This is a genomic window from Amycolatopsis sp. NPDC000009 (genome assembly GCF_055563465.1).
In genome coordinates this window covers 1-40,764 of sequence record NZ_JBVHDI010000038.1, presented here as the reverse complement: position 1 = coordinate 40,764, position 40,764 = coordinate 1, and the positions used below count along the sequence as shown (strand labels likewise).

The following is a 40,764-nucleotide window of genomic DNA, read 5'->3' as shown; positions in this document are numbered from 1 at the left end:
TGAGCACATTCAACACGGCCCTGGCGGAACTAGAAACGCCCAGGACTCCCTGGCGTCTTAGCTAGAACACGACTTGCCACTCACGACCACCTGTAGCCACGCCACCTTTTCCCGATTCCTCAGTAGCAGTGGTGCGGGCCAGCCGTCGTCCTACTTTCGAAGGACTCCAAACTCGCCTCTGTCGAACTGGCCCGCACCCGCGGTGGCTGCCCAGCCGTGGCCAGCGGCCGGTCCCGCTACGCCGACCCGAGGTTTCTGCGCCGGTTCACCGATCTGGAGGTGGACAGCGTGACCCGCGGCGGCTGGGCAGCCTCGCTGACCAGATCGCCACCACTGGGCTGCTACGGAACTCCTCCACCATCGCGGTGCCGCCGACCGGCCGCTCGGCGCCGGTGGTGCGGGCCTCGACCGGGATCGAGCCACTGTTCCGGCTCTCGGACGACCTGCCCGGCCAGCAACGCGCAGGAGTCGTGGCGGCACTGAAAACCGCGGGCCGGACCGACGTGCTCGGTTTCGTCGACACGCACGGGCGGCTTCCGGCCGACCCGACCCTGCCGCAGCAGCTGCGCGCGGTACTCGCGAGCGCGTCACAAATCAGCACGGCAGGACACCTGGCGATGGCGGCCGCGGTGCAGGCCTGCGTCGACGAAGCGGTGTCCAAGACCGTCAATCTGCCCGCGACCGCCCGGCCGATCGACGTGTACGACACGTACGCCACCGCGTTCGAACTCGGCTGCAAGGGCATTACCGTCTACGTCGACGGATCACGCGACATCCAGCCGCAACCCCTCGCCACCGCACTCGCCAACTGAGGAGCCCTATGACCGCCCAGCAGTACGTGTTCGACACCAGACACGATCGCTACCCCCTCGCCGTGCACGTCTTCCTCATCAGGAACTCGATTACGGACACGAATTGGCGGACGAGCACGTGCTGCTGATGCGGCGTGCCGGCTCCGGCTACGCCGACGGGCAACGCGGGCTCCCGGCCGGGCACGTCGACCTCGGCGAAACACCGACCGAGTGCGCGATCCGCGAACTCGGCGAAGAACTCGGCATCGAACTCCGCGCCGCCGACCTGCTCCCAGGCGCCACCTGGTTCCGGATGTCCCAGGAACCGAGGATCGACATCTTCTACACCGCCCGAGTATGGAGAGGCACCCCGCAGATCCGCGAGCCGCACAAGTGCACCGAGCTCGTCTGGACCGACCCCAACGCCATGCCCGCCGACGCACTCGAGTTTCTGACCCCAGCCTGGAACGACACGCAGAACAGGCGCATCCTGCGCGAATACGGCTTCGCATCCACGTCGGCGTAGCCGTATTTCCGCCGATATGGGCACCCACAGGGACCTGGACAGCCGGTGAACGACTGCAGGGCCGACGTCGACCAGCCCCGCCCGCTCGACGCCGTCGCGCGCTCAAACCTGACCGGTCTGGCTGGCAACTCCAGGGATCGAGCATCGTTCGCGCGGCGACGCTTGAGCCGAAGCCCTCCAGCGCATGACGGTGAATGAGACGCCGCATCGTCGATGAGCAAACGAGGCCGGCTCCAGGGAAGCAGTCGCCACGCAGCGTCCCCTGTAACCACTTCGAGTTCACCGAAGCCCAGTTGAAGACGCTCGTCTCGGCGCGCGCACACTCTCTCAAGCGCTCGACCTGCGGCATTTGAGCGCGTTCAGCAAACTCCCGCTAAGCGGCATGACAGGACTGGTTTTGTCTGCGTGATGTGACCGCGGTTGTCCGTCTGTAGTGACCGCGGTCGGTGTGGTTGCGAGGTTGGTGTTCGTGAGATTTGACCGCGAGTGAACCCTTGCGGTGGGCGGCTACGTGTGCTTGGCGGAGCACGTATGTCCCCACCGTCGAAGGTAGAGCTCTACGCGGCGATCCGCCGGGACGCCCGGGCTGGTATGTCCGGGCTTGCTTTGGAGCGGAAGTACAACGTAGGTCGGCGCACGGTGGTCAAGGCGATGACGTCGGCGTGGCCGGAGCCGCGGAAGAAGCCACCACCGCGGTCGTCGAAGCTCGATCCATTCAAGCCGGTGATCGACGAGATCCTGCGTGCGGACCTGGATGCGCCGCGGAAACAGCGGCACACGGTGAAGCGGATCTTCGACCGGTTGATCGACGAGCACGCCCTGGCCGACGTGTCGTATCAGGTGGTCCGCGCCTACGTCGCGGTTCGCAAGCCCGAGGTCCGGACCGAGGCCGGGCGTGGCCCGGCCGAGGTGTTCATACCGCAGTCGCATCGGCCGGGGCAGGAGGCGGAGGTCGACTTCGGCGAGGTCGCCGTGCGGCTTCGCGGCACGCTCGTGACGTGTTTCCTGTTCGCGCTGCGGCTGTCGTTCTCTGGTAAAGCCGTTCACAAGATTTCCCTGTCGGGCGGCCAGGAAGCCTTCTTCGAGGGGCACGAGCACGCGTTCCGGGTGCTCGGTGGTGTCCCGCTCGGCCAGATCCGCTACGACAATCTCAAGGCTGCGGTCGCCCAGGTGCTGGGGTTCTCGCGGCAGCGGGTGGAGACCGAGCGGTGGACCGCGTTCCGGTCGCACTGGGCGATCGAGCCCTTCTACTGCCAGCCCGGTTTGCAGGGCGCGCACGAGAAGGGCGGGGTCGAGGGCCAGATCGGCTGGTTCCGCCGCAATCACCTCGTCCCCGGTTCCCGAAGTCAGCTCGCTAGCCGAGCTCAACGCCTGCGTTGAGGCTTGGGATGTCGCCGATGAGACCCGCCGGATCGGGGCTCGGCCACGCACGGTCGGCGAGATGTTCGCACTCGAGGCTCCGCTGCTGCTGCCGTTGCCGGACGAGCCGTTCGAGACCGGCCGTTGGTTCACCCCGCGGGTCGACCGGTTCAGCCAGATCAGTGTCCGCACCAACCGCTACTCGGTGCCGGTCCGGCTGATCGGGCGCCGGGTCCGGGTGCTGCTGCATGCCTCCGAGCTGATCGTGTTTGACGGCCGCACCGAGGTCGCTCGGCACGAGCGGCTGCTGGCCAAGGCCGGCACTCGTCTCGAGCTGGACCACTACCTCGAGGCGCTGGTCCGCAAACCCGGTGCCCTGCCTGGGGCGACCGCTCTGGAGCAGGCCCGCGCGGCGGGCAAGTTCACCCCGGTGCACGACGCCTGGTGGGCCGCTGCCCGCAAGACCCACGGCGACCGCGATGGCACCCGCGCGTTGATCCACGTCCTGCTGTTGCACCGGCACATAACCCACGAACACGTCGTCGCCGGTCTGGCCGCGTCCGCGGTCAGCGCGCCGGCGCGCTGACCGCGGACGCGGTCGCGCTCGAGGCCCGCAAGGCCGCCGACACCGACACCACACCACCGTCGGCCGCCGACCGGGTCATCCCGGCCGCGGCGGTGACCTCGCTGACCGAGCGGCGGCTGACCCAGCTGCCGCCCGACACCCGGCCGCTGCCGTCGGTGGCGATCTATGACCAGTTGCTGCCCAGCCACCGAACTCCCAGAGAAGGGACGAATCCATGACCGCTCGACGCCACCGCGGCCTGACCGAGCAAGCCGCCGACGCCGCTGTCGACCAGGCCTGCCGCCTGTTGTGCCTGCCCACCATCCGCACCCAGTTCCCCGACATCGCTGACGCAGCGACCCGGGAACAGATGTCCTACCGCGGGTTCCTCGCCGAACTGCTCATGGCCGAGTGCGACGACCGAGTCCGTCGCCGCTCCGAACGCCGCATCAAAGCGGCAGCCTTTCCTCGGGAGAAGTCGTTGCGCGCCTTCGACTTCGACGCCAACCCCAGCGTCGACCCAGCCGCCATCCACACACTCGCCACCTGCGAATGGGTCAAGAAAGACCTGCCGCTCTGCCTGATCGGCGACTCCGGCACCGGCAAGTCCCACCTGCTCATCGCACTGGGCACCGAGGCCGCGATGTCCGGGTTCCGGGTCCGCTACACCCTGGCCACCAAGCTGGTCAACGAGCTGGTCGAAGCCGCCGACGACATGGTCCTCGCCAAGACCATCGCCCGCTACGGCCGCGTCGACCTGCTCTGCATCGACGAGCTCGGCTACATGGAACTCGACCGCCGCGGCGCCGAACTGCTCTTCCAGGTCCTCACCGAACGCGAAGAGAAAGCGTCCGTCGCGATCGCCTCCAACGAAAGCTTCGGCGGCTGGACCAAAACCTTCACCGACCCACGGCTCTGCGCCGCCATCGTCGACCGCCTCACCTTCGGCGGCAACATCATCGAAACCGGCACCGACTCCTACCGCCTCGCCCACAGCCGAGCCCAGGCAGACGACCATGACCAGCAACGATCCAAGCCCGCGAAGCGGCGATGACACCTTCGACCTGATCGATGAGGCTCTGGCCACCCTCGCCGAGCGCCGCGGGCTCTGGCTAGGCGACGACCTCACCAGCATCACCCTGATCGAGCAGGCCGAACGATTCCTGCCGCAGCTGGTGCACGACGCCCGAGCGAACGGCCACAGCTGGCACGAGATCGGCCACGCCCTCGGCACCGGCCCCAATGACGCGCGCCTCCGCTTCGCCCCCGGGACACCGATCGCGGACAACCGCTGGCCCTACGAACACTGATCGAGATCACCACAGCCCAGCGGCTTCCCAGCCGCCCCGGCCGATATCGTGCGACAGACCCAGCATCGATCTCGCAGAGGCACACCATGTCCTGGTCACCAGCTCACCACTCCGTCGAACTCGAAGACCTACCCCGGCTACGAGACCTCCTCGATGCCGGTCACGACATCGAGGACGACAACGGCGACGGCTGGACCCTTCTGCGCCACGCCATCGACGTCGAACACGACGGTCACGTCCAGACCGGCGAGCCGCTGCATGCCGACACCACCGCGTTCCTACTCGCTCGCGGCGCCGACCCACTCCGACGCTGCAACGGCATCCCAGTCGTCGAGGAGGCAGAGATCCGCGGGCACTGGCTCGCCGCCGAAATCATGCGCAGCTGGATAAACCGAGGACACCAGCCGCCCTAGCCTCACCAGCGCGGTCACTTCCCATCAAACATTGATCATGAACTCGGCCCGCAAGTGCGGTCACAACCCACAAACATCTGCGGTCAACTCAAACAGTCACAGCCACAGGACGTTCGTGGGCACGCGGAGGTGCCGGTAGAGGCGTGCGAGCACGGAATCGCAGTCGGGTCGGGCTCACGGCAGTGTCCGCCCAGGGCTTTGCTGTTATCTGGTCGCTGTCGACGTGGTTGCCCGGCTAACGTGACCGAATCGATCATCCGACTTTCGAAGGACGGCCCCGTCGACCATGAGCACGTCTTACGTCTACCGGATCACGAAGTACGATCCGGCCGATCGCGATGCCAGGGGAAGACACCGCGGGTCCGAGGATGTATCGAGCGACCACGGTCCGGTGGAGGCCGCCTACCTTGCCGCGGTGACGGCCTTCGCCGAAGACACCGGCGTGACCATGATGACCATCCGCGACCCCGAGGTCAGTGGATTCGTCCACTTCGGAGTAGAGCCACCCGTCGACGGCCACGGACTGCACGGACTGTTCCCACCCGACCTCACCGGCTACCACGACGGCGCACAGATCACCCTGGACGTCGGACGTGAACTGGTACGCGCCATGCTGCGCGACAACGGCGCGTGGTGCCGCCTCGAAGTCGAAGACCGGTTCTTCGTCCACGTCGGCTGGGACCAATACATGTACATCGGAAGCGACCAACCGTGCGGACACGCGACCGCGCTGACGACCGCGAGCGGTTTGTTCGTCGAACCGCTGGACGGTTCGCCTTACGCCCCGGACGACGACGAACCGTACGAATCCCGTCCGGCGAACGCGGCATTCTGGGCCGAGGTGGCGACACTCATGGCACAGCACGGCAGGCTCCTGCTGCAAGAGCAGGTCGTCGCCAACCACTCCCGCTGGCATCGACTCACCGGCGACGCCGTGCCCGACCTCGGTCCACGCGCCCTGCTGAACGTGTGGCCGGACCTACCCACCGACGTTCCAGCAGTGCTACGCACGATGTCGCCGGACTTCACCGGAATGGCCGTCCTAGAACACGCGGACGGCAGCATCCACGGCTTCTACGCAGACAGCAACAGCCGAGCGGACCTGGCCGACGCGTTCGCGGATGCACGCGCGGCCATCCTCATACCGCTCACCACCGCCGATCACAACCCACTGCTCGTCGCCGTGCGACCGGACGACGACGGAATCGTCCGCGCCCGCTGGCCCATCTGAACCACGGCAGACGAACCGACGACGCGCCTGGCTCTCACCACGACCTTGGCGCCAACATCGCCCAGACTTCCTGACGTCGGCATGAGCGTACGCTTGGCCGCCTTGCAACATGAGAGCGCGTCAGGTGGTCCCTTTGTGCGCCTCGGCCGTTACCCGCGTCAGCGGGTGGTGCCGGACGGGGAAGTTGACCGAGTTGGCGATGAAACACGCCTTGTGCGCCTGCTGGTGCAGCGCCTGCGCCGCGTCGGTCATGCTCGGGCCGGCGACGGTCACCTCGGGGCGCAGCACGACCTCGGTGAACCGGCCGCTGTTGCCCGGCTCCTCCCGCATCGCCCCGCTCGCGGCGTCGGTGTAGCCGGTCACGACCACACCGGCGCGGGCACACAGGGCGAGGTAGGTGAGCATGTGGCATTGCGACAGTGCGGCGAGCAGCAGTTCCTCCGGGTTCCAGCGGTCCGGCGTGCCCAGGAACGCGGGGTCGGCGCTGGCTTGCAGCGGTGGCTTGCCGTCGGCCACGACGTCATGGTCGCGGCCATAGCCGCGGTAGGAGGCGGTGCCGGATCCGGTGTCGCCGGTCCAGTGCACCGTGACCTGATAGGTGTGTTCCCTGGTCATGCTGGCGCTCCTTCGTGGGGTACGGACAGGGCGGAGATCGTGGCGATGACGTGGTCGCGGGCGGAGGCGGCCGCCAGGTCCGGGCGGCCCGCCGTGATGGCCGCGATGAGATCGCGGTGCTCGTGGTCCACCCGCGTCGACCTGGTCGGCGCGGCCAGGGAGGAGCGGGTGGAGACGATGATCTGATCCCAGATCCGGTCCAGGATGCCCAGGGCGACCGGGTTGTCGGCGAGTGTGGCCACCCACCGGTGGAAAGCCCGGTTGTGCTCGACGCCGCCGGCCAGGTCGCCCTGGCGGGTGGCCCGGTCGGCCAGATCGGCGTGCTCGGCGAGGCGGCTCAGGGCGGCCGGCGGGATCTCGCCCGCCTGCTGGCGGCGCGCTGCCAGTTCCGCCGTCAACGCCTCCAGCGAGGCGCGCACGTCGTAGGCGTCACGCAGCGCCTTGGCCCCCAGATCGACCACAGTCACCCCTCGGCGCGCGACACGGACCAGACCGTCACTCTCCAGCCGCCGCAACGCCTCCCGGACAGGTGTACGGCTGACACCGAGCCGTTCGCACAGGTCCTGCTCAGCGACCGGCTGCCCGGCCGGATACACACCCAGCACGATCAAACTGCGAACCTCGTCGTATACCGACTTCATCGCCCCTCCTTTGTATCCAATGTATACGAAGGAGGGCGAGTCGGTCTTAGGTGTGAGCGGGCCCACGCATGGCGACCTGGCGGCGGAACCTCTCGCCGTCCGCCGCGAGGCCCGCGGGGCGCCAGCCATCGACATGCAGGGCGGCCACTGCGAACGCACGGACATCGGCACGAGCGGACACCGGTCGAAGCCCGTGCATGCCAGCCTCCGGATCAAGCCGATCAACAGTGCGCTCAACTAGGCGCTCAGATAGACGGTCCCGGATCCGCCTGGTTTGCGGTACCTGGTGGCAGCCAGGATGGGGAGCACGGCGTGCAAGAAGGTGGTCGCTGAGTTCGATCGTGGCTAGGTACCACCAAAAGATCCAGTCCAGGAAGGCTGGGTCGTAGTCGCGTTGCTGCTTCAGATCTCGGTGCGGGCCAAGCTGGGCGTCAGTTCGAGAGCGTTGGCGATAGCGGCCGTCTTGACCGTTGACGCCGCCGTCAGTGGTTCGATTTGCGCGCTCGCGGACGCTCGTGAACGAACCGGGGCTGGGCCCGTCGAGCGCCAGAAGCTAGTTGACGGGGCTGCGGCGTTCGAGGAAGACGGTGTCCTGCCAGATACCGTCGCGTTGGGCGATGCGTTCGCGGATTCCGACAGTGCGGTAGCCCGCGCTGTGATGGAGGGCGATGGACGCGCGGTTGTCGGTGAAGATCGAGGTTTGCAAGGTCCACAGTCCGGCGGCATCAGCCTCGGTGACCTGTTTGAACAGCAGGGCTTTGCCCACGCCCCGGCCGCGGTGGTTTTCGGTGACGTAGACCGATGTCTCGGCCACTCCCTGGTAGCACTCTCGCTCCGAGACGGGAGTGACGGCGGTCCAGCCTGCCACCTCGCCGTCGATCTCGGCGACCCAGCGGTGACCGGGCAGCCACTTCGCGTCGAGCGCTTTGCGGCTGGGGACCTCGGTCTCGAAGGTGGCGACGCCGGTCGCGATGCCCTCACCGTAGATCCGACGCACCGCGGTCCAATCGCCGCTTGTCAAGGCGCGGACGGAGACCTCGTCGGGCAGGTTGTCCGGGCAGCACGGGCGCGGCGCGAGCAAGCCCATGACGGCATCCGCCGCGTGCGGGAGGCCGCTGCAGCACGCCTGGTTGATCGTCACGACCGTCGCGGTGCCCTCCTTCCGCAAGTGCACGAAACCCACATCGGCCAGTTTCCTGACGTGGTGGGAGCACGTGGACTGACTGGTGCCGAGGATCTCGGTCAGGGCTCCGACGGTCAGGCCGCGCGGCGCGGTCGCGACAGCGTGCAGCAGTTTCACCCGCATCGGCTCGGCCAGGCAGGCGAACCAGCCGGCGTAGGTGGCGGCCTCGGTTTCGGGCAGGAGGCCGGCAAGCGGAGCGGGCACCACGGTGGTCATGCCATTCAGTATCGACCAGAATCGATGGTTGCGTCAATCGACACTGCTCGATACAGTCCCCCACATCGACTCAATCGAGATGGATCGATGAAAGGTGTATGGGGATGAACGAGCTGCCTGTCGTGGTGATCGGAGCCGGGCCGGTGGGGCTGGCGGCCGCCGCCGAGCTGGTGAAGCGGGGTTTCGAACCGCTGGTGCTGGAGCGCGGCCCGCACGCGGGCTCGGACGTGGCGGCGTGGAATCACGTGCGGTTGTTCTCGCCGTGGTCCGAACTCGTCGCCCCCGCCGCCGAGCGGCTGCTGGAGACGAGCGGCTGGACCCGGCCCGATGGTGAGACGTACCCGACGGGTTCGGACTGGGCCGGCCTGTATCTGCGACCGCTGGCGGCGGCGCTCGGCGACCGGGCCCGGTTCGACGCGGAGGTGATCGGCGTCGCCCGCCGGGGAAGGGACCGGGTCGTGGACAGCGGCCGCGACGACGAGCCCTTCACCGTGCACGTCCGCGCCGCCGACGGGACGGAGGAACGGATCGCGGCGCGGGCCGTGATCGACGCGTCCGGCACGTGGTCGACACCCAACCCGCTCGGCGGCGAGGGTCTTCCCGCCGTCGGTGAGCGTGCGGCGGCGGACCGGATCGCTTACCGGGTCCCGGATCTGAGCGACGAAGCGGTGCGGGCGCGGTACGCGGGCAAGCACGTGGTGGTCGCGGGCAGCGGGCATTCGGCGCTGACCGCGCTGGTCGCGTTGTCCGGTCTGGCGAAGGAGGCCGCTGACACGCGGCTCAGCTGGGTGCTGCGCCGCGGTTCGGTCGGTAATACCTTCGGCGGCGGGGAGGCCGACCAGCTCCCGGCGCGCGGCGCGCTCGGCCTGCGGGCGCGGGAGGCAGTGGACGCCGGGTTGATCACCGTGGTGACCGGGTTCCGCACCGAAACCGTCGACCGCGACAGCACCGGACGGCTGACCCTGGTCTCCTCGGCCGGGCAGCGGATCGAGCAGGTCGACGAGGTGGTGACGCTGTCCGGTTTCCGGCCCGATCTCACCTGGTTGTCGGAGATCCGGCTGGAGCTGGACTCGACACTGCAGGCACCGGTCGCGCTCGCGCCACTGATCGACCCGAACGTCCACTCGTGCGGAACCGTCTACCCACACGGCGCCAAGGAGCTCGCGCATCCGGAGAAGAACTTCTACCTGGCCGGGATGAAGAGCTACGGCCGGGCACCGACATTCCTTGCCATGACCGGTTACGAGCAGGTGCGCAGCATCGCCGCCCAGCTCGCCGGAGACCTTGAAGCGGCCGCGCGGGTCGAACTGCGGATGGCCGAGACCGGCGTCTGCGGCGGCGCGGGCCTGTTCGACGAACCGGACGACGCCCCGGCGGCCGGAGGCTGCTGCGCGGCACGGGAGCCGGAGGTGCTGACGCTGTCGGCGCCGTCGTCCGTCAACTGACCTGATGCCGGTAACGACGTCTGCCGCGGCGGAGGCTGGATCGCTCGGTGCGTCCGGGCTGCGCCGCGTGCTGGCCGTCCTGTGCGTCACCGAGATCACCAGCTGGGGCATCCTGTTCTACGCGTTTCCCGTGCTGGCACCGGAAATCAGTCAGACGACCGGCTGGCCGACGGCGTGGGTGATCGCGGCGTTCTCCGCGGGCCAGGTCGTCGCCGCGCTGGCGGGGATCCCGGTCGGGCGGTGGCTCGACGCTCAGGGTCCTCGGTGGGTGATGACGGCCGGGTCGGTGCTGGCGGTGCCCGCGGTCGTGGCCGTCGCGATGGCGCAGAACCTGGTGTGGTTCACCCTGGCGTGGCTGCTGACCGGGGTCGCGATGGGCGCGGTGCTGTATCCGCCCGCGTTCGCGGCCCTGACCCGCTGGTACGGGCAGCGGCGGGTGGTCGCCTTGACCGTGCTCACCCTCGCCGCGGGCTTGGCGAGCACGGTGTTCGCGCCGCTGACCGCAGTGCTCACCGCCCGTCTGGAGTGGCGGGAGACGTACCTGGTCCTCGCCGCCGCGCTGGCCGTCATCACGATCCCAGCACACCTGTGGGGCCTGCGCGGGCCCTGGCCGCCCGCCGAGCAACCGCCCGGCGCCCATCCGGAGCACAACGACCCGGCTCGGATCGCCAGGAGCATCCCGTTCCGGGGACTGGTGATCGCGTTCAGCCTGGCGGCGTTCGCCGTCTATGCCGGAGTGATCAACCTCGTGCCGCTGCTCACCGAACGCGGCGTCAGCAGCACGACAGCCGCGATCGCGCTCGGCCTCGGCGGCGCCGGGCAGGTGCTGGGACGGCTCGGCTACACCACGCTCACCCGGCTGACCAAGGTCCGAACCCGGACCGCGATCGTGTTCCTCGCCGCCGCCGTGACCACGGCCGTGCTGGGTCTGCTGACCACCACGGCCGGGCTGATCGCCGCCGCGGTCGTAGCCGGTATGGCCCGCGGGGTGTTCACGCTCCTGCAGGCCACCGCGGTGGCCGACCGCTGGGGAGCAACCCACTACGGGCGCCTCAACGCCCTTCTTCAAGCACCGCTGACCATCACCGTCGCACTCGCCCCCTGGGCGGGCGCCGCCATCGCGAGCGGCATCGGCGGATACTCGCCGACCTTCCTCGTGCTCGCCGCCGTCACGGTGGCCGCCGCCGTCCTCGCCCTCGCGACAACCCCTCATTCCGGAAGGAACCCATGAACGACCACGACGTGATCATCATCGGCGGCGGCCAGGCCGGTCTCGCCGCCGCGTACGCCGCCCGCGCACAGGACCTGACACCGGTGATCCTCGAAGCCGGTGCCGAACCGGTCGGGTCCTGGCCCCGCTACTACGACTCCCTGACCCTCTTCTCCCCCGCCCGCTACAGCAGCCTCCCCGGCCTGCCCTTCCCCGGCGACCCCGAGCACTACCCGCACCGCGACGAAGTCGTCGACTACCTGCGCCGCTACTCCGAATGTCTCGACACCGAGATCCGCACCGGCCATCACGTCGACACCGTCACCCACGACGATGGCACGTTCGCCGTGCACACCGCCGGAGAAACCGCGTTGACCGCACCGTTCGTCATCGCCGCGTCCGGCGGCTTCTCCCGCCCCTACCGCCCGGCACTGTCCGGTTTGGACACCTTCGCCGGACACGTTCTGCACAGTGGCGAATATCGAAACCCCGCACCGTTCGCCGGGCAGCGCGTCATCGTCGTCGGCGCGGGCAACTCCGCCGTCCAGATCGCCATCGAACTCGCCGGCCATGCGCACGTCACCCTCGCCAACCGGGCACCGGTGAAGTTCGCGCCGCAACGGCCGTTCGGAAAGGATGTGCATTTCTGGTCCGCCGCCGTCGGCTTCGACCACCTGCCGATCGGGCACCTGCTGAAGAACCCGCCGACCACCGCGGTGAACGATCCCGGCAGCTACAAGGCCGCGATCCTCAACGGAAAACCGGACCAGCGGCGCATGTTCACCACCATCGACGGCGACACCGTGCAGTGGCCGGACGGAACCCGCGAGCACGTCGACACCATCCTGCTTGCCACGGGCTTCAGGCCTGGACTGTCTTATTTGGACGGACTTGGCGCCTTGGCGTCCGATGGACGTCCGATGCAAGATCGAGGCCAGTCGACCAGCCACCCGGGCCTGGGTTACGTCGGGCTGGAATGGCAGCGCAGCTTCGCCTCCGCCACCCTGCGCGGCGTCGGCCGCGACGCCCACTACGTCCTGAGGAAACTGGCCGGGAACCGCGTCAGCACCGGAAAACGCTGCTGCCAGCCAGTCGGCTGACGCCGCACGCCCAGTTCGAACCAGCTGCTCCGTTCGGCGCAGGTCCAGGGCCTGCGTGGCGACCTGGACGGCGTCGAACGGGCCGCCCAAGGGTGGGCGCAGGACAGGTCGAGGTCTCCGAGGCCGGCGACGGTCATACCTTGGTGCAGTGAGGCGCCGGGGGGGGGATCCGTCGGGTTCGATCTTCGCGAGCTATGACACCGGCACGAAGCCCGGCGTGGCGAGCAAGCCGGACAGCTGCCCCAGCGTCTCGGCACACGGCCAGTAATACACCCAGGTTCCCCGGCGCTCACTGCCGACCAGGCCGGCTTCACGCAGAACCTTGAGGTGATGGGAGATCGTCGGCCCGGTCAGCTCGAACGCCGCGGTCAGATCACATACGCAGCTCTCCCCCTGCGCGGAGGTGATCAACGACAGCAGCCGCAACCGGACCGGATCACCCAGCGCCTTGAACGCCTTCGCCAGATCCACCGACTGCTCCGCCGTCAGCGGTTCGGCTACCAGCGGCGCGCAGCAGCCCTGCTCGATCACCGGCAGCAGTTCCACACCTGATCCTGATTTCGACACTCTTCTATATTGACATTCATCGAACCAGGGAGCAAGCTGACTCCACTGTTTCGACAACCGTCTAGATAGGGATTCTGATGATCAAACTCCTCCGCCGCCTGTTCAACCGACCTTCGACCGTCGACTTCTGCGACTCGTGCGCGCAGGTGTGCACCGGCCAATGCCGCGCCGACACTCTGCTCGACACCGCCCGCGACCGGGCACTGCGGCTGTCGTCGCGCTTCTGAATCCCTCGACACCACAAGGAGTTCCGTGATGAGCATCAACACGACCGGCGGCTTCGCCGGAAACCCGGCGGAGGCTTTCACCCCGCCGGCCTCGAGCGGCTGTTGCGGCACCGCCCCTACCGGCACGACGGCCACGAGCACCTGTTGCGGAACCACCGAGGCCGCGACCGCGGCCGGATCGTGCTGCGACCCGGCCGCGAAGGCCGACGCGGTGGCCGGCGGTGCTGGTTGCTGTTCATGACCGCGGAGGTAGAGGCCTCGCGGCTGACGGCGACGGTCGCCGAGCTGACCGGCGACCGGTTCGCGGGCCGTCGGGTGGGGACGCCCGGCGGCCGCGCGGCCGGTCGCTGGCTCGCCGGGCAGCTGCGGGCGATCGGCGCGTCGGTCACCACCGACGAATTCCCCGTGGCCGATGTGCGGGAGCTGTATCGCACTCCCGAGTTCTCCTGGCACGCAGGACTGACGCCTCGGCGAGGAGTGCACCGCCGAGACTTCGCCGAACACCTCGTTTCGGCGGACCTTCCCGCGCCCCGCACGGGCGAGCTCGTGGTCGCCGATTCCGATGAGTGGCGGGACAAGTGGGTGCTCGCGCCGGACCTGGGGGTTGCGGCGCGGGCACGGACCGAGGGTGCCACGGGGTTGCTGGTGCCGCGCGGGACCGACGCCGAGGGCTGGATGCCGAAGATGATCGCCGGGCCGCCGGTGGGCGCCCTTCCCGTCATCGCCGTCCGCACCGGTCTCCACGACGAGATGGCCCGGGCGGGATCAGGCACGGTGACCGCCTCGATGCCGCTACGAACTGTCCAGGTCGCCGGATCGAACGTGCACGGCGTGCTCCGCGAACCCGCCGCCGGGTCACCGGGTGTGCTGCTGACCGCGCACTTCGACGGGGTTGGGGACGACCCGGAGCGACGGCTGCCCGCCGCCGCCGACAACGCCTCCGGGGTCGCTGCCGTGCTCGAAGCCGCGCGCCTGCTCACGGTACTGCTGCCAGATCACATGGGGTTGGCGGTGAGCCTTCTCGACGGGGAGGAAGCCGGGGCACGCGGGTCCGCGCACCACGCACCCGGCGTCCGGCCCGGCACGTATGTGATCAATGTCGACGGGGCCGCCCAGCTCGGCAACAGCGCCGCGGTCGAAGCGGGCGGACCCGCGCACGACCTGCTGGCCGCGCTTGACCAGGCAGGGCGGGAGACGGGAGTGCCGCTGCGGGCCGGGGCGATGCCCTCGGACAACCGCCGCTACGCCTCCGCCGGGCTACCCGCGATCGGGATCGGCATGGGAATGCCCGGCTACCAGACCCCGGCCGAGACCGCGGACCGCGTCGACACCGGGACGCTGGTCGCGGCGGCCCGACTCGTCGTGGCGACCGTGCTCCGGTTGGCGATCCACTCACGAGGGTCAACCGTGTAAACACGTGAGACCGCTGGAGTCGCAGAACTCCACTCCGGTCAGGTCGACTACCACTCCGGCGCTGACCGGTGTCGAGGCGATCAGCAACGGTGTCCCCGCGTTCCGGAAACCGAAGGGCCGCAACGCCGCCACCACGCTGCTGATGATGGGCGTGCTCGCGATCACGATGTTCCTCGGCTTGATCATGCTCGCCCGCCTCACCGGCGCGCAGGTCGCGGAAGACCCCGCACATCAGCTGATCGGCGCACCGGCAGGCTACGAGCAGAAGACGCTGGTGGCCCAGCTCGGCAACGCGGTGTTCACGGGCTTCCCGCCGGCGACCTGGTTCGTCATCTTCTTCACCGGTCTGATCCTGGTCCTGGCGGCCAACACCGCGTTCAACGGATTCCCCGTGCTCGGCTCGATCCTCGCCCAGGACCGTTTCCTGCCGCGGCAGCTCTACACCCGGGGCGACCGGTTGGTGTTCTCCAACGGCATCATCTTCCTCGCCGCGGCGGCCATTCTCCTCGTCGTGGCCTTCGACGCCGAGGTCACCCGTCTGATCCAGCTCTACATCGTCGGCGTGTTCATGTCGTTCGTGATCAGTCAGAGCGGGATGATCCGGCATTGGAACCGGCGGCTGCGCACCGAAACCGACCCCGCCGCGCGCCGCCGGATGCGCCGCTCCCAGGCGATCAACGCCTTCGGTTTCTCCATGACAGCGCTGGTGCTGGTGGTCATCCTCGTCACCAAGTTCACCCAAGGTGCCTGGATCTCGCTGGCCGCCATGGCCGCGATCTACGTGCTGATGACCGCGATCCGCCGTCACTATCAACGGGTCGGGGACGAGCTCCACGACACCGACGAGGACGAGCCGATCGTTCTGCCGTCGCGTAATCACGCGATCGTCCTGGTGTCGAAACTGCACCGGCCCACCCGCCGGGCGCTGGCCTACGCCAAGGCGGTCCGGCCCGACGTCCTCGAGGCGATCACCGTCAACGTCGACAACCAGGAAACCAACGAACTCCTCGGCCGGTGGGCCAAACAGCCCTTCTCCATCCCGCTCAAGGTCATCGAATCGCCCTACCGCGAGATCACCAAACCGGTCCTCGACTACGTCAAACGGATACGCACCAACAACCCGCGCGACGTGGTCACCGTGTTCATCCCGGAGTACGTCGTCGGGCATTGGTGGGAAAACGTCCTGCACAACCAGAGCGCGTTGCGGCTGAAAGGACGCCTGCTGTTCCAGCCCGGCGTCATGGTCACCAGCGTGCCCTGGCAACTCGCTTCATCGGCCAAGGTCCGGCACCGACCGGAACGGGCTCCCGGCTCGATCCGCCGGGGCCTGCAACCCGAGAACACCGACGTCACTCGGAAGCGCAGCGGACCGTGACCGAACGGAAAGCCGTCTAGCCACGCGTTTCGCCTTCGTGCTGGTGCACGTCGGGGATGCCGTCGTGGTCGGAGTCGAGCGACTCTTCGGCACAGATTCTGCGGTGCACCCGGTTGCGAACGCGCAGGATGATCGTGGCGACGAGGCCGGCGAGCAGGGAGCCCACCAAGATCGCGATCTTCGCGTGTTCGTCGCTCTCGCTGCCCGCGCCGAAAGCGAGGTCACCGATGAGCAGGGACACGGTGAAGCCGATGCCGCCCAGCGCAGCCAGCCCGATCACGTCGGTCCAGGCGAGGTCGTCATGGAGTTCGGCACGGGTGAACCGGGACACGAGGTACGTGGCCCCGGTGATGCCGATGGTCTTGCCCAGCAGCAGCGCGAGGACGACCCCCAGCGCCACCGGGTCGAGGAGTGAATCGGCGAGACCGCCGAGACCTCCCACGGTGACACCGGCGGCGAAGAAGGCGAACACCGGGACCACCACGGCGGCCGAGATCGGCCGGAACCGGTGCTCGAAATGCTCGGCGAGCCCTGGCCCTTCGCCGTGCTTGCGGATCACCGGTACCGCGAACCCCAGCAGGACGCCGGCGACGGTGGCGTGGATTCCCGAAGCGTGCACCAGCGCCCAGGTCGTCGCCGCGAGCGGAAGCAGCAGCCACCAGGATCGCACCCGGCGCTGGACCAGCACGGTGAACACGGCCAAGGGAATCAGGGCCAGCAAGAGCGGGCCGACGAGGAGCTCACGGGTGTAGAAAACGGCGATGATGACGATGGCGATCAGGTCGTCGACGACGGCCAACGTGAGCAAGAAGGTGCGCAGCGCGGACGGCAGGTGGTGTCCGATCACCGCCAGGACGGCCAGGGCGAACGCGATGTCCGTCGCGGTCGGGATCGCCCAGCCGCTCAGCGCGGCCGAGTCACCGAGGTTGATCGCGATGTAGATCAAGGCCGGTACCACGACGCCTCCGACGGCGGCGGCGACCGGGACCGCGGCCCGCCGGGGATCGCGCAGATCCCCGGCGACGAACTCGCGTTTGACCTCCAGGCCCGCGACGAAGAAGAAGATCGCGAGGAGACCGTCCGCGGCCCAGGTCGCCAAGCTGAGATCCAGATGCAGGGCCGCCGGTCCTATCCGGACCTCACGCAACGCCTCGTAGGCGCCTGACCAAGGCGTATTCGCCCACACCAAGGCGATGACAGCTCCGATCAGGAGCAGAACACCGCCGACGGTCTCCTTGCGCAGGATCTCCGCGACGCGCTGGGCCTCAGGCCAGGAACCGCGATCGAAAAGGCGGGCGCGAGGTGTCGTGCTCTCAGACATGGCACGCCGAGGTGCGTGATCCGGTGGCTGGGCCAGTGCTCATGGGCTACTCCTGGTGTGGTTCGGCTCGGCTCGCCGACCAGGCTTCCCGGCACACCACGAGGCTGCGCCTCGACGCGGACACCATACCCACGCTTACGCGATCTTGACGAACTGAAAGCTACGCGCCCTTGCCCGGCCCGCTCCCAGAGCCAGCCGAATCTGTCGATGCGCCACAGCTGAGCCATGACGACAAGTGTCGCCCCGAAGATCGTCGGCCAGGGCTCGAGCCAGACCAGCCCCCAAGCCATCAGTCCGAACCCGGCGAGGCCCCACGCGACGAGGACACGCAGCACCTGACGGTGATCCGGCGGCACGAGGGACCTTGTTCTTCACCCAGGCCCGTTCGCCGCAGATTCCACGTGCCGCCCAGCTTCGTGGTTCGACAGGCGGGAACGCCGAGGGATTCACGAACAGCCACAGGACAACGGCCGCGATCGGTCCGGCTCCAGATCGCGAGCGGCATCAACAGGATCGCCGCGAACCGGGTCCATACGCTTCAGGGATTCGCATGCCGGCGCCACGCGTCGTCATCCATGCGGAAGGCCTGTGCGATTTTGTCGGTGAGTTCCATGGACTTTCCTTCCTGTGCGTCAGATAACGCGCTCGATGGCGCTGACCGAGGCTTCCAAGCCGTGCTCCTCCTCGGCTATCCCGTGTTCGAGGCCGGCATGGCGCTCCTGCCGTTCGTCGCCTCCGCCGCGTTGTGCAACTGGCTCGGCGCCACCTTGGGCAAGAAGTTCAGCAACCGCGCCATGGTCACCACCGGCATGCTCGTCACAGCCACCGGATTCGCCCTACTGGGAGCTATCCAGCCGTCTGACGGCTATCTCCCGCTCGCCGCCGGGATGACGATCATGGGCGTGGGTGCGGGCCTGGCCACTCCGGCCGCGGTCACCGCCCTGATGGGCGCCGTCCCACCCGACCACGCCGGAGCAGGCTCGGCCATGAACGGCACCATCTCCCAAACCGGTAGCGCTCTCGGCGTAGCCGCTCTCGGCGTAGCCGCTCTCGGCAGCATGCTCGCCGCCGGCTACCCCGACCGCCTCGGCCCTGACATCCCCGACGCCGCGCGGACCTCACTCACCGACGCACTCGCCATCGGCGACCCCCACATCGTCACCGCGGCGAAAACCGCGTTCGTCGGCGCGATGTCCACCGTCATGCTCACTGGAACCGCCCTGACCATCGCGGCCAGTTTCGTCGCACTCACCTTGCTACGTCGAGGAAAGCCCAAGTCCACACAGGACACTTAACACACCGATGAGCTCGACTTGACCGAATCCGCAACGACTTGAACCGCTCCACCCGGCGCACAATCAGGAGGAGTTCCATGCCGCCCGCGTTCTCGACCGAAGAGAAGGCTCGCATCACTCAGCAACTGTTGGACAACGGCTATGAGCTGTTCACCCGCCAAGGTCTGCGCAAGACCTCCCTCGAAGAACTGGTCGTCTCCACCGGTATGGCGAAAAGTAGCTTCTACCAGTTCTTCGACTCCAAAGAAGCCCTCTATCTGGAGCTGATGACGCGGGAAACCGGCGCGATCAAGAAGAAGGTCATCGACAACGCCTTGTATGCCTCCGACGACACTCGCGACAGCCTGCGTAGATTCCTGCGCGCCACCCTCGACGAGGTCGCCACCAACCCTCTGTGGCGTCGCCTCATGACTCACCCCGAGGAAATGACGTCCGTCGCCCGCAAGGCCGACCGCCAGCGGGCCGCAGCCGCAAGCGACACACCCGCCACCGCACTCGTCGACTACGTCACCGGCAAACACCGCGACGGCCAGCTCATCGACGCCCCGCCAGAGGTGATCATCGGAGTTCTGCGAACCGTGCTGCTGGTACCGCTCTACGCCGACCGTCTCGGCGACTCCGCCACCTACCAGAAGACCCTCGACCTGCTCATCGACCTCGTGACCGCCGGACTCACCTCACGTACTTAGGTCGCGGCGATCATAGCCGAGCCCCGCCAGTGCCACGGCGACCGCGGAAGGCGGAGCGTCGCTGTCCAGGCAGGAAAAGCTTGCGGTACAGCGGCGACTGAGCACGGCGAGCCCTTCACGGACGACAGTAGCGACTGCCGACCAGGCTTACCGGCGCTCCCGAGGAGAATGCATTCCCGCCGCCGCGTCGGCGCCAGAGGTCTTTGGCCCGGCCGTTGCACCCGCCTGGGCTCTACTGCTCGTGGCCCGGCGTCGCTCTGCAGACGTCGGCGCGGCGTTCTCGGCACGAAGTGATCGTGAGAGACGTCATTTTGCGTTCACCACTTCAGTTCAGGCCGACGTACTTGTACACGAGGAAGGCCAGCGCCATGCCTACCACGATGATCAGCACGCGTGCCGCTGTGATCCGCGGAAACCTCGCCATGAACATCACCGGCGGCGCCAGTGGGTCCACCTCTATTACCACCCGTTTGGTCACCACTGTCATTCGATCTGTCGTTTCTGTCATAACTGTCAATACAGAACGACTGATTCGGCTAGCCTCCAAGGCACAGGGCCTCTCGGGTGTACCGCATCAAGAGGTGCGGTGGTCGACTTGAGGAAACGCTGACCCGCCCCGGTGAACGGCCCGGCGCCCCTGGTGCCTAGTGCCGGCCTAATGCCCACCCGGCGCCGAGGGTGCAGGTCGATTCCGAGCACACGTTCTTGGTGTTCACCGCACGGTTCGGTCTGACACCATCGGACCGGCAGGTGACCAAGACCGAGGTGAGCGCCGGTGGCGGGACCTCGGGCGACATGGGTCGTCTCCTCTCCCAACCTCCTTCCGCACGCTGCTCCCCGTCGACGTCCCCGACCCCGTGGGACGGCTGGTCGCCGTCCATCGGCGTTCGGACGCGTTGAAGGCGAGCAAGGAGGCGGAAACCGGCGCCGTTTTGACCGGTGTCGCGGCCTCCGCGCCGTTCGCCCCCATGGCTTGGGCCGTCCGGCTCGCCGCCGGGCTCCGCAGCACAACGTGGTCTCGGTGGTCACCAACGTCCCCGGCCCCCGGACACCACTGCGGTTGCTCGGACGCGAGGTGGCAGACCTTTACCCGTACGTCCCGGTCGCCTTGCGGCTCCGGACCGGTGTGGCCGTGTTCTCCTATCGCGACAAGCTCAACTTCGGGATCACCTTGGACTTCGCGAGTGCGCCGGACGCCGGTTTCCTCGCCAAGGTCATCGTCGCCGCTTCGGCGGCTGTGAGCCCCTCCGTTTCCCGGGCCACGACGGAACCGGTCACCGGTCCACGGTTTCGCGAGCCACGATCACCGGGCACAGCGCGTAGGACATCACCGCTTGGCTCGTCGAGCCGAGCAGCATTCCGGCGACACCGCCGCGGCCGCGGCTGCCCACGACCAGCAGTTGCGCCCGGTCCGCGCGCTTGAGCAGTTCGTCCGCCGGACGGCCACGCACGACCTCACGGTGGACGCGCACGTCGGGGTACTTCTCCCGCCAGCCCGCGAGCCGTTCGGCGAGCACCTCGTTCGCGCTCTCTTCGATCTCGGACCGCTCCAGACTCCAGTGCGTCTCCTCGAACACCGCCGAGAGGAAGACGTCGTCCCAGCAGTGCAAGGCGACCAGTTCCGTTTGCCGCCAGGAAGCTTCCTCGAAGGCGAGCGCGAGAGCGGCTTCGCTGGTCCTCGTCCCGTCGACGCCGACGACGACCGGGCCACCCTGCGGTGTGTCCTCCTCAGCGACATGCGGGCGGATCAGCGCGACGGGGCACGCCGCACGTGCCGCCAGCGCGATGGACACCGATCCGACCAGCACCCGGCCCAAGGGACGCAGACCTTCGGTCCCCAGCACGAGCAGGTCCGCGTTCTCGGCCGCGTCCTTCAGCGCTCGCACCGGGCGCTCGTGCCGCAGGTCGAGCGAGACGTGGACGTCCGGAGCGATCTCCCTGGCGACATCACAGGCCTCCCGCAGAAGGCGATGCCCGCGCATCCTGATCACCCCGGAGAGATCCTCCAGGGTCGGCATCGGCCGCGGGTGACTCAGCGACTCGTCGTCGATCGCGTGCACCAGCATCAGTTCCGCGTGACGGCGGCACGCCTGCTCCGCCGCCCAGCGGACGGCCCCGATCGCGGACTCCGAGCCGTCGACACCGACGACGACCCGGTACCCCGAATTCTCCGGCATAGCGGTTCACCCCATCCTGATTTCGGCAACTGCCTTGGACGTTAGGAACTGAACCGCGAAGAAGGCAGCGGCGTTCGTAACCAGGAGACGGGACCTTCGGCCTATCGGTCCACTGTGGAGGGAGGAGGCGGCAGCCGCACCACCGCGTCCGCGAGCCCTTCCGTGATCACCCGCCGGGCTCCCGCCGAGTCGAGCAGGTCGGCGACCGGCCGGTTGTCGGCGAGATAGGTGGCGGTGAAGTCGCTGAACCCGTGCCGCGACGCCACTTCCGCCAGCTTCGTGACCAAAGCCGATGCCAGCCCTGCCCGGCGCCAGGCGGGCTTCACCACGACCGCGATTTCTGCGACGCCGGGCTGGGTCGTCGCCTCGTACCTCGCGATCGCCACACCCTTCCCCGCCTCGTCACGCGCGACCAACGCGTAACGTCGGTCGAAGTCGAGCTCGGTCAGGTGCGCCAGCAGGCGCGGTGTCACCTTGGGAGGCGGCCCGCAGAACCGTCGGTACAACGTCTCCCGATCCGCCTCGGCGAGCGCCTCGCCGAGTTCCTCGGAGTCGGCGGGGCTCAGACGGGTCACGAAGACGGTCCGGCCATCGCGCAGGCACACCGGCTGTCCGTCCATCGGCTCAGCGTAGGGCCGCGAGCTCTCGCTGCGACAAGGCCGAAGTGGCCGTGGCGCCGGGGACCAACGTCCCTCGTCCCCGCCCGGCGGTCGAACCGAGCAGGGGAAAGCCCCCGGCGTTCGTGTCGCGAAAGCCACTTTCGGGACATCACACGCCTCGAAAGTGGCTTTCGCGACACCCCACCTGGGCAGGCCGCCGACGTTGCGAAAGCCACGTTCCCAACCTTCAACATTGCGAAAGTGGCTTTCGCAACACGCCCCGGTTGCCTTGCCCTCAAGAGAACGATTCACTCACGACCCGCCGAACCGCGCCACACGCAGAGCCGTCAGATCAGCACCCGCTCCCGATCACGAGGAACGACAGCCTGCCAATCCCGTTCGGCGCGCAGCCGTTCGGCGACCGCCTCCGACGCGTCGGGTTCACCATGCACGAGGTAGGTGGTCTTCGGTGGTGTTCCCGCGGTGGCCCACCGCACCAGCTCGTCCGCGTCGGCATGGGCGCTGAAGGCGTCGAGCTGTGCCACGTCGGCGCGAACCGTCGTGTAGCGGCCGTGGATCTTGATCTGCCTCGCTCCGTTCGCGAGGCTGCGAGCGCGGGTGCCTGGGGCGGCGTAGCCGACGATGAGCACGGTGTGCCGGTGATCGGGAAGCATGTGCTCCAGGTGATGCAGTACCCGGCCTCCGCTCGCCATCCCCGACGCGGAGATGATGATCGAAGGCATCCTCGGCGCGTTGACCCGCATGGATTCCTCCACGGTCCGCAGTTCGGTCAGCGAAGGCGGGGTCAGCGGATCGTGCCCGGCCAGTTCGGGCCGGATCTCCGGCCAGTGGTCGCGGAACGCTTCGCGGTACACCCTCAGCGCCGCCAAGGCCATCGGGCTGTCCACGTACACCGGCAGGTCGGGGATGGTGCGCGACCGCATGAGTTTCGCGAGTGCGGCCAGCACCACTTCGGTCCGGTCGACGGCGAACGCCGGGATGAGCACACTGCCGCCGCGCCTTGCTGTCCGCCGGATGGTTTCGCCTAGTCGATCCATGGCATCGGTGTCGTGGTGGACGCGGGAGCCGTAGGTCGATTCGAGTACCAGCGCGTCGCAGGAGGGGCGCGGCGACGGCGGCCGTAGAAGACTGTGCGCCGGGCGGCCGAGATCGCCGCTGAACACGACGTCCCGTCCCTCGGAACGCAGGTGAGCCCATGCGGAGCCGAGGATGTGGCCGGCTTGCCCGAACCGCAGCGTCATGTCCTTGCCCACCGTGACTTCGTTGCCGTAGCCGAGTTTTTCGAGAAGGCCAATGGCTTTCCGCGCGTCGCCCGCGTCGTAGAGCGGCATGGCCGGCCGGTGTTTCGACCAGCCGTACTTGTTGGCGTGCGCGGCCTCCTCGGTCATGAGATGGGCGCTGTCCTCCAGCACGATCGGCACGAGAGCCGCGGTGCCCGGTGTCGCGTAGACCGGCCCGCGCCAGCCCGATCTCACCAGGACCGGCAGGTACCCGCAGTGGTCCAGATGCGCGTGGGTGATCACCACGGCGTCGACGTCGGTCAAGGCCCGAGGCAGCGGCGCCCAGTTCCGGCGGCGCAGATCGGCGAGCCCTTGGAAGAGGCCGCAGTCGACCAGGACGCGAGAACCGGGCGTTTCCAGCAAATACTTGCTGCCGGTAACGGTTCCGGCTCCGCCATGGAAGGTCAGCGCGATGGTCACGATGCCACCTTTCTCGTGAGGAGCTCAGAATCCGTTTCCGAGGACTTCGTCGACGGCACGGCGGGGGCTCGGCGGCACCAACCCGGTGGGATAGCCGAAGCGCATGACGGCCTGCGGGAAACCGGGAAGTTCCAGGTCTTCGGTCAATCCCGAGCGGACTTCGGGCAGGTGCAAAGGCTGAGTCAGCACTGAACCGGCCAGGCCGTCGTCGACCGCTTCGAGCCAGGTGGCCTGGAGCGCGTGTCCCGCGTGCAGGTGATCGAACCGGCCGTCATCGACGGTGAGGAAGACGAGCAAGGTCTCACCGGCGAGGCGACGCTGAAGGACTCGGCGATCGGGCAGCGCCGTCCCTGGACGGACCAGTCCCGCCCAGGGAAGCGACCCGGTGGGTAGCGTGCTCGCGGCCAGCCCGACGCCATGGCGGTGATAGTGCTCGTCATGGATGGTCCACAGGGCCAGTTCACGCTGGTACGCCAGATCGTGCTGATACGCCTCGGCGGCGAATTCGAGCAGGTCGGCGACTCGGGAGAGTTCGAGCTCGTCGTGGATCGGCCTGGCTTCGACCCCGCTCTCGGCCGCGGCGGCCATCAGGTCGCCGATCTTCTCCCGCGAGACTCGCCGTCCGGAGAAGGGGTGGCGATAGCTTCCTCGCCGGGCTATCGCCGAGTAGCGGTGCAGGTCGACGTCGGACGGCGCCGAGCGTCCCTTGGTCTCGATCGCGGCGACGATGTCCGGCTGACCGGCTTCCGGGAACATCCGGGTGGCCAGGTCGTAGCCGAGCACCCGGACCGCCAGCTCCACATTGGCGAGGGCGGCGCCGCACGAGATGAGCCGGTCACGGCCCCGAGCGTCGTGTTCGGGCAGTGCCAGGTCGCGGCGCTCACGCAGAAGAAGCCGGTCTCCGTCGAGGTCCAGTCGCCACGGCTGGATATTGTGCACGGAGGGCGCCCGCAGCAACGTCCTCGCCAGTACCTCGGTCTCGGCCCTCGTCCACCCGTTCGCCATGTGTCCCGTCCTCAGTCGTCACTCGATCGACGTCCACGGTGCCCCTGTCCCGCGAGGAGCAGCAGGTACCGACGGCACCGATCACCGGGACCAAATACCCGGGAGGGATGCCGCTAGGGCCCAAGGTCCCGGTTCGTTGGGACGTCTAGGTGGCTGTCACAGCCGGAATACGCGGGTACCGTCGGTGGAGAAGCCGGGACCCCGCAGGAGGAACGAAAGATGGCGACCAAGGTGTTCCTCGTGGACGACCACGAGATCGTCCGGCGAGGGCTGGCGGATCTGCTCGGGAACGAACCCGACATCGAAATCGCCGGCGAAGCCGCCTCCGTCTCCGAAGCACTCGCCCGCATCCCGCAAAGCGACGCGGACATCGCCGTGCTCGACGTGCGGCTCCCCGACGGAACCGGCATCGAACTCTGCCGGGATCTGCTGTCCACCGAGCCGGACCTGCGCTGCCTGATGCTCACCTCGTACGCCGACGACGAGGCCCTTTTCACCGCCATCATGGCCGGGGCGTCCGGGTTCGTCCTCAAGCAGGTCCTCGGGAACGACCTCGTCTCGGCGATCCGCACCATCGCGGGCGGCGGCTCGCTGCTCGACAGCCGGACCACCGCCGCGCTGATGAACCGCATCCGGCGCGAACGGGACCAGAACGATCCGACCGCCACCCTCTCCGAGCAGGAACGCACCGTCTTCGAACTGATCGGCGAAGGCCTGACCAACCGCGAGATCGGCGAGCGGATGTTCCTCGCCGAGAAGACCGTGAAGAACTACGTCTCCCGAATCCTGTCAAAACTCGGCATCCAGCGCCGGACGCAGGCCGCGGTCCTCGCCACCGAACACAAACGCACCGCGACGCCCCCGGTGTTCGGCGACCGCTAGGCCAGCGGAACACGCCAGAGCACTCTGGCGCCGCCACCGTCACGGTCTCCGAATTCGGCTTCACCGCCGCACCTCTCCGCCCGGTCGGCGAGGTTCGCCAGCCCACTTCGCCGTCCCGCCTGCGGTATCCCGATGCCGTTGTCGGCGACCTCGATGATCAGCTCGCGATCTGCCTCGACGCTGATCGTGATCTCGTCGGCGCCGGAATGCCGGACGGCGTTGCTCAGCGCCTCGCGGACCACCGCCTCGGCATGCTCGTGCAGGGTCTGCGGCACGAGCGTGTCGACCGCCCCGGCGATCCGGACCGAAGGGGTGAGCGTGCTCTCGGTCGTCAACTCCGTGACGGCGTCGAGCAGCCGCCGGCGCAAGCTCTTCGAGGCGTCCGAGCCCGAGGTATGCAGATCGAAGATCGACGTCCTGATCTCACGGACCGTGCGATCCAGTTGCTCCACCGCCTGCGTCACCCGATCGCGCGCGAATGCGTCCGGCATCCGGGGCACGATGCTCTGCAGGCTCATCCCGGTGGCGAACATCCGCTGGATGACGTGGTCGTGCAGGTCCTGGGCGATCCGGTCCCGATCGGCGAGCACGTCCAGGAGCCGCTGGTTGCGTTGTTTCTCGCCGAACTCCAGCGCGACCGCCGCCTGATCGGCGAACGACGACAGCATCGGGAGCTGATCGGCCTTGTACTGCGGGGAACCCTTGTCCCGTCCCGCGACGAGCACCCCTCCGACGCCGGAAGTGCTGTTCAACGGGATCACCATGGCCGGCCCGAGTCCCTCCAAAACGGGCTCGGCCTGCTGGTGCGAGACCGTGCCCAGGTCGGGGACGAGACTGGGCTGACCGGAACCGAGCACCTGGTCGATGGCCGGATGCCCGCCGGCCATCGACGTACCCTCCAGAACGGTCATCCGCTCCCCCGCGGAGACGCTCACCGTCAGCGGTTGCCCGATCTCCGTGGCGAGCAGGATCAGCACCCGGTCGGCCGCGGAGAGCTCGCGAACCCTGGTGGCGATCAGGTTCAGCGTGTCGGTGACCGAGGCTCCGCCCAGGAGTTCCCCGTTGACCTCCGCGACCGCTTCCAGCCAGCGCTCCCGCGTCCGTGACCGTTCGAACAGCCGGGCGTTGTCGATGGCGACACCGGCCGCCGCGGCCAAGGCCTGCAGGACGACCTCGTCATCGGCGGTGAATTCGGCGGCGCCCCGCTTTTCCGTCAGGTACAGGTTGCCGAAGACCTCGTCCCGGACGCGGACCGGGACACCGAGGAAGCTGTGCATCGGCGGATGGTTCGCCGGGAACCCCACCGAGGCGGGATGCAGGGTCAGATCCGGGACCCGGACCGGATGGGGCTCCGCGATGAGCAGCCCGAGCAGGCCCCGGCCTTCGGGCAAATGACCCATATGGGAGCGGGTCTCCGCGTCGATGCCCTCGTAGACGAACTCCGAGAGCCCGTCCTCGTCGCCGAGCACGCCGAGCGCGCCGTACCGGGCATCGACCAGCTCGACCGCCGCCTGCACGATGCGCTGCAGGGTCGAGTCGAGCTCCAGCCCGGTGGCCACGGCCAGGACCGCGTCGAGCAGGCCTTGAAGCCGGTCTCGGGTCTTGACGATCTCCGACAGCCGCTCCTGGACCTCGTGCAGCAGCTCGTCGAGCCGTAGCCCGGTCAAGACCGCCGCGCTCGGTGGCGTCTCGTCGGACGGACCTCGATCCGGCGGCATTCGGTTGCTCCTTGTGGGTCGGCATGGCGACACGTCTTAGTCGCTCGATCGGCTCCAGCGTTTCACCACCGGCCACTCCTGCCAAGCCACGCGGCCGTCAGAACGGGCGATGATCGTCCGGATGCCACACGACCTCACCGGGTCGGCGGCGGGCGGCGTGCCGAACCGGCCCGTCCGGATAGCCGAGCCGCATGATGAGCTGAGGGTGCCCCGGCAGGTTCAGTTCCGCGGTCACCCGCTCCCGGACGGCGTCCTCGTGCAGCAGCTGGGTCAGCACCGACGCCGCCAGCCCTCCATCGACGGCCGCGAGCCACGAGCGCTGCATGGCCACGCCCGTCGCGACGTGGCCGGCACGATCGTCCTCCTTCACCCAGAAGATCAAGACGTTCTCCGCGGCCAGTCTCCGCGCGAGGGTCGGGGCGTCCGGGATCAGGCTGGTCCAGCGGACCAGTCCCGCCCACGGCAAGCCCGCCTTGTCGTAGCCGGGCCGGACCAGACCGTCACCGACACCGTCGGGCCGCCACTCGCCCGTCCACTCCTCAAGTTCTCGCTGGAGTCCCTCGCGGCTCTGAATCGTTCTAGCGGCCTGTTCGAGAAGTACCGAGAGGAGGTCCTTGTCGGCGGCGCGCAGAACCCGGCAGCCGATACCGTGGGGCAGCTCTCCGATGACCGGTGCGAGCAGCGACGGCGCGACCGGGATGTCGGCGAACGGACGACGGTGGCTCCGCCTGCGCGAGATGGCGGCATACGCGTGCAGTTCGCTGTCGGAAGGTGGCTCGCGGCCGGAGGGCGTGACGACAGCGACCAGCGACCCCCCTCCGGGGGACATCTCCACCTCGGTGGCCCATCCCAGCACCCGGACGGCCAACACGAGGCTCTCCAAGGCCGCTCCGCAGGAGATGAGCCGATCGCGACCGGTGGGGGTCGTGCTCGGGAAGGGAGAGATCGGTCCGCTCGCTCAGTTCCGCGCGCAGTTCGGGCAGGGCGAGCGACCACGGCTGGATGTTGTGCACGGACGGCGCTCGGAGGACCGCCCGCGCCAGGACCTCGATCTCGCCGTCGGACCACATTCGCTCATCGTGGGCGTTCGGCGTGTGCCTGCTTCCTCTCACGGAACGCGTCGACGACGCTGGGCAGTGTCGCGTACAGCGAGCCGGTACCGATGAGCCCGAGAAGGCCCGCGGCTTCGAGGTCTTCGCGCAACTCCTGCTTCACTCTAGCGAGCGCGAACGTGATCCCGCGTCGGCGCAACTCCTCGCACAGCCCGCGCAAGGCGTCGGCCGCGGTGATGTCGAGTTCGACGTTGGCTTCGGCGTTGAGGACGAACCACTCGACCTTCGTCCCGCCGTCCAGTGCGGCGAGGGCACGTCGCCGGAAGTCGTCGGCATTGGCGAAACACAAGGGCGCGTCGTAGCGGTAAGATCACCAGGCCTGGTTCGGTAGTCGCGCCGGGATAGTCGCCGACATCGTGCATGCCGGGAACATCTGGAACGAACCCGAGTACCGCCCCGTGCGGCCGTGCCAACCTGCGAAGGAGATCCAAAATGGACAATCCGACGGCGGCCAGCACGCCGTACAGGACACCCAGCGCGACGACGGCGAGCAAAGTCGACACCGTCAGGACGAACTCGCTCCGGCGGAACCGCGCGATGCGCCGGAATTCCCGGGGATCGATCAGCTTCAACGCCGCGTAGACGACTATCGCCGCCAACGCCGCCTTGGGAAAGCCGGCCAGCAACGGTCTCGCGAAGAGAACCGTCAGCACGACGGTCGCGAGCGCGGCAAGGGAGTACAGCTGGGTCCGGGCACCCATCGCGGATGCCAGAGCGGTGCGGCTGCCACTCGAGCTGACCGGAAACCCGTGCAGGAGTCCCGATGACAGATTCGACGCGGCCAGCGCCCGCAACTCGCGAGTGGAATCGACCTGCTCTCCGTGCCTGCCCGCGAAAGCGCGAGCCGTCAGGACGTTGTCGGAGAAGCCGACGAGAGCGATCCCCAGCGCGGGCAGGAGCAGGTTCGCCAGATCCGCACCGCTCACCGCGGGGAGCCCGGGCACCGGCAGTGCGTCCGGGATCGGACCGATCACCAAGATCCCCTTCTCCGTCAAGGAAAAGCCAGTGACGACCGCGGTCGCCACCAGTATGACGGTCAACGGCCCGGGAAAGCGCGGAAGCCGGTGCTGCGACACCAGCAGGCAGGCCAGGACGAAGACGCCGAGGATCAAGGTTGGCCAGTGCAAGTGCGCGATGTTCGCGAGGAACGAGCCGAATTCCGCGATCATCCCGTCGCCCGTGACGGGAACGCCGGTCAGCTTGCCCAGCCGGCTCACGATCATCAGCGCCGCGATCCCGGCCATGTAGCCGGTCAGTACCGGTTTCGACAGCAGGTCTGCCAGCACGCCGAGCCGGGCCAAGCCTCCCATCAGACACAAGCCGCCGACCAAGAGTGCGAGCATGGCCGCGAGCACCCCGTAGCGGGCGGGATCGCCTGCGGCGAGCGGGCCGAGCGCGACGGCCGTCATCAAGGCGGTCGTGGATTCCGGGCCCACGGAAAGCAGTTTCGACGATCCCAGCACCGCATAGACAGCCAAGGGACCGATCACCGCCCATAGACCGACCTCCGGTGGCAGCCCCGCGACCTCCGCGTAGGCCATCACCTGAGGCACCAGATACGCGGCGACCGTCACTCCGGCCAGCAGGTCACCTCGTAACCAAGAGCGCTGATAGCGTGCGAAGGAGATCTTCATCGATGCCTCCGGCCGACAGCTGAGTACAACGAAGACGGCAAGCGCGCGAATAGCTTTCCCTCCTGCGGAAGAGAGCTTTCCTCGTCGAGGAAGCGCAGTACCGGCTCGGCCGACGATCGGTCGAACAAGGCCGCGAAGATCCGTTCGAGCTGACCCGGGTCTCGCGCCACGACGTCGAGGAGCGTGGCGTCGAACAGCAGGTGCCGCGCCTTGGGCTTGGGCAGGTCGAAGGGATGTCCTTGGCACGCCAAGGATTCCGCGATCGCGGCGCTGTCGGCCTGGATGCGTTGGAAGGCATAGCCGGTCGACGCCTTGACCAGCCCGGCTTTCGTCCCGATGGCGAGGATCGAGCCGCGCCTGCGGTCGACGGCCGAAGCGGACAGCGGCAGGGAAGCCGATTCTTCACGGGTGACCGCGTATTCCCGCACACCGAGAATCGTGGCGAGGTACTCGCGCAAAGCGGTTCGTTGTTCCTTGGGACGCGCCACCCCTCGTGTGTGTGGCGGCGGCGCGAAGGACGTGTACTCGACCAGGGCTTCTCGCGGACCTCGCGGCAAGACGTAGACGAAGCTCGCGGCGCGGTTCTGGGAGGTACGGAAGTCGAAGAAGGTCGGCACGGCCGAGTCGAACACCGGCTCGGCCGTGCGCACGGCCGGTGAACGCTGTCGAAGACCCAGTCGGCGCTCAATGCTTCACCGTCCACAATGGCTTCCGCGCCGTGACCCGCCTGCCGGATGTCGGTGATCCGGCCGCGGCGGAAGACGACGTCACCGCGTCTCGCCGCGGTCTTGCCGACCGCCGCCGCCAGATCGTCGCCACGGACGAAGCGGTACTTGTACCGGCCGAGGCCGACGACCCGGCTACGCCCGGCCGCGTGCACGTGGAACCTGTCGAACGTACGCGAAACCGCTTCATCGAGAAGTCCTGGCGCGGCGGACCAGGACGCCCAGCCCGCGGTCGCGAGCGGCCGGCGACCGTCGTCCACGACGATGATCGGCCCCAGGGATTCCGGCCGCGCGACCAGATGGGCCGCGAGGCTGAGGCCGCTGAGTCCTCCGCCTGCGATGAGGATCGTCATCGATCGAGTGAACGGCTCCACGCGCCCGCGCGCCAGTGACCAGAGGCGCACCCGAGGTCCCGGGAATCCGGGACCAACGGCACCGGACCGTGTATCCACCTGCCGCTTAGCGTTGCCGTGCAGGGCCATTGCGAGCGGAAAGAGCCGATGATGAAACGAACCCTCCGGCTGACCGGGCCGATCGTGGTCGGCGCGGACGGATCCACCGGCGCCTGTGCCGCCGCCACCTGGGGTGTGCAGGCCGCCGACCGGCACGAAACCTCCCTGGAACTGTAGCACGCCCTCGGGATACCGGACTACTACCTCGGCAGCGTTCCGCCGTCGGACGAACTCCTGCGCAAGGTCAAGAACCGCGGAGAGGCGATTCTTCGTGAAGCAGCGGACACCGTGGGCCACACGTACGGCCCTGTCGTCCGGACTCACCTCTCCGACGACTCCGCGGCCCCAGCACTGATCGAGGCTTCCGGCATCGCCCGGCTGATCGTCCTGGGGTCCACCGAGCACAGCCGCTTCACCGCCCTGTTCGGCGGATCGGTGACGACCGCGCTCGCCGGTCACTCGCACTGTCCCGTCGTGTCTGTACGGGGCCATACTTGGGATCTGCCCACGGCGTGGAGACAACCCGTCGTGGTCGGCGTCGACGGAAGCCCCGCCGCCGAGCTCGCGATCGCCGCCGCCTTCGACGAGGCTTGCGCCCGGGGAGCCGATCTGGTCGCCGTGCACGCCTGGGAGGACGTCTCGGCCTCCCGCTCCTTCGGTGATCCCGCGGGCAACTACGGCTGGGCCGCCTTCACGGCGTCCGCTCGGCGGATGCTCACCGAGCAGGTGTCGAAGTTCCGCGACAGCTATCCCGACGTCGAAGTGCACCAGGTGGTCGTGCACGACGAACCCCGCCAGGAACTGCTGCGCTGGAGCGGTAAAGCGCAGTTGATCGTGGTCGGTGACCGAGGACGCGGCGGCTTCCGCGGCCTCCTGCTCGGTTCGACCGCGCAAAGCCTGATCCACCACGCCGCCTGCCCGGTGCTGATCGCCCGCACTGCGGATTCCTGACAACGAAAGGAGCGCGCCATGTGCACCACCGTTTCCGAAGTCATGACCACCGACCCGGTCACCGTCGCGCCGGACACCGGGTACAAACAGATCGCCGCCTTGCTGGCAAGGCGGCGGATCAGTGCGGTGCCCGTCGTCGACGAGGCCGGAGCACCGGTCGGCGTGGTGTCCGAAGCGGATCTCCTGGCCCGGTTCCGCGCTCCCCGGCCCGCCCTGTTCGCCGGTCACCATTCCCGGGGCGAGGCGCGCAAAGCGCGGGCGTTGCGCGCCGAGAACTTGATGACCTCACCGGTCGTGACGATCGACGCGGGCGATTCCGTCGCGGCCGCGGCGGTACGCCTCGCCGAGAAGGACGTGCGGCGGCTGTTCGTCGTCGCGAACGGGAGACTCGTCGGTGTCGTGTCACGCCGGGATCTGCTGTCCGGGTTCCGGCGTGCCGATGAGGACATCCGCGCCGAGATCGACCGCGACGTCCTTGCCCGCACCCTGCGGGTCGCACCCGGGCAGGCGTCAGTCACGGTCGCCGACGGGGTGGTGACGCTGCTCGGCAGGCTGGACAACCGCGGCGCGGTCGAACGCGCCGGCGTCCTCGCCGGTGAGGTCCCCGGCGTGGTCGACGTGCGGAACCGGCTCGACTTCGTCTGGGACGACGACGTCATCCGGCCCGCTTCCCTCGGTGGCTGAGCCGCGGGACCTTCGGCCTGTGCTCCAGGGAATCCCGGCGGACCGAAGGGCCACTTCGCCCGGGGCGTCCGCCTCATTCGCGTCTCCGACGAGGCGAGCACGATGGGCGTACAGGTCGGAAACCCGCGGATCGGAAGCGAGGCGCCTCCCATGTCGGCCACGAACAACCACCAGGAACCGGCTCCCCTCGCCCGCTATGCGGATCTGAAGGATCAACGGCTCGCGCTCACGCTGTCGCGTGAAGACCTCGATGAAGAGCATGACCGCGATCCCCTGGAGCGGATCACCTGCCGGACCCATCGCCGCTGGCTGCACCAATGCGTGTCCTCGTCGCTGCACGTCATCGTCGTGACCGGCCATCGTTGGTGCCGCTCCTGCTCTCTCGCGCTCTCCGTCGCGGTCGACGAACTCGCCGGAGACGTCACCTTCTCCTGCCCGGGCTGTGGGCGAGTGGCGCCGACCCGGGCGACCCGTCAGCTGATCCGCGCATGCCGCGCGAGTCTTGCCGCGGCGCATGACGATGGGCTCGTGTACCCGGGCCTTTCGGCCCCAGAGCCGCGTGCCATGTCGTAACACACTCGAATCGACCTTGAACACCGATCAGAGGAGAGTTCCATGGCCACCACCGAAAGCGGACATCGACGCAACGTTCCCGTCGAACATCCGGAAGTCCATGATGGACGGTCACGGGTCGCCGCGAGTCTCGCCGTGCTCCGCATCTCCACCGGCCTGCTGTTCCTGTGGGCGTTCTTCGACAAGACCTTCGGTCTCGGTTACGCCACTGCTTCCGGCAACGCCTGGATCAACGGCGGTTCGCCGACGAAGGGCTTCTTGAGCCGGGTCGACGTCGGCCCGTTCGCCGAAACCCTCCGCTCCTGGGGCGGCACCTGGTGGGCGGACTGGTTGTTCATGGCCGGCCTGCTCGGCATCGGGCTCGCGGTCACCGTGGGCGTGGGACTGCGGCTCTCCGCCATCACCGGCAGCGTGATGATGCTGCTGATGTGGATCGCCGAGTGGCCACCCGCCCGGACGAACGGCGCGGGCGAGCCGACCATGTCGACCAACCCGCTCATCGAATACCACGTGATCTACGCGCTGGTGCTCATCGCACTGGCCGCGACGGCCGCCGGGAACACCTGGGGGCTGGGAGAGCAGTGGCGGCGGCTGTCCTTCGTGGACCGTAACCACTGGCTTCGATGACCTCCCCGAACACCCGTCCCGGCACCGTCGACCCGGTGCCGGGATTTCGTTCGCTCACAGCCGGCGAAGATGGTGATCGGTCCATGGCCGCTGCCGGACGAGGATCCGGACGGCGCCCGCGGTGGCCCCTTCGCGCGACACGAGTACCGGGTCGAGGTCCACGTCGACGACTTCCGGCACCAGCTCCATGATCCGGTCCGTCCGCAGGAGCAGCTCCGCGAGTGCGGCACGGTCGAGAGCGTTGCTCCCGCCGAACAGCGCCTTGCTCGCGTGCATGCTGTCGACCAGAGCCTCGGCGTCAGTCGTGCTGAGCGGCCCCAGACCGGTTGACCGGTCGTCGAGCAAGGCTCCATCGATACCGCCGAGTCCCAGGACCACGACCGGGCCGAACACGTCGTCGACCTGACCGCGGATCAGCAGCTCGCGATCACCGAACCGGCGCCGGGTCAACCGGATCCCGAAACAGGCGAGCAGGTCCTCACTGTCCTTCCGGGACAGCCAGCCCCCGCCCGGATGCGCGGAGAGGTACTCCCCCACCAGCCGGGTCGCCGTCGCGAGATCGATACCGGAGAGATCAGGCCTGCCACCCTCCCCAGCCTCGAGCCAGTGGGTTCGCTCGGACAACTTCGCCAAGACGGCCGCTGCTTCCTCGACATCGGCGTAGCAGGGAATCCCGTGGTGCGGGACGACCGACTCGAGCTGGCCGAGCCGCACGGCGAGGACAGTCTTGCTCTCCGGCACCGCGACCAGCCCGGCCAGCGGATCGCCGACGCCGGTGGGTACGCCGGCGTCGATCACCGCGTCCACACCTTCGTCAGCCAGGACCTCGGAGACGCAAGAGGCGAAGGCGTCGGCCGTCACTGCGGCGCTCGTGTCGAGCGGGTTGCCCACGCTCGAGTGTTCGGGCAACAGCCGCCGGAGAGCGTCCTGAGTCCGCCGATTCGACCACCCGTGAACCGGATGGCAACGGCTGCCACGAGAGCGCGGCGAGCAGTCCGAGGACTTCGGTCACCGTGTCGACGACGAGGACACCCGCCTGGCCGAACATCGCGAGTTTCGTCGCGGCCGGAACCGCTCGCGCGGCCGTATGCGCCGCCGCGGCCCGCTGTGCCGCCGCGGTGGCGGCACCGCGGATCGCCACGACCGGCTTCTCCCTGGCGAGAGCCCGCGCCAACCTGCTGAACTTCCTCGGGTTGCCGAAGGATTCCAAGTACAGCACGGCGATGTCGGTTTCCCCGTCGCCGCGCCACCACCGCAGGAGATCATTGCCGCTCACATCGTACTTGTCGCCGGTGGAGACCAAAGTGGACAGACCGAGTCCCAGGCCCGCGAGCGCGTCCATCAACGCGATCCCGAAACCGCCGGACTGGGTCACCACCCTGACGCGGCCTCGCCGGGCGCCCCGGCGAGCGAACGTCGTGTCGAGACGGGCCGACGGAGAGGTGTTGGCCACGCCGAAGCAATTGGGGCCGACCAGGCGAATCCCGTACGTGGCGACGAGTTCGCGGACACGGTGCTCCAGCGGTGTCCCGGTCAGTCCCGCCGTGACGAGCACGATCGATCGCACGCCGGCGCGCCCGCAGTCTTCGACGACGTCGGGGACCGACTCCGCGCGGACACAGATCACCGCCTGTTCAACCGCGGCGTTCAGGGAAGATACCGAAGGAACACAGGGGACGCCGAGGATCTCCGTGGCGTTCGGGTTCACCGCGTGCGCGATACCGGGGTAGCCGGCGTCGAGAAGGTTCCGCAGGATCGCCCTGCCCACCGAGTCTTCACGCCTCCCCGCCCCCACGACGGCCACCGAGGCCGGGGCCAGCACCGTCCGGAGGCTCGCCACATCGGCGAGCCGTTCCCGCTCCTCGATCCGCTCGAGGTACCGGTCGGGCTCGCCGAGTTCGATCTCGACGTCGAGCTCCGGCCCTCCCCGTCCGATGACGTACGGGAGGCCGAGGTCGGAGAACACCTTGATCATCCGGGTGTTCTCCGCGAGCACCAGGGCGACGAAACGGTGGATGCCCTGCGCCAAGGCCAAGGACACGAGATGTTCGAGCAGCAGGGTGCCGACCCCGTGTGCCTGGGCCGCGTGGTCGACGACCAGCGCGACTTCGGCCGCGTCGTCCGCGGAGCCCGGGCGATAGTGGGCGATCCCGATGAGTTCGTCCCCTCGGAACGCTCCGATACCCGGGCCTTCGATCGCCAACCGGCTCAGCAGATCCAGCCTCCCCGGATGGGCGGTGAAGAAGCGCAGATAGCGGTCGCGCTCGTCCAGCCGCTGGTGCAGATTCAGGACGGCGTCGAAATCCTCCGCACGCAACCGGCGGACGGTGACCATGTCGCCGTCCGCCAGCAGGGCACTCGTCCCGGTCGTCATGTCGACGCCGGATTCCGGGTGTCCAGTACGACGGCGACCACGCCAGGCACCGTGCGGGCGAGCGCGTCGAGCACCCGCCGTTCGGCTTCGTCCCGGAACTCACCGGCGATGCTCACGTAGCCGCCGTCGACCTTGATCGTCCACTTCGGACGATGTCCGGCGTAGTCACTGATCAGGCCGTGCACCTGTGCGGCGATCGCGTCGTCCGGCCGGACGAGCGGACGGAGCAGATCCCGCCTGCTCACCACACCGACCAGGACTCCCTCCTCGACGACCGGCAAGCAACGCAGCCGGTCGGCCAGCATCCGCCTGCCCACCTCCGCGACCTCGGTCGACGGGGAGATCACCTCCACCGGGGTGGACATCAACGCCCCGACCGTGATCCCGTCACCGCCCGCCCGGATTCCCCGCAGCGCGTCGAATTCGGTGAAGGTCCCGAGGACCCGGCCTTCGTCGTCGACGACCGGAAGGCCGGCGAAGCCCTTCTCGGTCAGCACCGCCACCGCCTCGCGAAGTGGTGTCGTGGGAGCGGTCGCCACTGCCGGACTGGACATGATCTCCGAAGCACGCATCGGATCCTCCTTGTGTTCTTTCATCAGGCGCGGTTCCGCAGGAACGCCCCGCACGCGTCGAAAAGGTCTTCCGGCGGGCAAGCCGTGACCCGGTGTTCGAAACCTGGTGGGACGACGGGGGCGCCCGCGCCGCCCGTCGTGGTCATCACGACCGGGACCCGCGCCCGGAGTGCACACACCACACCGAATTCGCGTGCGGTCAAACCGGCCTCGGTACCGCGGACGTCAACGGCGAGATCCGGCCGATCCTCCTCGTCCAGCGGGCAGGTCCCGCCGGACGCGAGAGCCCGGCACACTCCGGACCGGACATGGCACGGGCTGACCCGGCAACCCAGTTCCCGCAACGCGGCCGCGATCTCACGCGACTCGTCGAAGCCGGCCTCTGTGAGCAGGATTCTCATCTCTTTCTCCTCTCAGGCGGCGGGCCGACCTTGGGCCATCCGTTGCCATTCGCGTGCCCACACGGCGGCACGGCCGCGGGCGAGCGCCGCCCGGCACACCAGGAAGACCCCCATGACCAGCGTGAGCCAGCCCAGCCACAGTCCGACGCCGACGCCGATGCCCCGGCTCAGGGCATCGGCGTCAGTGGCCGGCGCCTTGACGGGATGCCCGCTCGTGTCGAGCCAGATTCGCACTTCGTTCCCGGTCGCCGACCCGGCGTCGACGGTCACCACGCCTTCACGGATCAGCCCACCGGGCGCGGCCCATCGGGCGGTCGCTTCGACCTTCTCGTCCGTGGGCACTCCGTCGAGGCGCACCTGGACGGGCGGGGCGTCGGCGAGCAGCACGGCGATCGCCTCCTGACGGTTCGCCATCTCCTCCGCCACACGCTTCCGCCCTTCGGCGTAGGCCTCGGAACCCGCCGCCGCGGCGAAGGGGATCGCCAGCAGCGCCAGCAGGACGGCACCGATCACCAGCGCGGCTTCGAGTCGGTCCGACCACCGGACGAGCGGATTTCGCGTGAAGCAGAGTCCGGGCAGCGCTCTCATGGCCTTCTCCTGTGTCCGCGTTCGCTCAGAGGATCGGGCCGGGCTCGTACGCGACAGAGGTCAGCAGCCGGCCGAGCCTGCTTTCCGGAGCCGTGGCGGGCGGCGGGATCACCACCACCGGGCAGGTCGCGTGCCGCAGCGCCGTCTTGCACACCGAGCCGACCAGCAGTTCACGGAGCTTGCCCGTGCCATGGCTGCCCAGCACGAGCAGCGAAGCGCCTTTCGACCGCTCCACGAGCGTTTCACCGGGGTCTCCCTGCGGAACGTCATAGGTGACATCGAGCCCCTCGTGAGCATCGAGGACTTTGGCGGTCGCGGCTTTCAGCGCCTTCAAATGGACATCTCTCGCCTCCGCCACGGTCCGGCCGGCCGACGCGTCGTCCAGCATCGCGTCGTGGACCCACACGGTGACCACCTGCAAGGCCGCGCCCTGCCTGACCGCCTGATCGGCCGCCCAGTGCACCGCCGCGGCAGAACCCGCCGAACCGTCCATGCCGACGACGATCCGGTTCTCCGTCGCACTGTCCGTCATGACGTCCTTCCCTTCTGTGCCAGTGTTTCCGAGGTTCTTTGACCACGACGACCGCCTGGGGGAAGCCGGGAACACCGTCGATGCCGACGAGCGCCCCACGGATCGCGGGGGCATCGAAAGGCTCGGTGAACGCGGTGGCGGCCAAGCCGTACTCGGTGGCCGCGAGCAACAACCGCTGTGCGGCCACGCCTGCCCGGACGAGCTGTTCCCGGGTTTCCGTCACGGTGGCGACGAGGAAGGCGACCCACGAGGATTCCGGAGTCGCTTTCCTCCTGACCTGCCCGCCTACCTTGGGTAGATCACGGACCTGAGAAGGCGTGAGCACCCGGACCCGGATGCCGTCGCCCTCGTTCGCCTTGGCGATCTCCCGTCCCCACGTCGCCACCGAAGACGGAGCCGGCCTGGTCGGTCGCCCGGGCAGAGCGGCGAAACGGGCGAAATCGTCCGCCGCGGGGCGGATCCGCCGCAGCGATCTGAGCCTGGCGACCCGGTCCAGGGCGAGCACATCACAGGTCAGGTCGATGACCGGCGACCAGCCCAGAATTGTGATCGCACAGTCGAGATTCGCCACCACCGCCCCGCAGACGATCAATCGCGCACGCCCACGCCGGTCCCGTACTCCGAGCAGGTTCGTGACTCGTTCGTACAAGTCGAGTGAGTCCTCATGGAACGACAGCGTCCACACGTCGTCGATCCATCGCTTCGGTACCTGGCGCGCGATCGCCACGAGGATCCGCTTCTCCTCCGTCGACCAAACATGCGCCGGGATCCCGGTGAGAGAAGCCGTCATGGCCGCTTCTCCCCGCTCGGGTCGCGGGTGACCGCTTCGATCGAGCGCCGTGGCGTCTTCACGCCCGGAGAGCCGTAACCGAGCCTGAACACTGTCTGGGGATGACAGGCGCCACCGAGCAGGTCCCGCAGTTCGTCGCGGATGGCGGTGATTTCGATCGGCTGGGAATAGAACGAGGCGCTCAGCCCGGCGTCCGTGGCGGTGAGCAGGACCCGTTGCATCGCGCACCCCGCGCGGACCTGGGAGATCGGCGCGTCGTTCGGCATGGTCAGCACCGCGACCAGCGGGTCCTGCTCGAAGACACGGGGAGCACCGTCCTCGTTGACGTACCGCCCCGGGAGCAGCCCACCCGCTGAACGAGGCCCGCCCGCGGAGGTGGGAACACCGTCGTCCTTACTGGTTTGCCTGGTCCATGCCCGGAGTTCTCGCTGGAAGGACGCGTCCAGGTGCTGGATGTGGTCGGCGCGGCGGATGAGCCCCGCGGTCGCCTCCAGCAGCCCGGCCTCGTCGAGCAGGATCAGCCGCGCCCCGTCCTCGCGGGCCGCCTCCCGCACGGCGGTCCGCAGGCGGAGAGGCACCGGCTCGTCCGTGAAGGGGCGGCGGTTGCTGTAGCGCCGCGGAATCGCGGCGGAGAGACGGCGTTCGGTCGCGGTGGGACGGTGTCGGGGACCCAGCGTGACCCGCGCCAGCAAGGAAGGCCTCGCCCGTTCAGGCGCCAGCTCGACATCGCTGACCCGGCCCGCGGCAGCGATGGCGAGCCGCAGGTTCAGCAATGCCGCGCCACAGGCCAGCCGCGCCTCGCGCGCTTGCGGATCGCAGGCGCCGAGAATCCGGCTTTCGTCGAGCACCACGTCGATCGTGTCCGGCGCCAGCTCGAAGATCCACGGCTGGGTGTTGTGCGGCGACGGCGCGCGCACCGCGGCGCGCAGCGCGTCCGCGACGACCGGCGAACGAGTGAGGATCATCGTGCTGCACCTGCCTTTCGACGCTCTCAGCGTCTCGCGTGGCGGACGGGGGCGGCAGTGGCCGTGGGCCCGGTGTGCCGGGACCTTCGGCACCGGCTAGGGCCTGTATCGAAGTCTTCTTCAGCAGGTTGAGCTGGTGTGGGCGTGTCGGTGATGGAAAGTAGGGAGGTCTCCGGTAGTTGGTTCGTCG

The 40,764-nt window shown here is 68.5% G+C and carries 43 protein-coding genes and 5 pseudogenes; 24 read left to right on the top strand and 24 right to left on the bottom strand.

Features of this window, described 5'->3' with window-relative positions; all coding sequences use genetic code 11:
- Positions 1–365: 365 nt before the first annotated feature.
- The 7 genes and pseudogenes from ACZ3HL_RS44325 (at position 366) to ACZ3HL_RS44295 (ending at position 6,195) form a co-directional block, all read left to right on the top strand.
- Positions 366–812 carry a hypothetical protein gene (locus ACZ3HL_RS44325; RefSeq protein WP_465537950.1) on the top strand — a complete coding sequence of 149 codons (447 nt, stop codon included), beginning with the start codon at positions 366–368 and terminating at the stop codon, positions 810–812.
- A 103-nt stretch (positions 813–915) separates the two neighbouring features.
- A complete protein-coding gene (locus ACZ3HL_RS44320) occupies positions 916–1,317 on the top strand; it encodes an NUDIX domain-containing protein (RefSeq protein ID WP_465537948.1) in 402 nt (133 codons plus the stop codon).
- A gap of 531 nt (positions 1,318–1,848) precedes the next feature.
- A pseudogene (gene istA, locus ACZ3HL_RS44315) lies at positions 1,849–3,480 on the top strand (IS21 family transposase).
- On the top strand, positions 3,477–4,295 hold the full coding sequence (gene istB / locus ACZ3HL_RS44310) for an IS21-like element helper ATPase IstB (RefSeq protein WP_465537947.1): 819 nt from the start codon (positions 3,477–3,479) through the stop codon (positions 4,293–4,295). Before istA ends, istB begins: the two are co-directional and overlap by 4 nt.
- Positions 4,258–4,551 (top strand): hypothetical protein, encoded by a 294-nt coding sequence (locus ACZ3HL_RS44305; RefSeq protein ID WP_465537945.1) that lies wholly within the window; start codon positions 4,258–4,260, stop codon positions 4,549–4,551. The genes istB and ACZ3HL_RS44305 overlap by 38 nt, the downstream gene beginning before the upstream one ends.
- 86 nt (positions 4,552–4,637) lie before the next feature.
- On the top strand, positions 4,638–4,964 hold the full coding sequence (locus ACZ3HL_RS44300) for an ankyrin repeat domain-containing protein (protein WP_465537943.1): 327 nt from the start codon (positions 4,638–4,640) through the stop codon (positions 4,962–4,964).
- Between the two features lie 286 nt (positions 4,965–5,250).
- Positions 5,251–6,195: an RNA-binding protein gene (locus tag ACZ3HL_RS44295; protein ID WP_465537942.1), complete on the top strand. Its 945-nt coding sequence runs from the start codon at positions 5,251–5,253 to the stop codon at positions 6,193–6,195.
- Positions 6,196–6,315: 120 nt separating this feature from the next.
- Here the strand turns inward: ACZ3HL_RS44295 and ACZ3HL_RS44290 are convergent, their stop codons facing one another.
- Together ACZ3HL_RS44290 and ACZ3HL_RS44285 are read right to left on the bottom strand one after the other, a co-directional pair.
- Positions 6,316–6,810: an OsmC family protein gene (locus ACZ3HL_RS44290; RefSeq protein ID WP_465537940.1), complete on the bottom strand. Its 495-nt coding sequence runs from the start codon at positions 6,808–6,810 to the stop codon at positions 6,316–6,318.
- Positions 6,807–7,451 (bottom strand): GntR family transcriptional regulator, encoded by a 645-nt coding sequence (locus ACZ3HL_RS44285; RefSeq protein WP_465420765.1) that lies wholly within the window; start codon positions 7,449–7,451, stop codon positions 6,807–6,809. Before ACZ3HL_RS44285 ends, ACZ3HL_RS44290 begins: the two co-directional genes overlap by 4 nt.
- 52 nt (positions 7,452–7,503) lie before the next feature.
- Here ACZ3HL_RS44285 and ACZ3HL_RS44280 point away from each other — a divergent pair, with 52 nt between their 5' ends.
- A complete protein-coding gene (locus ACZ3HL_RS44280) occupies positions 7,504–7,692 on the top strand; it encodes a hypothetical protein (RefSeq protein ID WP_465537938.1) in 189 nt (62 codons plus the stop codon).
- Between the two features lie 312 nt (positions 7,693–8,004).
- Here the strand turns inward: ACZ3HL_RS44280 and ACZ3HL_RS44275 are convergent, their stop codons facing one another.
- The gene (locus ACZ3HL_RS44275) at positions 8,005–8,850 is read right to left on the bottom strand and encodes a helix-turn-helix domain-containing GNAT family N-acetyltransferase (RefSeq protein WP_465537936.1); all 846 of its coding nucleotides are present in this window, start codon (positions 8,848–8,850) and stop codon (positions 8,005–8,007) included.
- Between the two features lie 104 nt (positions 8,851–8,954).
- On the opposite strand from ACZ3HL_RS44275, the gene ACZ3HL_RS44270 reads away from it, so the two are divergent.
- Genes ACZ3HL_RS44270 through ACZ3HL_RS44260 form a run of 3 tightly spaced genes read left to right on the top strand, consistent with a single transcriptional unit; the run spans position 8,955 to position 12,605 of the window.
- On the top strand, positions 8,955–10,295 hold the full coding sequence (locus ACZ3HL_RS44270) for an FAD-dependent oxidoreductase (protein ID WP_465537934.1): 1,341 nt from the start codon (positions 8,955–8,957) through the stop codon (positions 10,293–10,295).
- Between the two features lie 4 nt (positions 10,296–10,299).
- Positions 10,300–11,526 (top strand): MFS transporter, encoded by a 1,227-nt coding sequence (locus ACZ3HL_RS44265; protein ID WP_465420776.1) that lies wholly within the window; start codon positions 10,300–10,302, stop codon positions 11,524–11,526.
- On the top strand, positions 11,523–12,605 hold the full coding sequence (locus ACZ3HL_RS44260) for a flavin-containing monooxygenase (RefSeq protein WP_465420779.1): 1,083 nt from the start codon (positions 11,523–11,525) through the stop codon (positions 12,603–12,605). Before ACZ3HL_RS44265 ends, ACZ3HL_RS44260 begins: the two co-directional genes overlap by 4 nt.
- Positions 12,606–12,797: 192 nt before the next feature.
- On the opposite strand, the gene ACZ3HL_RS44255 is transcribed toward ACZ3HL_RS44260, so the two are convergent.
- On the bottom strand, positions 12,798–13,151 hold the full coding sequence (locus ACZ3HL_RS44255; RefSeq protein ID WP_465417385.1) for an ArsR/SmtB family transcription factor: 354 nt from the start codon (positions 13,149–13,151) through the stop codon (positions 12,798–12,800).
- Between the two features lie 98 nt (positions 13,152–13,249).
- On the opposite strand from ACZ3HL_RS44255, the gene ACZ3HL_RS44250 reads away from it, so the two are divergent.
- The 4 genes and pseudogenes from ACZ3HL_RS44250 to ACZ3HL_RS44235 form a co-directional block, all read left to right on the top strand.
- Positions 13,250–13,399, top strand: coding sequence for a hypothetical protein (locus tag ACZ3HL_RS44250; RefSeq protein ID WP_465417387.1), 150 nt, complete (start codon positions 13,250–13,252; stop codon positions 13,397–13,399).
- 28 nt (positions 13,400–13,427) lie between these two features.
- Positions 13,428–13,640, top strand: a complete 213-nt coding sequence (locus tag ACZ3HL_RS44245; protein WP_465417389.1) for a hypothetical protein — start codon at positions 13,428–13,430, stop codon at positions 13,638–13,640.
- Positions 13,637–14,812 carry a M28 family metallopeptidase gene (locus tag ACZ3HL_RS44240; protein ID WP_465537932.1) on the top strand — a complete coding sequence of 392 codons (1,176 nt, stop codon included), beginning with the start codon at positions 13,637–13,639 and terminating at the stop codon, positions 14,810–14,812. Before ACZ3HL_RS44245 ends, ACZ3HL_RS44240 begins: the two co-directional genes overlap by 4 nt.
- 43 nt (positions 14,813–14,855) lie before the next feature.
- Positions 14,856–16,187 (top strand): annotated as a pseudogene (locus tag ACZ3HL_RS44235) (APC family permease); the annotation flags it as partial.
- A 16-nt stretch (positions 16,188–16,203) separates the two neighbouring features.
- On the opposite strand, the gene nhaA reads toward ACZ3HL_RS44235, so the two are convergent.
- Both nhaA and ACZ3HL_RS44225 read right to left on the bottom strand, forming a co-directional pair.
- On the bottom strand, positions 16,204–17,508 hold the full coding sequence (gene nhaA / locus ACZ3HL_RS44230) for a Na+/H+ antiporter NhaA (protein WP_465417393.1): 1,305 nt from the start codon (positions 17,506–17,508) through the stop codon (positions 16,204–16,206).
- Positions 17,394–17,843 carry a hypothetical protein gene (locus ACZ3HL_RS44225; protein WP_465537930.1) on the bottom strand — a complete coding sequence of 150 codons (450 nt, stop codon included), beginning with the start codon at positions 17,841–17,843 and terminating at the stop codon, positions 17,394–17,396. Before ACZ3HL_RS44225 ends, nhaA begins: the two co-directional genes overlap by 115 nt.
- A gap of 339 nt (positions 17,844–18,182) precedes the next feature.
- Here ACZ3HL_RS44225 and ACZ3HL_RS44220 point away from each other — a divergent pair, with 339 nt between their 5' ends.
- Positions 18,183–18,803 carry an MFS transporter gene (locus ACZ3HL_RS44220; RefSeq protein ID WP_465537929.1) on the top strand — a complete coding sequence of 207 codons (621 nt, stop codon included), beginning with the start codon at positions 18,183–18,185 and terminating at the stop codon, positions 18,801–18,803.
- A 77-nt stretch (positions 18,804–18,880) separates the two neighbouring features.
- A complete protein-coding gene (locus ACZ3HL_RS44215; RefSeq protein WP_465537927.1) occupies positions 18,881–19,492 on the top strand; it encodes a TetR/AcrR family transcriptional regulator in 612 nt (203 codons plus the stop codon).
- Positions 19,493–19,817: 325 nt separating this feature from the next.
- Here the strand turns inward: ACZ3HL_RS44215 and ACZ3HL_RS44210 are convergent, their stop codons facing one another.
- Positions 19,818–19,970, bottom strand: coding sequence for a hypothetical protein (locus tag ACZ3HL_RS44210; RefSeq protein WP_465537925.1), 153 nt, complete (start codon positions 19,968–19,970; stop codon positions 19,818–19,820).
- Between the two features lie 297 nt (positions 19,971–20,267).
- Here ACZ3HL_RS44210 and ACZ3HL_RS44205 point away from each other — a divergent pair.
- Positions 20,268–20,654: pseudogene (locus tag ACZ3HL_RS44205) on the top strand (WS/DGAT domain-containing protein); the annotation flags it as partial.
- A gap of 112 nt (positions 20,655–20,766) precedes the next feature.
- On the opposite strand, the gene ACZ3HL_RS44200 reads toward ACZ3HL_RS44205, so the two are convergent.
- The 4 genes from ACZ3HL_RS44200 to ACZ3HL_RS44185 all read right to left on the bottom strand — a co-directional run bounded on the left by ACZ3HL_RS44200 (position 20,767) and on the right by ACZ3HL_RS44185 (position 24,994).
- Positions 20,767–21,669 carry a universal stress protein gene (locus ACZ3HL_RS44200; protein ID WP_465537923.1) on the bottom strand — a complete coding sequence of 301 codons (903 nt, stop codon included), beginning with the start codon at positions 21,667–21,669 and terminating at the stop codon, positions 20,767–20,769.
- A 101-nt stretch (positions 21,670–21,770) separates the two neighbouring features.
- Positions 21,771–22,289 carry a GNAT family N-acetyltransferase gene (locus tag ACZ3HL_RS44195; protein WP_465537921.1) on the bottom strand — a complete coding sequence of 173 codons (519 nt, stop codon included), beginning with the start codon at positions 22,287–22,289 and terminating at the stop codon, positions 21,771–21,773.
- A 326-nt stretch (positions 22,290–22,615) separates the two neighbouring features.
- Positions 22,616–23,989, bottom strand: coding sequence for an MBL fold metallo-hydrolase RNA specificity domain-containing protein (locus ACZ3HL_RS44190; RefSeq protein ID WP_465537919.1), 1,374 nt, complete (start codon positions 23,987–23,989; stop codon positions 22,616–22,618).
- Between the two features lie 24 nt (positions 23,990–24,013).
- Positions 24,014–24,994 carry an Acg family FMN-binding oxidoreductase gene (locus ACZ3HL_RS44185; RefSeq protein ID WP_465537917.1) on the bottom strand — a complete coding sequence of 327 codons (981 nt, stop codon included), beginning with the start codon at positions 24,992–24,994 and terminating at the stop codon, positions 24,014–24,016.
- 219 nt (positions 24,995–25,213) lie between these two features.
- Between ACZ3HL_RS44185 and ACZ3HL_RS44180 the strand changes: the two genes are divergently transcribed.
- Positions 25,214–25,876 carry a response regulator transcription factor gene (locus ACZ3HL_RS44180; protein ID WP_465537916.1) on the top strand — a complete coding sequence of 221 codons (663 nt, stop codon included), beginning with the start codon at positions 25,214–25,216 and terminating at the stop codon, positions 25,874–25,876.
- Here ACZ3HL_RS44180 and ACZ3HL_RS44175 read toward each other — a convergent pair.
- From ACZ3HL_RS44175 to ACZ3HL_RS44150, 6 genes and pseudogenes are all read right to left on the bottom strand, one after another.
- Positions 25,873–27,594 carry a sensor histidine kinase gene (locus ACZ3HL_RS44175; RefSeq protein WP_465417413.1) on the bottom strand — a complete coding sequence of 574 codons (1,722 nt, stop codon included), beginning with the start codon at positions 27,592–27,594 and terminating at the stop codon, positions 25,873–25,875. The genes ACZ3HL_RS44180 and ACZ3HL_RS44175 overlap by 4 nt on opposite strands.
- 97 nt (positions 27,595–27,691) lie before the next feature.
- Complete coding sequence (locus tag ACZ3HL_RS44170) at positions 27,692–28,477, bottom strand: nitroreductase family protein (RefSeq protein ID WP_465537914.1); 786 nt, start codon at positions 28,475–28,477, stop codon at positions 27,692–27,694.
- Positions 28,478–28,668: 191 nt separating this feature from the next.
- Positions 28,669–28,995, bottom strand: coding sequence for a sodium-independent anion transporter (locus ACZ3HL_RS44165; RefSeq protein WP_465537912.1), 327 nt, complete (start codon positions 28,993–28,995; stop codon positions 28,669–28,671).
- Between the two features lie 268 nt (positions 28,996–29,263).
- Positions 29,264–30,247 (bottom strand): annotated as a pseudogene (locus ACZ3HL_RS44160) (SulP family inorganic anion transporter); the annotation flags it as partial.
- Between the two features lie 89 nt (positions 30,248–30,336).
- Positions 30,337–30,990 (bottom strand): lycopene cyclase family protein, encoded by a 654-nt coding sequence (locus ACZ3HL_RS44155; protein WP_465537911.1) that lies wholly within the window; start codon positions 30,988–30,990, stop codon positions 30,337–30,339.
- A 65-nt stretch (positions 30,991–31,055) separates the two neighbouring features.
- Positions 31,056–31,418: pseudogene (locus ACZ3HL_RS44150) on the bottom strand (lycopene cyclase family protein); the annotation flags it as partial.
- A 150-nt stretch (positions 31,419–31,568) separates the two neighbouring features.
- Here ACZ3HL_RS44150 and ACZ3HL_RS44145 point away from each other — a divergent pair.
- The 5 genes from ACZ3HL_RS44145 to ACZ3HL_RS44125 all read left to right on the top strand — a co-directional run bounded on the left by ACZ3HL_RS44145 (position 31,569) and on the right by ACZ3HL_RS44125 (position 34,352).
- Positions 31,569–31,694: a hypothetical protein gene (locus ACZ3HL_RS44145; protein WP_465537909.1), complete on the top strand. Its 126-nt coding sequence runs from the start codon at positions 31,569–31,571 to the stop codon at positions 31,692–31,694.
- Between the two features lie 12 nt (positions 31,695–31,706).
- Entirely contained in the window at positions 31,707–32,468 is a 762-nt protein-coding gene (locus ACZ3HL_RS44140) for a universal stress protein (RefSeq protein WP_465537952.1), read from the top strand.
- Between the two features lie 18 nt (positions 32,469–32,486).
- Positions 32,487–33,152 carry a CBS domain-containing protein gene (locus tag ACZ3HL_RS44135; RefSeq protein WP_465537907.1) on the top strand — a complete coding sequence of 222 codons (666 nt, stop codon included), beginning with the start codon at positions 32,487–32,489 and terminating at the stop codon, positions 33,150–33,152.
- 150 nt (positions 33,153–33,302) lie between these two features.
- Complete coding sequence (locus tag ACZ3HL_RS44130) at positions 33,303–33,725, top strand: hypothetical protein (RefSeq protein ID WP_465537906.1); 423 nt, start codon at positions 33,303–33,305, stop codon at positions 33,723–33,725.
- Positions 33,726–33,767: 42 nt separating this feature from the next.
- A complete protein-coding gene (locus ACZ3HL_RS44125; RefSeq protein ID WP_465417426.1) occupies positions 33,768–34,352 on the top strand; it encodes a hypothetical protein in 585 nt (194 codons plus the stop codon).
- Positions 34,353–34,406: 54 nt separating this feature from the next.
- On the opposite strand, the gene ACZ3HL_RS44120 is transcribed toward ACZ3HL_RS44125, so the two are convergent.
- The 7 genes from ACZ3HL_RS44120 to ACZ3HL_RS44090 form a co-directional block, all read right to left on the bottom strand.
- A complete protein-coding gene (locus ACZ3HL_RS44120; RefSeq protein WP_465537904.1) occupies positions 34,407–35,213 on the bottom strand; it encodes an acetate--CoA ligase family protein in 807 nt (268 codons plus the stop codon).
- Positions 35,167–36,726, bottom strand: a complete 1,560-nt coding sequence (locus tag ACZ3HL_RS44115) for a GNAT family N-acetyltransferase (RefSeq protein WP_465537903.1) — start codon at positions 36,724–36,726, stop codon at positions 35,167–35,169. The genes ACZ3HL_RS44120 and ACZ3HL_RS44115 overlap by 47 nt, the downstream gene beginning before the upstream one ends.
- Positions 36,723–37,298: a CBS domain-containing protein gene (locus ACZ3HL_RS44110; RefSeq protein ID WP_465537901.1), complete on the bottom strand. Its 576-nt coding sequence runs from the start codon at positions 37,296–37,298 to the stop codon at positions 36,723–36,725. Before ACZ3HL_RS44110 ends, ACZ3HL_RS44115 begins: the two co-directional genes overlap by 4 nt.
- 23 nt (positions 37,299–37,321) lie before the next feature.
- Positions 37,322–37,699: a hypothetical protein gene (locus ACZ3HL_RS44105; RefSeq protein ID WP_465417437.1), complete on the bottom strand. Its 378-nt coding sequence runs from the start codon at positions 37,697–37,699 to the stop codon at positions 37,322–37,324.
- Positions 37,700–37,711: 12 nt separating this feature from the next.
- The gene (locus ACZ3HL_RS44100) at positions 37,712–38,287 is read right to left on the bottom strand and encodes an Rv1733c family protein (RefSeq protein ID WP_465417440.1); all 576 of its coding nucleotides are present in this window, start codon (positions 38,285–38,287) and stop codon (positions 37,712–37,714) included.
- Between the two features lie 25 nt (positions 38,288–38,312).
- Positions 38,313–38,819 carry a universal stress protein gene (locus ACZ3HL_RS44095; protein WP_465417443.1) on the bottom strand — a complete coding sequence of 169 codons (507 nt, stop codon included), beginning with the start codon at positions 38,817–38,819 and terminating at the stop codon, positions 38,313–38,315.
- A 786-nt stretch (positions 38,820–39,605) separates the two neighbouring features.
- Positions 39,606–40,574 carry an Acg family FMN-binding oxidoreductase gene (locus ACZ3HL_RS44090; protein ID WP_465417447.1) on the bottom strand — a complete coding sequence of 323 codons (969 nt, stop codon included), beginning with the start codon at positions 40,572–40,574 and terminating at the stop codon, positions 39,606–39,608.
- Positions 40,575–40,764 lie beyond the last annotated feature (190 nt).

Coding starts and splice junctions, on each gene's coding strand:
- ACZ3HL_RS44265 (WP_465420776.1), top strand. CDS start 10,300: ATGCCGGTAACGACGTCTGCCGCGGCGGAGGCTGGATCGCTCGGTGCG.
- ACZ3HL_RS44185 (WP_465537917.1), bottom strand. CDS start 24,994: ATGGCGAACGGGTGGACGAGGGCCGAGACCGAGGTACTGGCGAGGACG.
- ACZ3HL_RS44145 (WP_465537909.1), top strand. CDS start 31,569: ATGAAACGAACCCTCCGGCTGACCGGGCCGATCGTGGTCGGCGCGGAC.
- ACZ3HL_RS44245 (WP_465417389.1), top strand. CDS start 13,428: ATGAGCATCAACACGACCGGCGGCTTCGCCGGAAACCCGGCGGAGGCT.
- ACZ3HL_RS44100 (WP_465417440.1), bottom strand. CDS start 38,287: ATGAGAGCGCTGCCCGGACTCTGCTTCACGCGAAATCCGCTCGTCCGG.
- ACZ3HL_RS44300 (WP_465537943.1), top strand. CDS start 4,638: ATGTCCTGGTCACCAGCTCACCACTCCGTCGAACTCGAAGACCTACCC.
- ACZ3HL_RS44290 (WP_465537940.1), bottom strand. CDS start 6,810: ATGACCAGGGAACACACCTATCAGGTCACGGTGCACTGGACCGGCGAC.
- ACZ3HL_RS44175 (WP_465417413.1), bottom strand. CDS start 27,594: ATGCCGCCGGATCGAGGTCCGTCCGACGAGACGCCACCGAGCGCGGCG.
- ACZ3HL_RS44125 (WP_465417426.1), top strand. CDS start 33,768: ATGGCCACCACCGAAAGCGGACATCGACGCAACGTTCCCGTCGAACAT.
- ACZ3HL_RS44135 (WP_465537907.1), top strand. CDS start 32,487: ATGTGCACCACCGTTTCCGAAGTCATGACCACCGACCCGGTCACCGTC.
- ACZ3HL_RS44240 (WP_465537932.1), top strand. CDS start 13,637: ATGACCGCGGAGGTAGAGGCCTCGCGGCTGACGGCGACGGTCGCCGAG.
- ACZ3HL_RS44275 (WP_465537936.1), bottom strand. CDS start 8,850: ATGACCACCGTGGTGCCCGCTCCGCTTGCCGGCCTCCTGCCCGAAACC.
- ACZ3HL_RS44305 (WP_465537945.1), top strand. CDS start 4,258: ATGACCAGCAACGATCCAAGCCCGCGAAGCGGCGATGACACCTTCGAC.
- ACZ3HL_RS44295 (WP_465537942.1), top strand. CDS start 5,251: ATGAGCACGTCTTACGTCTACCGGATCACGAAGTACGATCCGGCCGAT.
- ACZ3HL_RS44110 (WP_465537901.1), bottom strand. CDS start 37,298: ATGCGTGCTTCGGAGATCATGTCCAGTCCGGCAGTGGCGACCGCTCCC.
- istB (WP_465537947.1), top strand. CDS start 3,477: ATGACCGCTCGACGCCACCGCGGCCTGACCGAGCAAGCCGCCGACGCC.
- ACZ3HL_RS44285 (WP_465420765.1), bottom strand. CDS start 7,451: ATGAAGTCGGTATACGACGAGGTTCGCAGTTTGATCGTGCTGGGTGTG.
- ACZ3HL_RS44195 (WP_465537921.1), bottom strand. CDS start 22,289: ATGGACGGACAGCCGGTGTGCCTGCGCGATGGCCGGACCGTCTTCGTG.
- ACZ3HL_RS44130 (WP_465537906.1), top strand. CDS start 33,303: ATGTCGGCCACGAACAACCACCAGGAACCGGCTCCCCTCGCCCGCTAT.
- ACZ3HL_RS44115 (WP_465537903.1), bottom strand. CDS start 36,726: ATGACGACCGGGACGAGTGCCCTGCTGGCGGACGGCGACATGGTCACC.
- ACZ3HL_RS44215 (WP_465537927.1), top strand. CDS start 18,881: ATGCCGCCCGCGTTCTCGACCGAAGAGAAGGCTCGCATCACTCAGCAA.
- ACZ3HL_RS44270 (WP_465537934.1), top strand. CDS start 8,955: ATGAACGAGCTGCCTGTCGTGGTGATCGGAGCCGGGCCGGTGGGGCTG.
- ACZ3HL_RS44105 (WP_465417437.1), bottom strand. CDS start 37,699: ATGAGAATCCTGCTCACAGAGGCCGGCTTCGACGAGTCGCGTGAGATC.
- nhaA (WP_465417393.1), bottom strand. CDS start 17,508: ATGTCTGAGAGCACGACACCTCGCGCCCGCCTTTTCGATCGCGGTTCC.
- ACZ3HL_RS44200 (WP_465537923.1), bottom strand. CDS start 21,669: ATGCCGGAGAATTCGGGGTACCGGGTCGTCGTCGGTGTCGACGGCTCG.
- ACZ3HL_RS44250 (WP_465417387.1), top strand. CDS start 13,250: ATGATCAAACTCCTCCGCCGCCTGTTCAACCGACCTTCGACCGTCGAC.
- ACZ3HL_RS44095 (WP_465417443.1), bottom strand. CDS start 38,819: ATGACGGACAGTGCGACGGAGAACCGGATCGTCGTCGGCATGGACGGT.
- ACZ3HL_RS44260 (WP_465420779.1), top strand. CDS start 11,523: ATGAACGACCACGACGTGATCATCATCGGCGGCGGCCAGGCCGGTCTC.
- ACZ3HL_RS44180 (WP_465537916.1), top strand. CDS start 25,214: ATGGCGACCAAGGTGTTCCTCGTGGACGACCACGAGATCGTCCGGCGA.
- ACZ3HL_RS44090 (WP_465417447.1), bottom strand. CDS start 40,574: ATGATCCTCACTCGTTCGCCGGTCGTCGCGGACGCGCTGCGCGCCGCG.